The sequence below is a fragment of the Nonomuraea sp. NPDC059007 genome (assembly GCF_042740555.1).
In the GTDB taxonomy this organism is placed as follows: Bacteria; Actinomycetota; Actinomycetes; order Streptosporangiales; family Streptosporangiaceae; genus Nonomuraea.
Map to the genome: position 1 here is coordinate 187,191 of NZ_JBHYJD010000007.1, position 49,775 is coordinate 236,965.

35 protein-coding genes are annotated in these 49,775 nt (G+C 71.9%); 19 read left to right on the forward strand and 16 right to left on the reverse strand.

Annotated features, from left to right (window positions below; translation table 11 throughout):
* The first annotated feature begins 500 nt into the window (after positions 1 to 500).
* Both ACFWY5_RS13985 and ACFWY5_RS13990 read left to right on the forward strand, forming a co-directional pair.
* On the forward strand, positions 501 to 1,598 hold the full coding sequence (locus tag ACFWY5_RS13985) for a PT domain-containing protein (protein WP_379632069.1): 1,098 nt from the start codon (positions 501 to 503) through the stop codon (positions 1,596 to 1,598).
* A 13-nt stretch (positions 1,599 to 1,611) separates the two neighbouring features.
* The gene (locus ACFWY5_RS13990) at positions 1,612 to 3,321 is read left to right on the forward strand and encodes a hypothetical protein (RefSeq protein WP_379632071.1); all 1,710 of its coding nucleotides are present in this window, start codon (positions 1,612 to 1,614) and stop codon (positions 3,319 to 3,321) included.
* A gap of 1 nt (position 3,322) precedes the next feature.
* Here ACFWY5_RS13990 and ACFWY5_RS13995 read toward each other — a convergent pair whose 3' ends face one another.
* Together ACFWY5_RS13995 and ACFWY5_RS14000 are read right to left on the reverse strand one after the other, a co-directional pair.
* Positions 3,323 to 3,937 carry a hypothetical protein gene (locus tag ACFWY5_RS13995; RefSeq protein WP_379632073.1) on the reverse strand — a complete coding sequence of 205 codons (615 nt, stop codon included), beginning with the start codon at positions 3,935 to 3,937 and terminating at the stop codon, positions 3,323 to 3,325.
* Between the two features lie 489 nt (positions 3,938 to 4,426).
* The gene (locus ACFWY5_RS14000; protein ID WP_379632075.1) at positions 4,427 to 6,343 is read right to left on the reverse strand and encodes a Xaa-Pro dipeptidyl-peptidase; all 1,917 of its coding nucleotides are present in this window, start codon (positions 6,341 to 6,343) and stop codon (positions 4,427 to 4,429) included.
* A 138-nt stretch (positions 6,344 to 6,481) separates the two neighbouring features.
* Here ACFWY5_RS14000 and ACFWY5_RS14005 point away from each other — a divergent pair, with 138 nt between their 5' ends.
* The 5 genes from ACFWY5_RS14005 (at position 6,482) to ACFWY5_RS14025 (ending at position 19,719) form a co-directional block, all read left to right on the forward strand.
* Positions 6,482 to 6,952: an RICIN domain-containing protein gene (locus ACFWY5_RS14005; RefSeq protein WP_379609598.1), complete on the forward strand. Its 471-nt coding sequence runs from the start codon at positions 6,482 to 6,484 to the stop codon at positions 6,950 to 6,952.
* Positions 6,953 to 7,091: 139 nt separating this feature from the next.
* On the forward strand, positions 7,092 to 10,973 hold the full coding sequence (locus ACFWY5_RS14010) for a LamG domain-containing protein (RefSeq protein WP_379632077.1): 3,882 nt from the start codon (positions 7,092 to 7,094) through the stop codon (positions 10,971 to 10,973).
* A gap of 12 nt (positions 10,974 to 10,985) precedes the next feature.
* Positions 10,986 to 17,510, forward strand: coding sequence for a polymorphic toxin-type HINT domain-containing protein (locus ACFWY5_RS14015; protein WP_379632079.1), 6,525 nt, complete (start codon positions 10,986 to 10,988; stop codon positions 17,508 to 17,510).
* A gap of 20 nt (positions 17,511 to 17,530) precedes the next feature.
* On the forward strand, positions 17,531 to 18,115 hold the full coding sequence (locus ACFWY5_RS14020) for a TetR/AcrR family transcriptional regulator (protein ID WP_379609595.1): 585 nt from the start codon (positions 17,531 to 17,533) through the stop codon (positions 18,113 to 18,115).
* Positions 18,112 to 19,719, forward strand: a complete 1,608-nt coding sequence (locus tag ACFWY5_RS14025) for a nitroreductase family deazaflavin-dependent oxidoreductase (RefSeq protein WP_379632081.1) — start codon at positions 18,112 to 18,114, stop codon at positions 19,717 to 19,719. Before ACFWY5_RS14020 ends, ACFWY5_RS14025 begins: the two co-directional genes overlap by 4 nt.
* On the opposite strand, the gene ACFWY5_RS14030 is transcribed toward ACFWY5_RS14025, so the two are convergent.
* Positions 19,703 to 20,311, reverse strand: coding sequence for an NAD(P)-dependent oxidoreductase (locus ACFWY5_RS14030; protein ID WP_379632083.1), 609 nt, complete (start codon positions 20,309 to 20,311; stop codon positions 19,703 to 19,705). The two genes, ACFWY5_RS14025 and ACFWY5_RS14030, sit on opposite strands and share 17 nt — an antisense overlap.
* A gap of 88 nt (positions 20,312 to 20,399) precedes the next feature.
* Here ACFWY5_RS14030 and ACFWY5_RS14035 point away from each other — a divergent pair, with 88 nt between their 5' ends.
* Positions 20,400 to 20,762: a winged helix-turn-helix transcriptional regulator gene (locus ACFWY5_RS14035; RefSeq protein WP_379609592.1), complete on the forward strand. Its 363-nt coding sequence runs from the start codon at positions 20,400 to 20,402 to the stop codon at positions 20,760 to 20,762.
* Between the two features lie 24 nt (positions 20,763 to 20,786).
* On the opposite strand, the gene ACFWY5_RS14040 is transcribed toward ACFWY5_RS14035, so the two are convergent.
* Together ACFWY5_RS14040 and ACFWY5_RS14045 are read right to left on the reverse strand one after the other, a co-directional pair.
* Positions 20,787 to 22,229, reverse strand: a complete 1,443-nt coding sequence (locus tag ACFWY5_RS14040) for a glycoside hydrolase family 6 protein (protein ID WP_379632085.1) — start codon at positions 22,227 to 22,229, stop codon at positions 20,787 to 20,789.
* A gap of 4 nt (positions 22,230 to 22,233) precedes the next feature.
* A complete protein-coding gene (locus ACFWY5_RS14045; RefSeq protein WP_379632087.1) occupies positions 22,234 to 24,465 on the reverse strand; it encodes a glycoside hydrolase family 9 protein in 2,232 nt (743 codons plus the stop codon).
* Positions 24,466 to 24,684: 219 nt separating this feature from the next.
* Between ACFWY5_RS14045 and ACFWY5_RS14050 the strand changes: the two genes are divergently transcribed.
* From ACFWY5_RS14050 to ACFWY5_RS14075, 6 genes are all read left to right on the forward strand, one after another.
* Positions 24,685 to 25,977, forward strand: coding sequence for an extracellular solute-binding protein (locus tag ACFWY5_RS14050; RefSeq protein ID WP_379632089.1), 1,293 nt, complete (start codon positions 24,685 to 24,687; stop codon positions 25,975 to 25,977).
* Between the two features lie 397 nt (positions 25,978 to 26,374).
* On the forward strand, positions 26,375 to 27,151 hold the full coding sequence (locus ACFWY5_RS14055; protein WP_379609588.1) for a carbohydrate ABC transporter permease: 777 nt from the start codon (positions 26,375 to 26,377) through the stop codon (positions 27,149 to 27,151).
* A complete protein-coding gene (locus ACFWY5_RS14060; protein ID WP_379609587.1) occupies positions 27,148 to 27,969 on the forward strand; it encodes a carbohydrate ABC transporter permease in 822 nt (273 codons plus the stop codon). The genes ACFWY5_RS14055 and ACFWY5_RS14060 overlap by 4 nt, the downstream gene beginning before the upstream one ends.
* A complete protein-coding gene (locus ACFWY5_RS14065) occupies positions 27,966 to 29,297 on the forward strand; it encodes a GH1 family beta-glucosidase (RefSeq protein WP_379632091.1) in 1,332 nt (443 codons plus the stop codon). Before ACFWY5_RS14060 ends, ACFWY5_RS14065 begins: the two co-directional genes overlap by 4 nt.
* A gap of 28 nt (positions 29,298 to 29,325) precedes the next feature.
* A complete protein-coding gene (locus ACFWY5_RS14070; protein WP_379632093.1) occupies positions 29,326 to 30,345 on the forward strand; it encodes a LacI family DNA-binding transcriptional regulator in 1,020 nt (339 codons plus the stop codon).
* Positions 30,346 to 30,348: 3 nt separating this feature from the next.
* Positions 30,349 to 31,347, forward strand: a complete 999-nt coding sequence (locus tag ACFWY5_RS14075) for an aldo/keto reductase family protein (protein WP_379609584.1) — start codon at positions 30,349 to 30,351, stop codon at positions 31,345 to 31,347.
* Between the two features lie 323 nt (positions 31,348 to 31,670).
* Here the strand turns inward: ACFWY5_RS14075 and ACFWY5_RS14080 are convergent, their stop codons facing one another.
* Positions 31,671 to 33,995: a glycoside hydrolase family 2 protein gene (locus tag ACFWY5_RS14080; RefSeq protein WP_379632095.1), complete on the reverse strand. Its 2,325-nt coding sequence runs from the start codon at positions 33,993 to 33,995 to the stop codon at positions 31,671 to 31,673.
* A gap of 147 nt (positions 33,996 to 34,142) precedes the next feature.
* Here ACFWY5_RS14080 and ACFWY5_RS14085 point away from each other — a divergent pair, with 147 nt between their 5' ends.
* Positions 34,143 to 38,735, forward strand: a complete 4,593-nt coding sequence (locus tag ACFWY5_RS14085; protein WP_379632097.1) for an SCO7613 C-terminal domain-containing membrane protein — start codon at positions 34,143 to 34,145, stop codon at positions 38,733 to 38,735.
* Between the two features lie 16 nt (positions 38,736 to 38,751).
* Positions 38,752 to 39,327 (forward strand): TetR/AcrR family transcriptional regulator, encoded by a 576-nt coding sequence (locus ACFWY5_RS14090; RefSeq protein ID WP_379609581.1) that lies wholly within the window; start codon positions 38,752 to 38,754, stop codon positions 39,325 to 39,327.
* Here the strand turns inward: ACFWY5_RS14090 and ACFWY5_RS14095 are convergent.
* The 10 genes from ACFWY5_RS14095 to ACFWY5_RS14140 form a co-directional block, all read right to left on the reverse strand.
* Positions 39,278 to 39,811 (reverse strand): carboxymuconolactone decarboxylase family protein, encoded by a 534-nt coding sequence (locus tag ACFWY5_RS14095; RefSeq protein WP_379609580.1) that lies wholly within the window; start codon positions 39,809 to 39,811, stop codon positions 39,278 to 39,280. The two genes, ACFWY5_RS14090 and ACFWY5_RS14095, sit on opposite strands and share 50 nt — an antisense overlap.
* Positions 39,812 to 39,820: 9 nt before the next feature.
* The gene (locus ACFWY5_RS14100; protein WP_379632099.1) at positions 39,821 to 41,179 is read right to left on the reverse strand and encodes an NADH-quinone oxidoreductase subunit N; all 1,359 of its coding nucleotides are present in this window, start codon (positions 41,177 to 41,179) and stop codon (positions 39,821 to 39,823) included.
* Complete coding sequence (locus ACFWY5_RS14105) at positions 41,176 to 42,618, reverse strand: NuoM family protein (RefSeq protein ID WP_379632101.1); 1,443 nt, start codon at positions 42,616 to 42,618, stop codon at positions 41,176 to 41,178. Before ACFWY5_RS14105 ends, ACFWY5_RS14100 begins: the two co-directional genes overlap by 4 nt.
* 3 nt (positions 42,619 to 42,621) lie before the next feature.
* Positions 42,622 to 44,379 carry an NADH-quinone oxidoreductase subunit L gene (locus tag ACFWY5_RS14110; protein ID WP_379632103.1) on the reverse strand — a complete coding sequence of 586 codons (1,758 nt, stop codon included), beginning with the start codon at positions 44,377 to 44,379 and terminating at the stop codon, positions 42,622 to 42,624.
* Positions 44,376 to 44,681, reverse strand: coding sequence for an NADH-quinone oxidoreductase subunit NuoK (gene nuoK / locus ACFWY5_RS14115; protein WP_379609576.1), 306 nt, complete (start codon positions 44,679 to 44,681; stop codon positions 44,376 to 44,378). The genes ACFWY5_RS14110 and nuoK overlap by 4 nt, the downstream gene beginning before the upstream one ends.
* Complete coding sequence (locus ACFWY5_RS14120; protein WP_379632105.1) at positions 44,671 to 45,162, reverse strand: NADH-quinone oxidoreductase subunit J; 492 nt, start codon at positions 45,160 to 45,162, stop codon at positions 44,671 to 44,673. Before ACFWY5_RS14120 ends, nuoK begins: the two co-directional genes overlap by 11 nt.
* A complete protein-coding gene (locus ACFWY5_RS14125) occupies positions 45,162 to 46,013 on the reverse strand; it encodes an NADH-quinone oxidoreductase subunit H (protein ID WP_379632107.1) in 852 nt (283 codons plus the stop codon). The genes ACFWY5_RS14120 and ACFWY5_RS14125 overlap by 1 nt, the downstream gene beginning before the upstream one ends.
* A complete protein-coding gene (locus ACFWY5_RS14130) occupies positions 46,006 to 47,268 on the reverse strand; it encodes a hypothetical protein (protein ID WP_379632109.1) in 1,263 nt (420 codons plus the stop codon). The genes ACFWY5_RS14125 and ACFWY5_RS14130 overlap by 8 nt, the downstream gene beginning before the upstream one ends.
* Positions 47,259 to 47,588, reverse strand: a complete 330-nt coding sequence (locus ACFWY5_RS14135; protein ID WP_379632111.1) for an NADH-quinone oxidoreductase subunit A — start codon at positions 47,586 to 47,588, stop codon at positions 47,259 to 47,261. Before ACFWY5_RS14135 ends, ACFWY5_RS14130 begins: the two co-directional genes overlap by 10 nt.
* 125 nt (positions 47,589 to 47,713) lie before the next feature.
* Entirely contained in the window at positions 47,714 to 48,421 is a 708-nt protein-coding gene (locus ACFWY5_RS14140; RefSeq protein ID WP_379632113.1) for a hypothetical protein, read from the reverse strand.
* A gap of 66 nt (positions 48,422 to 48,487) precedes the next feature.
* Between ACFWY5_RS14140 and ACFWY5_RS14145 the strand changes: the two genes are divergently transcribed.
* The 3 genes from ACFWY5_RS14145 (at position 48,488) to ACFWY5_RS14155 (ending at position 49,643) form a co-directional block, all read left to right on the forward strand.
* Positions 48,488 to 48,631, forward strand: coding sequence for a hypothetical protein (locus ACFWY5_RS14145; protein ID WP_184974673.1), 144 nt, complete (start codon positions 48,488 to 48,490; stop codon positions 48,629 to 48,631).
* Between the two features lie 70 nt (positions 48,632 to 48,701).
* Positions 48,702 to 48,929 (forward strand): hypothetical protein, encoded by a 228-nt coding sequence (locus tag ACFWY5_RS14150; protein WP_379609570.1) that lies wholly within the window; start codon positions 48,702 to 48,704, stop codon positions 48,927 to 48,929.
* Between the two features lie 78 nt (positions 48,930 to 49,007).
* The gene (locus tag ACFWY5_RS14155) at positions 49,008 to 49,643 is read left to right on the forward strand and encodes a class I SAM-dependent methyltransferase (RefSeq protein ID WP_379632115.1); all 636 of its coding nucleotides are present in this window, start codon (positions 49,008 to 49,010) and stop codon (positions 49,641 to 49,643) included.
* The last annotated feature ends 132 nt before the right edge of the window (positions 49,644 to 49,775 follow it).

Below are 49,775 nucleotides of genomic sequence, written 5' to 3' on the forward strand. Positions count from 1 at the left end.
GTTACCTGCCGTCGTTTTGGGCTTGCGGCGCTTAGGGATGGCCCCCCGGGCGGGTTGCCGGGCCACCCGATCCCTCCCCCGCACGTAGGGCGGGCCCCCCCGTGGGTTGGGGCGGCCCGGCCCGGCCCGGCGGGTCGTCCCATGCGGGGCAGCCAGGTCGCGGGCACCCGTACGCGACGCCCATCTACGCGGCCCCCGTCTACGGCGCGGAACCCGACGAACCCCCCACCACCCACGAGCCCGCCACCGCCCACCGCAGCATCGACTTCCAGGAGACGGACCCTCGCGGAGCCGGCACCTCTCGTGGCGAGGCCACCCCGTTCCACGAGGACGCCGCTCTACCTCGCGGGGACACGGCTCTGCCTCGGGGGGACACGGGTCTCCCTCTAAGGGACACGGGCCTGCCGCGCGGGGACACGGGTCTCCCTCGTGGGGACACGGGCTCCTCTCGGGACGGCGCCATATCCTCGCGCGGCGACGCCGTTCCATCTCATGGGGACATGAGCCCCACGCGCGGCGACACCCGGCCCTCGCACGGGGACGGGGGCGACTTCGCCGAGCGTGATCCCTACGCCCTCCCCTACACCGCGGCCACCCCCGAGGAGCCGCTGGCCGAGGACGAGTTCCGGGCGTGGGAACGGCGGGGCGGCAAGTGGGACGAGTTCTGGAAGGACCGTCCCGACGAGGCCGATCCCGAGGCGCGCATCTCGGTGCGTTCGGTGGCGAGGGTCGGGCTGCTGGTCGGCGCCGGGGTGCTGGTGGCCGGTCTGGCGTGGTCGGGCATCCACGCCCGCCCCCGTCCCACCACGGTCAGCGAGGCCGCGGGCCCGCAACCCCGGCCCGTGATCACCCTGAACGAGCCGGGCTCCGACCCCGAGGTGGAGGTCCCGCCGCAGGAGAACCGGGGGACGACCGACCCAGAACAGCTCATACCGGGAAGGACCCCTCCGCCGACCACCTCCCCCAGCACGAACCCCGCGGAGCCGAAGGACGGCGCCACGAAGAAGCCGTCGGACACGAGAAGCTCCGACGACTCGCCCGATCCGCCGCGCGAGCCCACCACGGCGCCCACCCGCCAGCCGACGAGACAACCGACGAAGCAGCCGACCAAACAGCCGACGAAGCAGCCCACGAAGGCGCCCGACAGGGGTCCGGCGAGGGAGTCAGCGGAGCCGATGGCCAAGAAGGTCGAGTTGCCGAAGCCGCCGCCGCCCAGCGCGCGGTTGTCGAACTCGTCGGCGTCGCTGGGGTCGGGCCGGACGGGTTCGTTCTCTCTCGACTGCGAGGGCTCCTGCCAGATCACCTCGGCCTCCGGCTCGAACAACATCAGCGTCTCCGGCTCCTCCTACACGGTCAGCGCTCCCACCAGCCGTCCCGGCTGCCCGGGAGCTCCCACGACCGAGTCGGGCACGATCACCGTCTCGTGGTCGGGCACCAGGACCGGTGACGGCACCACCACCGCCGGAACCACCAGCGGCGACGGCACGCTGACGATGAGCGTGTCGTGGACGGTGGCCAAGGACAAGGGCACGTTCGTGCCCGACATGAAGGGCGGCGGCTACTGGAGCAACTGCAGCCCGAACAGCGCCGACTACTGAGGCAGGGGATCTGATGAAAGGGTTCTTCACCGGCATCTCCCGGCGCGAGAAGCAGTTCGCCGTCGCCGGGATCGTGATCGCGCTGGTGTTCTTCATGCCGTTCCTGGCGATGGCGGATCCGGGCAGCATCCCGGGCTCCGGGCCATCCGGTACGCGGCCGACGTCGGCCCAGGAGAAGGCGCTCGACGTGAAGCAGGGCGACTCGTGCAAGGACGTGCTGCCCGCCGACACCCCGTCGTACGTGGTGTGCGAATGGCTGACGCCGCCGCAGGACGCGGCGAAGGTGGCGGCGTTCTGGGCGGCGGACGGCGGGGCAAACTTCGAGAAGGCGCGCCCGTTGCCGCAGAACTACGTGCGCTGCAACCAGAAGACGGACCTGTCGAAGGAGCCGAACTGCCGGGGCGGGCAGACGTTCTGCGAGGAGTTGCCGAGCGGCTGGTACAAGTGCATCAACATGGTGAACAACCAGGTCACCTACGAGAAGTACGTGAACGGCAAGAAGCAGGTCCTGACCAGCCCGCCGCCCGACGCCATGACCCCCGCCGACCGCGACGGCACCGACCGTGCCCCCTCAGACTCCGGCACGACAGACCCCGGCAGGACCGACTCCGGTACGACGGACCCTGGTAGGACAGACCCGGGTACGACGGACCGAGGTACGACGGACCCAGGAACGACAGACCCAGGAACGACAGACCCGGGTACGACAGACTCCAGGACGACGGACCCCGGTACGACGGATCCCGGCAAGGGTGACACCGGTGAGACGGGGCGGCCCGCCGTACCCTCGCCGGCGCCCTCCGACGAGCTAGGGCCCGGGCCCACCGTGGGCTCCACCGCGCCCGTCGCCACCGCGATCACGGCCGCGAGCAAGGCCGGGCTGCGGATCTGGGTGGAGAACGACCTGGCCGACGACTTCCGCGCCGGTGACGCGCAGTTCAGGGCGGCGGTGGCCAAGCTCGTGGCGGCGGCGAAGCGGCCGGGCGTGGTGGGCGTGAAGTTCGCCGACTACCTGGGCTTCCGTGACTTCACCTCGGCGTCGCAGGTCAAGCAGTTCGTCTCCGAGGCGACGAAGGCGCTGCGGGCGAAGCTGCCCGGCAAACGGCTGGCCATGGGCGTCGTGGTGCCCGAGCTCGGCTGCGGCCAGGCCGAGCAGTGCGTCGCGGACATGCGCTCGCGCTATCCGCTGGTGACGCGCTCGCGGGTCGACGACTACATCCGCACCTCCGGGGTGGACCGCGTGTACGTGGCCTCCGGCCTGTTCGGCAAGTCGTACAGCGGCTTCAAGGTCACCCTGGACGGCCAGGAGAGCGCGATCACCCCGGCCATCGCCGCGCAGGCCCAGTGGATGGCGGTCAAGGCGCTCGGATGGGACGCCGTGGTACAGATCGGCTCGCGCGAGTACGGCCTGACCCACGCCGGCCAGAGCTCCCCCTGGGACAAGGAACGCGCGCAGGCCGAAGTCGACGCCCGGGTCGGCAACGCGATCGGCCTCGGCGCGCAGACCGTCACCCTGTGGGGCCACCGGATCAGCTACGACGCCGACCACCGCCGCATCCTCGACGCCGGCCTGGCGCCGAACGCGGTGTGGCAGGCCCTGATCGGCAAGGGCATGCGGGAACGGCTGTCGGTGCTGTTCGATCCGGGCAATCCGGAGGTGAGCGTGAGCGCGGACATCCAGGCGCTGGCCAAGGGTGTCAGCGAGATCTTCGTGCTGGTGTGAGTCACATGTCGGGCGGCAGATCATGACAATCCACCCAGTTGTCGCAGGTGGGCTCGGGCTCCCCGCCGGACGGGGGCGAGCTGGGCTTCTGGGTGGGCGCCTGGGTGGGCTTGGCGGACGGCTGGGCCGACGGCTTGCCCGACGGTTTCGCGGACGGCCTGGCGCTCGGCTTCGCACTCGGTTTGCTGCTCGGTTTCGCACTCGGCTTGGCCGACGGTTTCGCACTCGGCCGGGCGCTCGGCTTCGTGGAGGGCTTAGCGCTCGGCTGGGCTGGGGGTTTGGTGGTCGGCTCGCGCGCGCCGGCCGTGGGCTCGGCGCTCGGCTCCCGTGCGGGCCCGCTCGTCCCGGGCTCCTCGGGGGTACGGCTCGGCAGCGGCGTGAAGACCACCTCCCCCGGCACCTCCATGAGACTGACCTCGGGCGTGGCCACGGCGGGCCGCTCGTCCGGATCGCCCCCGCTCAGTCCGAGCCAGGCGCCGAGCCCCGCCAGCACCACCATCCCGGCGGCGACGGGCACCACGGCCCGCATCCTGAGGTGCCCGCGCCCCGGCCAGTCGTCCAGCACATCGGGCTCCGGCTCCCCCGGCCACCGGGTACGCGGCCGGCTCTCCCACACATCGGACCCCGACCCACCCTGCTCCCCACCCCCGGACCAGGACGCGCCCCGGTCATCGGACCCGGCGCCGGACCACGACGTGTCGGACCGCGCAGTGCCGGACTGCGAACGGTCGGACTGCGAAGTGCCGGGCCACGGAGCGTCGGACCGTGGGGCGTCGGACCCGGCCTCTGATCGGGGTGTGTCTCGTCGGCCGAGGGCGTTGGAGCGTGAAGTGTCGGGTCCCGATGTGTCCTGTCGGGCTGACGGGGTCTGGTGGCCGGGGTCGGGGTCGGGCCAGGGTGGGGTCTGGTGGCCGGGGTCGGGGTCGAGCCAGGGTGGGGTCTGGTGGCCAGGGTCGGGGTCGGGCCAGGGTGGGGTCTGGGGGCCGGGGTCGGCGTCGCGGTGCCGGCCGGCGTCGTACGGGTGTGTCATCGTCTTTGACTCCCCATAACGCGAAAAATCGGCAAAAAGGGGCCCGGGGCCGCCAAGCCCCGGGCCAGGGTCCGGTTAGAAGAACGTGTTCTCCGGCTCCGGCAGGTCGAGCAGCGCCGGACCGCGGAAGGCCGTCCTGTCCTGCGGCACGTCCGCCAGCGGACTGCCGACCACGAACGGCACCCGCACCTGGCTCTTGGCCAGGTCCACGGTGACCTTCGCTCCGGTGCCCGCCTCACCGCTGTAGTCGGCGTCGGTGCCGGCGATCACCAGGCCGATCCGGTGACCCTTCTTGAACGTGTAGTCGTGGGGCAGCGTGTCCCACGCCACCTTCACCGACGTTCCGGGCGGCACCGGCTGCGAGACCAGCGACGAGTCGCGGTTCTGCACGTCGATCCAGCCGCGGGCGACGATCTCCAGCGGGCGCGTGGCCACGTTGGTGATCGTCTTCTTGTAGCAGGCGTCGTCCTGGGCCGTGCTCTCGCCGTGGCAGCTCTCCTCGGTCAGCGTGGTGATGCCGAGGCCGCGCCGCCAGTCGACGCGGGTGTCCTCGCCGAAGTCGACGAGCAGGGCGGTCAGGTTCGAGGTGGACTTGTCGAGCGACACCCGCAGGTCCACGTTCGGCGTACCGGACAGACGCATGTTGAGCGGGAGCTCGCCGGTGGTGAAGGCGACCCGGCCCGGGTGCGGGGTGCCGACGTCGGCGACCATCTGCTCCTCGCTCAGCCTGGTGTCGGTGAACGTCGCCGTCGTGCCGCGCCTGGCCGGCTTCAGGCCGAGCGAGCCGTCGGCGCCGGGCCGCAGGCTCACCTGGGCGGCGTTCGGCGCCGGCCAGTCGCGCTGGGTGATCCACTCGGTGGGCGAGAGCTGGACGTCGGCCCTGGGCTCGTTCATGATCCCGTTGCGCACGTCGTGCAGCCAGTAGTCGAACCAGCGGTGCAACGTGTCCACCCACAGGTCGCGGCGGCCCTCGAAGTCGAACGGGTCGACGTGCTGGTAGTGGCCGACCCAGATCTTGCGCGGGATGTTCCGCTCGGCCAGCTTCTTCCACCAGATGGAGAAGTTGTCCGGCTTCACGTTGAGGTCGTTGCTGGTGTGGGCGACGAAGACGCTCGCCTTGACCTTGGACACGTCGCCCTGCAGCCCGGCGATGTAGTCGCGCAGGGCCCAGAACGCGTTGTAGTTGCCCGTGGCGTCGCCGTCCTCGGCGTCCATCCTGTCGCGTACGGCCTTGCACTTCGGCTCGGGATCGGTGTCCACGTAGTTGGCCAGCCAGGAGGCGTAGTCGTAGTTGTAGACCACCCCGTTGGAGCGCTGGTACTTGTACCACGAGCTGATGGCCGAGATCGGGACGATGGTCTTGAGCCCGTCGACGCCGGTGGCCGCGACGGCGTTGGCCAGCGTGCCGTCGTACGACTTGCCGATCATCGCGGACTTGCCGTTCGTCCAGTCGGCGAGGGCGGGGCTGCCGTCGGCGCGGTAGGCCTTGGCGCGGCCGTTCAGCCAGTCGATGACGGCCTTGCCGCCGAGCACGTCGGCCCGCCCGCCGATGTCGGGGCAGCCGTCGGAGCGGGTGGTGCCGAGCATGTCGACGTTCAGTACGGCGTAGCCGCGCGGCACGAAGTAGTTGTCGTAGAAGAGGGGGAACTTGACCACGTTCCCGGCGGCGTCGTAAACCTTCCGCTCGCCCTCGTTGCCTCGCCCGGAATTGTCGTAGTAGGGGCTCTCATCGATGATGACCGGAACCTTCAGCCCCGGGCCGGACTCCTTGGGCCGGATGATGTCCACCCGTACCCGGTCGAGCCTGCGGTCCCCGTCGCTGTCGAGCGGCGCCTCGACGTAGACGTGCTCGCGTACGGCGTCGGCGTAGGAGAAGACCGGCTGGGTCCGGCCGTTCGCCACGGTGACGGCCGGATCGGCCGTGGCCTGGGCGGGGGTGGCGAGCGCCAGGGTGACGGCGATCGCGGCGATGGCTGGGGATAATTGTGGCACGCGTGTCCTCCGTGACTATTGACGAAAAACATCCGCAATGTGTCACGAACCCCCAACCTGATCAACCCCCCACCTGCCGCCATTACCGGACAAACGATCAAAAGCCAATCGATAACGGTGCGTTCTACCGTCTGGCCCATGCTGAGAATCACGAAGGCCGCCGCGGTCGCCGCCCTCCTCACCGCCGGACTGTCCATGGTCGGCAACGCTCCGGTTTCGGCCGCGTCGGCCGCCGGGCCGTACAAGTTCATCAATTTCGGCAGCAACCACTGCCTCGACAGCAACAAGGCCGGCGACGTCTACTCCATCGCGTGCAACTCCAAGGACTACCAGCGCTGGTACATCGAGCCGGGCATCAGGCCGGGCTGGTACTTCCTGAAGAACAAGGCGACCGGGCGGTTCCTGGAGTTCCGGCACACCGGTTCCAACGGGGTCATCACCCAGCCGTACGCCTCCAAGCTGGTCAACCAGAACTGGTACATCGAGAACAACACCATCCGCAGCGCGACGGACAAGGAGACGCTCTACGACGAGAAGAGCGGTAAGGACGTCCGGGCGACGAGGGGCAGCGTGAACCCGTCCGGCTACGGGAAGTGGACCCAGGACTAGCTGATGGACCGAGGCCCGGACGGGAACGCGATCCCGTCCGGGCCTCTCACGTGCCCCGCGAAGCATCGAAAGCGGATCAAAAGCCGAGTACTTTACCGTCCGGCGCGTCAGGTGAACATCAGCGACGTGCGAGGACGACATGAGCTCAGGTTTACGCCGGTCGGCGGCGGTACTGGCCGCCGTGGCGGCCGTGTGGTGGGGACATCCGGCGGCCGCCGCCGGGCCGGGAGAGCCGCCGGAGCCCCCGGCGATGGGGTCGCCGGAGGAGCGGGTACGGCCGGACGAGTCCGGGACCGCCCAGGCCACCGGCCGGCGCGTGGAGGTGATCGGCGAGCGCACCGAGACCGGCAGGCTGTTCGCCAACCCCGACGGCACGTTCACCCGGGAGCAGCACGCCTCTCCCATCCAGGTACGCACCGCCGCCGGCTGGGTGCCGATCGACACCACGCTCGTGGCCCGCGCCGACGGGACGGTCGCGCCCCGTGCGGCCGCCGTCGACCTGGCCTTCTCCGGCGGCGGCAGCACCGTCCCGCTGGCCAGGATCGGGCGCGACGGCGGCTCGCTGGCGCTCGGCTGGCCGCGCCCGCTGCCCGCGCCGGTGCTGGACGGCTCCACGGCCGTCTACCCCGAGGTCCTGCCGGGCGTGGACCTCAAGGTCACCGCGAACGCCACCGGCTTCTCCGAGGTGCTGGTCGTCAAGACGCGCGCGGCCGCCGCCCAGGAGGCGCTGCGCCGGATCACGCTCACCACCTCCGCCCAGGGCCTGTCCGTCAGCACGGACGCGGCGGGGAACGTCGACGCCCGCGACGCCGGCGGCGAGGTCGTGGTGCACGCACCCGCGCCCGAGATGTGGGACTCCTCCCAGGCCACCGGTGAGCCGGCCGACCTCCGGGCACTGGCCGCCGGCACCGCGGTCGGCGGGCGGCGCCAGGTGATGCGGGTGGAGAAGACGGACGGCGGGCTGGTCCTGGTGCCCGACCAGGCGATGCTGAAGGACCCGGCGACCCGCTTCCCGGTCCACATCGACCCGTCGTACGGCGCGGCCAGGACCGCCTGGACCTACGTCTCCAAGCACTTCTCCGGCCAGTCGTACTGGAACTCCAGCGAGTCGGCGCCGTCCGGCTACTACAACGACCCGTCGTCCTTCCCCACGGTGGACACCAAGCGCTCGTTCTTCCGCATGGACACCGACAACGTCAACGGCAAGCACATCATCAAGGCGACGTTCCGCACGTGGGAGAACCACTCGTGGTCCTGTGACGGCCGCACCGTGGACCTGTGGCTGACCGGGGCCATCGACTCCGGGACGAAGTGGAGCGACCAGCCCACCTGGCACCGGCGCCTGGACAGCAAGGACGTCGCCAAGGGCTACAGCTCCAGTTGCCCGGACGGCGGCGTCGACTTCGACGCGACCTCGGCGGTCGTGGAGGCGGCCGGCAAGGACTGGGGCAACCTGACGCTGGGCCTGCGGGCCCGCGACGAGGGCGACACCAAGGGCTGGAAGCGGTTCAAGAACAACCCGACCCTGGAGATCACCTACAACACGGTCCCGTCGGCGCCGGACCAGATCGCGATGGTTCCCGACGTGGACTGCGCCACGGGCGCGGCGCGGCCGTACATCGGAGTGACGACGCCGACGCTGAAGGCGCGCGTGCGCGACGGCGACAACAGCGTGCGCGCCGACTTCGAGTGGTGGGCGCTCGACGGCACCGCGAAGATCGGCAGCTCGCAGACCTCGCAGTCGACCTCGGGTCTGGTACGGCAGGCCGCCATCCCGGCCGGCGCGCTGGCGGACGGCGGCACCTACAAGTGGCGGGTGCGCGCGGAGGACGGCGTGGACTCCAGCGGGTGGAGCCCGTGGTGCGAGTTCACGGTGGACACCACGCTGCCGCACGCGGTTCCCGGCGTTGGCTCGGGCGATTTCCCCGAGGACGCGTGGGGCGGCAGGCTCGGCGAGCCGGGAACGTTCCAGCTGACCTCGGGCGGCGTGGACGACGTGGCGGAGTACGTGTACGGCGTCAACGAGGACCCGCCGTCCACGCGGCTGCGCGTGGCCGCTCCCGGCGAGGGGGCGGCGGTGCGGATCACGCCCACGCGCTACGGGATCAACCGCTTCAGCGTCCGCACCGCCGACCGGGCGGGCAATCCGGGGCCGATCCGCACCTACGTCTTCTTCGCCCATCAGGGGACGGGCCCGTCCGGGCAGTGGGCACTGGACGAGGGCACGGGCGGCGAGCTGGCCGACGCCTCGGGCAACGGCCACCCGGCGGCGCTGTCGGGTGAGACCGCCTGGAGCGACGGCAGGAAGGGCAAGGCGGTCACCTTCACCACGGGCAAGGCGGCCACGAGCGGCCCGGTCCTGTCCGGCGGGAAGGGCTTCACGCTGGCGGCCTGGGTCCTGGCCACCGACAAGGCGACCAGGGCGGCGCTGCGGCAGGACGGCGTGAGCCTGGGCAGGGACGCCGGCGGCAAGTGGGCGTTCACCGCCGGAGCGGCCGTCACCTCGGCCCAGCCCGCGCTCCAGCGCGCCTGGACGCATCTCGCGGGCGTGTACGACCCGGTGACCGGCGAGCGGCGCCTCTACGTCGACGGCGTGCTGGCCGGAGCGGCCACGGCCGCGACGGTCCCCGCGCTCGCCGGGCCCCTGGAGATCGGCCCGGCCTGGGCGGGCGCGGTCGACGAGGCCGGAGCCTGGCAGCGGGTGCTCGGCCAGGAGGAGATCGCCGCCCTCGCCGCCACGCGCCCGAAGCCGTCGGGACACTGGGCCTTCGACGAGGGCACAGGAGCCGTGACGGCCGACCTGTCCGGCAACGCGCGGCCCGCCACGCTCCGGGGCGCCACCGCGTGGGAGACCTCCAGGACCCCCGAGTCGGTCACCGCGCTGTCGCTCGACGCCGCCGGGCACGCGGCCACCGAGGGCCCGGCCCTGCGCACCGACCAGAGCTTCACCGTCTCGGCGTGGGCCAAGCCCGCCGACCCCCAGGACGCCGGGACGGTGCTCAGCCAGGACGGCGCCCGCTCGACCGGCTTCGCCCTGCGGCACTCCGCGACGGGCTGGGCCTTCGCCACCACCGCCGCCGACGCCGACGCGGCCGCGGTCACCAAGGCCGTCTCGCTGCAGAAGCCCGCCGCCGGCGCGTGGGCGCACGTGAGCGCCGTCTATGACGCGCCCGCCAGGCAACAGCGCCTGTACGTGGACGGGGAACTGGCCGGCACCGCCACCAGGACCACGGCCGGCTGGAACGCCACCGGCGCGCTCCGGATCGGCGGCGAGCTCGGCACCGGCGGCTGGAAGGGCCTGATCGACGACGCGCGCGTCTGGCAGGAGATCGTGCCGGAGCACGAGCTGCGCGCGCTGGCCGAGCGCGGTCCCCGGCAGGCCGCGCACTGGAAGCTGGACGAGGGCCGCGGCGCCGCCGCGGGCGACAGCAGCGGCCGCGGCCACACCGCCACGCTGGCGGGCGGGGCGACCTGGAGCCGCGGGCCGACCGGGGCGGACGGCACCGCGCTGCTCCTGGACGGCGAGGACGACCGCGCGGTCACGACGGGCCCGGTCGCGCAGACCGACCGGAGCCTGACCGTCTCGGCCTGGGTCAGGCAGGACGACCAGGCGGGCCACAGAACCGTGCTGTGCCAGCAGGCGAGCGCGTTGTGCGGCCTCTACCTGGCGTGGAGCGGCGACGACGGCGCGATGCGGATCATGAAACCCGCCTCCGACGTGACCGAGCCGGCCTCCTGGGGCGAGGCCCAGGCCAAGGGCGCGCCGGACCTCGGCGTCTGGACGCACTTCACCGGCGTCTACGACCACGCCGCCCGCCAGACCCGGATCTACGTCAACGGCGTGCTCAAGGGCAGCGCGGACGCGCCCGGCGCCTGGAAGGCCACCGGCCCGGTCAGCCTCGGCCGCACCTTCAAGAACGGCACCGCGTACAGCCACTTCCTCGGCGCCATCGCCGACGTCCGCATCTACCAGGGCGAGCTGAGCGACGACGAGGTCTTCCAGCTCGCCCACGACAGCTGACAGGAGTTCACGATGTCCCGACGTTCGCGTCTGGCCACCTTCTCCGCCGCGGTCGTCCTGCTGCTCACGCACTTCCACGCGCTCCCGGCCGCGGCCGGGGTCGCCGCCGCCGACCGGCGGCCGGGCGTGCAGCAGGAACGATCCGTCCCCGGCGAGAAGGTGCCGGTCAAGCAGTTACCCAAGGACCCCGCCATGCAGGCGGCGGTCACCACTTCTCCCCAGGTCACCTGGCCCTCCGGCACGGGCGACGCGCGCCTCGGCGCGGCCGGGCGGGCCCGCGCGGGCGCGCTGCCGGTGTGGGTCACCGCGCCGGGGGCCCAGCAGGCCACCGTGGAGGTGGCCGACCGCGCGACGACGCGGCGCGCGGGCGTCGACGGCCTTCTGATCAAGGTACGGCAGGCCGCCGCGGCCCGGATCGACCTGGACTACTCCGGATTCCGGCACGCCTACGGCGGCGACTGGGCCGCCCGGCTGCGCGTGGTCGCCTACCCGGGCTGCTTCCTGACCACGCCCGAGCAGGAGGCCTGCCGTACCGGCACCTCGATTCCCACCCGGAACGACCCGGCCACCTCCACGCTCGCCGCGGACGTGGGGCCGACGGCGAGGAGCGCCGACGGCGTGTTCGCGGTGACCGCCGCGACCGGCGGCAGCACGGGCAGCTACTCCGCCACGTCGCTGTCACCGTCGGCCATCTGGCAGGTCAGCGCGCAGACCGGCGACTTCACCTGGAACTATCCGCTGCGCATGCCGCCGTCCACCGGCGGGCCGGCGCCGCAGGTGGGCCTGTCGTACTCCTCCGGGGGCATCGACGGGCGGACGGCCTCGACCAACAACCAGCCGAGCTGGGCCGGGGAGGGCTTCGACTTCTGGCCCGGCTACATCGAGCGCAAGTACAAGTCGTGCGCCGACGACGGGGTGAAGCCGAAGACCGGCGACCAGTGCTGGTCGTCCAGCAACGCCACGATGGTGCTCAACGGCGGCGGCGGCGAGCTGGTGCGCGACGACGACACCGGCGCGTGGAAGCTGAAGAGCGACGACGGCTCGAAGATCGAGAAGCTGGACGGCGCGGCGAACGGCGACAACTCCGGCGAGCACTGGCGGGTGACGACGCTCGACGGCACCCAGTACCACTTCGGGCTCAACCGGCTGCCGGGCTGGAAGAGCGGCGACGAGGAGACGACCTCGACGTGGACGATGCCGGTCTTCGGCGACGACGCGGGCGAGCCGTGCCACGCCTCGACGTACGCCGCGTCATGGTGCACGCAGGCCTGGCGGTGGAACCTCGACTACGTCGTGGACCCGAGCGGCAACGTGATCAGCTACTACTACGGCAAGGAGACCAACCGCTACGCCCGCAACCTCAAGACGGGCACGACCTACGACCGTTCCGGCTACCTCAAGCGCATCGACTACGGCGACCGCCACGGCGAGGTCTACAAGGGCAAGTCGCCGCTCCAGGTGACCTTCACCACCGCCGGCCGCTGCGTGCCCGGCACCGCCTGCTCCACGGACCAGCCGAAGGACTGGCCGGACGTGCCGTGGGACCAGAAGTGCGCCGACGGCGACTGCCCGGAGAAGTACTCCCCCACGTTCTGGTCCACCAAGCGGCTGGCCAAGATCACGACCAGGGTGCTGGACGGCGCCGGCTACCGCGACGTGGAGTCGTGGACGCTGCGCCACGAGTTCCCCAAGCCGGGTGACGGCACCAGCCCCGCGCTCTGGCTGGAGTCGATCACGCACACCGGCGGCTCGTCGGCGATGCCGCCGGTCAACTTCGACGGCGCCCAGCTGATGAACAGGGTCGACGGGCTCGAAGGCCTGCCTCCGTTGTACAAGTACCGCGTCCAGACCGTGCACAACGAGACCGGCGGCCAGGTCAGCGTGACCTACAAGCCGGCCGAGTGCACGCGCGGCACGGTCCCGGCCAAGCCGGACCAGAACACCAAGCGCTGCTTCCCGCAGCAGTGGCTGGCGCCGGAGGGCGGCGAGCCGATCGAGAACGACTGGTTCCACAAGTACGTCGTCGCCCAGGTCGACCAGATCGACCGGACCGGCGGCTCGCCCGACCAGCGCACCACCTACGACTACCTGGGCACGCCGGCCTGGCACTACAACGAGGACGAGGACCTGGTCCCGGCCGAGCGCAAGACGTGGTCGGACTGGCGCGGCTACGAGCGGGTCCTGGTACGGCGCGGCCTGCCGGGCGAGCAGCGGTCGGAGTCGGAGTTCCTGTACTTCCGCGGCATGGACGGCGACCACCTCCAAGGCGGCGGCTCCCGCGACGTCTCGATCACCGACAGCGACGGCGTCAAGGTGGCCGACCACCGCGCCTACCGGGGCCAGATCCGCGAGGAGATCCAGCGCGACGGGCCCGGCGGAGCGGTCGTCAGCCGGACCGTCAACGGCCTGTGGAAGCGCGGCCCCACCGCCAAGCACGGCGGCCAGGAGGCCTACATCGTCCGCCAGGCCAGGGTCACCGGGCACTCGGCGCTGGCCGGGGGCGGTTTCCGGACCGTCGAGGTGGCCAAGGAGTTCGACGAGTACGGGCTGGTGACCAAGACCGGCGACCTGGGCGAGGCCGGGGCGGGCGACGACCAGTGCGTACGCCACGAGTACACGCGCAACACCGCCAAGTGGATCATCAACAAGGTCGGCAGGATCCAGAGCGCCGCCGCGCCCTGCTCGGCCACCCCGGCGCCCGGCGACGTGCTCTCCGACGTGCGCACCACCTATGACACGCGTGGCCTGGTCACCAAGGTCGAGGAACTGTCCGGGTGGAACGCCGGGCAGCCCGCCTACACGACGACCTCCCGGGCCGTCTACGACGCCAACGGCCGGATGACCGAGTCCTACGACGCCCTGGGCAGGAAGTCGACCACGTCGTACACACCGGCGACCGGCGGCCCGCTGACCGGGGTCAGGACCGTCAACCCGCGCGGCCACACCGCGACCTCGGAGCTCGACCCCGGCTGGGGCCGGCCCACGGCCGAGATCGACGCCAACGAGCGGCGCACCGACCTGGTCTACGACGGGCTGGGCCGGTTGTCGAAGGTGTGGCTGCCGGGCCGTTCTAAGGCCGACGGCCACACGCCGACGGGCGAGTACTCCTACCTCGTCAGGACCAACGGCCCGGTCGTGGTGACCTCGACGTCGGTCAAGCCGGACGGCGGCAACGTCTCCTCCTTCGAGCTGTACGACGGCTTCCTGCGCCACCGCCAGAGCCAGGTGCCGGCGCCCGGCGCCGGACGGGCGCTGGCCGACACCGTCTACGACTCGCGCGGGCTGGTGGCCAAGCGCAACACCAGCTACTACAACGACCAGCCGCCGGGCACGGCGCTGCACCAGGCGGCCGACAACCAGGTTCCCGCCCAGACCGTGTTCGTGCGCGACGGCGCCGAGCGGACCACCGCGGAGGTCTTCAAGGTCAACGGCGCCGAGCGCTGGCGCACCTCCTACACCCACGGCGCCGACTGGACCACGACGACGCCCCCGTCGGGCGGCACCGCGACCGCCGCGCTCAGCGACGCCCGCGGCCGGGTGAGCGAACTGCGCCAGTACGCCACCGGCACGCCCACCGGCGCCTACGACGCCACCAAGCACACCTACACGCCGGACGGCCTGCGGGAGAGCACCACCGACCCGGCGGGCAACGTCTGGCGCAACCACTACGACGTGCGCGATCGCCTGGTGAAGAACGAGGACCCCGACCGCGGGGCCACCGCCTACACCTATGACGCGGCCGGGCAGCTCCTCACCTCGACCGACGCCCGGGGGCGCACGCTCACCTACCGCTACGACGACCTCGGCCGCGCCACGAGCCTGTCGGAGGGTTCGGCCAAGCTCGCCGAGTGGGCCTACGACGCGCCGCTCAAGGGCCTTCCGTCCGGTTCGACCCGGTACGTCGGCGACGACGCGTATACCAGCACGATCACCGGCTACTCCCCGGCCAACAAGCCGACCGGGTCGAAGGTGACGATCCCGGCCTCCGAAGGGGCGCTGGCCGGCACCTACGAGTTCGGCATGAGCTACAACGGCGACGGGTCCATCTCCAAGATCCACTACCCGGCCGCGGGCGGGCTGCCCGCCGAGAGCGTGAGCCTCGGCTACGACGCGCTCGGGCTGCCGTCCACGCTGACCGGCGCGGCGCCGTACGTGAGCGAGACGCTCTACACCAAGTTCGCCGAGCCGATGCAGCACACGATGAACGCCGGCGGCAAGCCGGCGTGGCTCACCAACTACTACGAGGAGGGGACCCGCCGGCTGGAGCGCGCGCGGGTGGACAGGGACGACCCGGCCCCGCAGCTCGCGGACGTGGGCTACACCTACGACCAGATGGGCAACGTGCTGCGTCTCGGCGACGCGGTGTCGCGGGACACGCAGTGCTTCGACTACGACCATCTGCGCCGGCTCACCCAGGCATGGACGGCCGCCGACCAGTGCGCCGCCGCTCCGTCGAACGCCACGGTCGGGGGGCCGCAGCCGTACTGGGACTCCTACACCTACGACACGGTCGGAAACCGCCTCACCCAGGTCAAGCACTCGCCCGCGGGCGACACCACCAGCACCTACACCCAGCCCGCGCCGGGGCAGCCGCGCCCGCACACGCTCAGCAAGGTCGTCACCAGCGGCCCGGCAGGAGAGCGCCTGGACACCTACTCCTACGACGCCGCGGGCAACATGACCACGCGCGTGCTCGCGGGCGAGGAGCAGACGCTGGAGTGGGACGCGGAAGGCAGGCTGGCCAAGTCCACGAAGGCCGGCAAGGCGACCACGTTCGTCTACGACGCCGACGGCGACCGGCTCCTCAAGCACGAGCCCGGGACCAGCACGCTCTCGCTCGGACTGATGGAGCTGAACCTCGACAAGTCCGACGGCAAGGTCAGCGCGCTGCGCTACTACGGGCTCGGCGGCGCCGTGGCCGTACGCGACTCCGGCGGCAAGGTCACCTACCTGACCGGCGACCACCAGGGCACCGCCCAGATGGCCGTGGACGCCACCACGCTGCAGGCCACGCGGCGCACGTTCACCCCGTTCGGCGAGCCGCGCGGCCAGGCGCCGTCGGCCTGGCCCGACCGCAAGGGCTTCGTCGGCGGTGACATCGACGCCTCGACCGGGTTCACCCATCTGGGGGCGCGCGAGTACGACCCGTCGGCGGGCCGCTTCATCTCCGACGACCCGATCTCCGACACCGGCGACCCGCAGCAGCTCCACGGGTACGCCTACGCCAACAACAGCCCGGCCACGTTCAACGACGCCTCGGGCCTGATGTACGACATCGGCGGCGGAGGTGGCGGCGGCGGTGGCGGCGGCTCGTCCACCTCCTCTTCCTCTTCGTCTTCGTCGGGCAACAACAACGGCGGCCCCTCGAAGGACCAGATCGACCAGGCGATGGCGACGAAGAACAAGAGCTTCGTCGACGTGGTGGTCGAGGCCGGCGCCGAGATCCTCCTGGATCTGCTCGGCGTGAACGACATCATCAACTGCGTCGGCGGCGACATCGGCTCCTGCGTCAGCATGGTGATCGGCTTCCTGCCGTGGGGCAAGATCTTCTCGGTCGGGGCCGACGTGGCCAAGGGCGTCGTCAGAGTGGCCAAGGGCTTCGTGAAGTGGCAGGACGACCTGAAGGCCGCCGACGACGTCCTGAGACAGGCGGACGAGGCGGCGGCCGCGGCGGCCAAGAAGGGCGACGACGCCGCCTCCGGCACCTCCAAACAGGCCGACGACGCCGCGGAGACCGCCTCCTCGAAGGGCGATCCACCCTCGAAGAAGAAGACCGAGGATCCGGGAGGATCATCGAGCGGGGGGTCGTGTTCGAGCTTCACGCCCGACACCCCCGTGCTCATGGGCGACGGCTCCCGCCGCCGCATCGACCAGGTGCGGATCGGCGACAAGGTCACGGCCACCGATCCCGAGACCGGCAGGACACGGGCCAGGACCGTGGTGGCCACCATCATCAGCGACGGGCGCAAGGACCTGGTCGAGGTCGGCGTCGGCGACGGAACGATCGTGGCCACGGCCAACCACCCGTTCTGGGACGAGGGCGCGAAGGAGTGGGTGCGCGCCGATCGGCTGCGTCCCGGCACCGTCCTGCGTGCCGAGGACGGCGGCACGGTGACGGTCGGTTCCGTGCGGGCGTTCACGCGGCCGCAGAAGGTGCGCAACCTGACGGTGGCGACCGACCACACGTACTACGTGGCGGGCGGGGACGAGGACGTCCTGGTCCACAACAGGAACTTCCAGCAGAATCTCGTGTGCGGGGTCCGTGCCCAGACCGACCGGCGCAAGATGGCGGAGAACCGGGCGGCGCTGGCCCGCACACCGGTGATCCAGCCCCAGGTGTCGACCACCGGGTTGCATCAGATCCCGGCGTTCGCCCGCAAGACGCAGGGAGCACCGCCGCTGGTCAAGCTGCACGACCACGTGACGAAGCAGCTGGGACAGGATCCGGTGAAGTTCGCCTCGAAGCTCGAAGACAAGGTGGAAAAGGCGGAGAAGTATCTCGGCATCCTGAGCAGGTTCGGTGAGCTTTTCGGGTGAAAGGATGCTAGTTTGGCCGTATGACTAACTTGGTCGAGCGGCCAACTTCGCCTCGTGGAGATCGGCGGCGGGAGGAACTGGTGGCGGCGGGGATCGGCCTGCTCTGTGAGGAGGGCTGGCCCGCCGTCACCACCCGCGCCGTCGCCGAGCGGGCCGGGACCAATCCCGGCCTCATCCACTACCACTTCGGCGGGCTGCCCGGCCTGCACGCCGCCATCGCGCGTGCGGCCGGGGAGCTGGTGATCGGGCCCCTGGTGGCGGAGTTGCTCGGAGCCGTTGACGCGCGGGCGGCGCTGGGCAGGATCCGGGACATGCTGGGAGAGACCACGGGGGACGAGCGGGCCACGCGGCTGGCGGTCGAGGTGATCGCGGGGGCGGCGCGGGATCCGGCGCTCGGTGAGGTACTGCGCGAGCAGCTACGGCAGGCGCGCGGGCAGATCGGCGAGGCGCTCGGGCGGATGTATCCCGAGTGGCCGGCCGAGCGCAGGGCCGGGGCGGCGGTGCTGGTGACGGCGGCCGTCGACGGGCTGATGCTGCACTACCTGCTCGATCCGGAACTTCCCGTGGGCCAGGCCGTGAGCGCGGCGGAGGGGTTGCTGTCATGAGGGTGCTCATCAACGGGGGCGGGGTCGCGGGGCTCACGCTCGCGTACTGGCTGCGATGCAACGGGATCGAGCCGGTCGTCCTGGAACGCTCCCCGCACGGGCGGCTCGGCGGGTACGGGATCGACTTCTTCGGCACCGCTTACGACGTGGCCGAGCGCATGGGGATCATCGACCGGCTGGTGCCGCGCCAGCTGCCCGTCGACTCGGTCGACTTCGTGGACGCCTCGGGGCGGGCCTGGGCGCGCCTGACCGTTCCCCTGCTCGATCGGGTGATCAAGGGGCCGCGGCTGGGGCTCATGCACACCACGCTCGAAGAGGCCCTGCTGGAGGCGGTCCAGGACGACGTGGAGATCCGCTTCGGGGAGAGCGTCGCGGGCGTGCGCCTCGTGCCCGGCGGCGTGGAGGCCGATCTGGCCTCGGGCGGCACCGAGGAGTTCGACCTGCTGGTCGGCGCCGACGGCATCCACTCCCTGACCAGGGAGCTCGTCTTCGGCGCCGAGGAACGTTTCGCCCGGTACCTGGGCTGCCGGCTGGCCTCCTACCCGGTGCCCGACCGCTACCACCTGGGGCGGATCCGCGCCCACTACACCGAACCCGGGCGCCAGACCATCGTGTATCCGACCGGGCGCGCGGACGAACTGGCCGCGCTGTTCATCTTCCGGGCGGCGAACGGCGGCGCCGTACCCCGGCAGGAGCGGCTGGACCTGCTGCGCTCCACCTTCGACGGCATGGGCTGGATCACCCCGGCGCTGCTGGAGGACGCGCCGGCCGACGGGGACGTCTTCATGGACACGATGACGCAGATCGTGCTGCCCTCCTGGCACCGCGGCCGGGTGGCGCTGGTCGGCGACGCCTGCGGTTCGATGACCATGCTCTCGGCGCAGGGTGTCTCGATGGCCATGGGCGGGGCGTACCTGCTGGCCGAGGCGCTGCGCGACGAGCGCGAGCCCGAGCGCGCCTTCGACCGCTACGAGCGGCGCATGCGCGGCGAGGTCGCCAAGCGGCAGCGCACCGCGCGGTTGTTCACCAGGACGCTGGTCCCGGCCACGCGGCCACAGCTCGTGGTGCAGAAGGCGGTGACCAGGACGATCACGCGCCAGGCGTTCGCGCCGGTGCTGCGGCGGCAGTTCGGCGCGCAGACGATCCTGGCGAAGCGGGCGGCGCCGCCGACCGGGTGGCGCCGCCGGGCGTGGCGGCTGCCGATCAGCCTGTTCCGCGCGGGGCTGGGCTGGCTGGTGCCGCACCGGATGATGCTGCTGACGCACACCGGCCGCAGCTCGGGGCAGCCGCGCCAGGCGGTGATCGAGATCGTCGCGCGGGACGGCAGGAGCGTGGTCGCGGCGTCGGGGTTCGGCACGGGCGCCGACTGGTACCGCAACGTGCTGAAGACGCCGGAGGTCACGATCCAGATCGGCGGGCATCCCCGCCCTGCCGTCGCCGTTCCCCTGTCCGCCGCCGAGGGCGCGGACATCATGGCCACGTACGCCGCCCGCCACCCGGCGGCGGCCCGGCGGCTCTGCGCCCTGATGGGGTTCGACGACGTGCTGGACTTCCGGCAGATCGGCGGGCGGATCCCGTTCGTGCGCTTCAGTGCGCCACGTTGACGCGCTGTGACGGGGTGGTCGGGTTCTCCAGCTCGTCCACCAGCGCCACGGCGTAGTCCTCGGCGGTGATGAACGGGCCGACCAGGGTGTCGCCGCCCTTGCGGTAGGCGCCGGTGCGCTCGCCGGGGGCGATCTGGGCGGCCGGGGAGATGTAGGTCCAGCGCAGGTCGTCCGCCTCGGCCCGGATCACGTCGAGCAGCGCGGCCTGCGCCAGCGCCTCCTTCTTGTAGATCTCGGGGAAGTCGGGGGTGTCGACCAGGCGGGCGCCGGGCGCGATCTCCAGGCTGCCCGCGCCGCCGACGACCACGAGGCGGCCGACGCCCGCGGCGCGCAGGGCGGCCAGGACCGCGCGGCCGGCGGCCAGCAGCGGGGCCTCGGGCTCGGTGCCGTCCCTGGGCGGGGCGATGGACAGGACCACCGCGTCCTTGCCCTTGGCCAGGGCGGTGATGGCCGCGACGTCGGCGGCGTCGGCGGTCTGGGTGCCGTCCTTGCCCGAGCGGGTGACGCCGGTGACCTCGTGGCCCCGGTTCGCGGCCTCGGCGGCCACCCGGCTGCCGATCATTCCACTGGCGCCGATCAGCAGGATGTTCATTGTGGACCTCCTCAGTTGCGGTTGCGACTGCGAAGGTATCCATTGGATACTGGTTACTTCAACGTGCCATTGCTACCTTTGGGAAACCATGACGAACGGCGATGCTTTCGACCCGAACTGCCCCACCCGGCTGGTGCTCGACCGGATCGGCGACAAATGGTCGGTGCTGGTCGTGCTGAGCCTGCGCCACGGGCCGAAGCGCTTCACCGAACTGCGCGACATGATCGGAGGGGTGACGCCCAAGGTGCTGACCCAGACCCTGCGCGCCATGGCCGCCGACGGGCTGCTCACTCGGGAGGTGTTCGCGGAGGTGCCGCCCCGGGTGGAGTACACGCTGACCCCGCTCGGCCGCTCGCTGCAGGAGCCCATCCAGGCGATCACCGACTGGGCGGAGCAGTACGTCACCGAGGTCATGGCCGCGCGGGAGAGCCGGCAGGGGCGGGAACGCTGACCCGCCCCCGCCGGGAGTCCTCCGCTACGGGTTGCCGTTGATCAGTGCCATGGCCAGGTCGGGGCTGAACTGCCCGGCCGGCGTGGTCGGCGCGATGCCGCACCTGCCGTCGGAGTCGCCGGGCACCTTGACCCAGTAGTGGTACTCGGCGCCCGAGGCCGGCTTGGCCGGGGCGGCGCCCAGCTTGCGGTTCGGCGGGTTGCACCAGTCGTCCTCGGGCGTGGAGTCGCCGGGGTAGGGGCCGTTGCCGTTGCGGCTGGTGTCGATCACGAACGGCTTGTTCCCGTGGGCGGGCGCCAGCAGGTTCTTGACGTCCGTGCCGTAGGTGGTGGTCTGGTCGGTCCACTTGTAGTTGGAGACGTTCAGCGAGAAGCCGCGGGTGTTGGCGATGCCGGCCTTGCCGAGGCGGGTGACCAGGTCGTTCTTGTTGGTCACCCAGCCGGAATTGCCCGCGTCGAGGTAGACCCAGGCGTTCGGCGCGCCGGCCTTCAGGACCTGGGTCGCGTCCAGGAGGATCCGGTACTGGTCCTCCGGGTCCCCGCCGACCTGCGTCACGCAGGGGGCGGCGGCGACGGCGTCGGGCTCCAGGATCACGACCGCGTGGCGGCTGCCGATCGCCCGCGCGAACGCGGTGATCCACGCGTGGTAGGCGGCCGCGTCGGCCGCGCCGCCGTTGGAGTGGGTGGCGCAGGCGTCACGGTAGGGGATGTTGTACGCGACCAGCATGGGCAGCTTGTCGGCCGCCTGCGCGGCGCCCACGTAGTCGTCCACGGCCTTGGTCAGGTCGCCGAACCAGCCGCCGAACCACATGAAGATCGGCTTGGTGGCGATGCCATTGTTGATCGCCTCGGCCTTGGCCCGATGGGCGTCCCAGTTGTTCCTGACCCACACGGCCGGGTTGGACTCGCCGGAGACGAACAGGCCGGTCGGCCGGGTCGCCTGGGTCTCCATGAGCGAGACGTTGTCGAACCACACCGTGGCCGCCCGGTCCTTCGAGCCGACCTGGAACGTCACCTCGACGGTGAGGTCGGAGGCGTCGGCCGGGGCCTTGGCCGTGAAGGTGTACAGGAAGCGCTTGCTCGTGGTCGTGACCGGGAACGTCGTGCCCAGCGACTGGTTCTGGCCCGGCGTCTTGAGGTACTGGACGGTCGTGGCCGGAGTGAACGCCTCCGAGCCCTGGGCGTCGAAGGAGAGCGTGTAGGTCCTGCCCGGCTTCAGCGTGGCGGTGGTGTTGGCCGCCGTCATGGCGTTCCACGGGTCGTTGACCCGGGTCTTGGCCCGGACCTTCATCCGGCCCGCGTCGGCGGTGACCTCGGCCTGGTCGATCTGCTTCCAGCCGGCGACGCCGCCGCCGAACCCGCCGTTGGCGACGAGCTGCGCCGCCGCTGATGCGGGGGTGGGCGCCGTGAGAAGTGCCGCCGCGACGGCGGTCAACGCCACTGCGGCCTTTGCTGCGAAAAATCGCACTACATCACCTTTCATTGGTTCTAGCGGAGTGGGTGTCGGCGGAGTGGGTGTCGGCGGAATGGGTTTCAGCGGAACGGGTGTCGGCGAAGGCTGTGAGCCATGCCAGGGCGGAGTTCCAGTTGACGGCGACCTCGTTGGTCGCATAGGAGCCGATGTCGTCGATGTAGCACTTGGCGGGGGCGCAGCCCTGGAGGTTGCGCTGGGCGACCGAGTCCTGCAGGCCGCTGTTCGGGCCGCCCGCGAGAGATCCCGGCGCGGGGTACGGCAGCGCCGGGTCGAGCTGGTGCGCCCAGAACCGGTGATGCTGGTTCCGGGCAGCGCGCTCGCCGTAACCGGTCACGTAGGACTGGTTGAGGGCGTTGCGCCCGAGGAGATAGTCAAGGGATTCGACCGCCGCCTCCCGATATTTCGGGACACGGGTGAGCTCGTAGGCGTAGGCCAGCACCAGCGCCGTGTTGGCCGTCGCGCTGCTGGAGCCCCAGACATACTTGCCATCGGGCGGCAGGAACGGATTGGCGTAGCCCTGCGCCCGCAGGTCGGCCAGATGCCGGTCGGCCACGCGGGCCACCCGGCCGGTCAGCTTGAGCGCCGCGAGCGGGCCGAGCTTGCCGCGTACCCGGGCCAGCGCCAGGTCGGCCAGCCCGCCGGTGTCCTTCCAGGAGAAGTTCTCCGTGGTCAGACCGGTGGTGACCGCCTTGAGGTAGGAGCGCCGGCCGGTGGCGGCGAACAGCTCGGCCGCCGCCCACGAGAACTCGTCGCTCACCTTGGTGTCGTCGTACGGCCCGCCGCCCACGCTCTCGGCGGGTGCGAACAGGGCCGGGTTCGCGTGCGCCGCGTCCCAGGCCCGGCGCGCGGCCTCCAGGCAGCGGGCCGAGAACGCGCGGTCGAAGCGCTGGTAGACGCGGTGGCAGCGGGCGCCGACCGCGGCCAGGTTCAGGGTCGCTGCGGTGGAGACGGGGAAGAGCAGGCGGGGCTGGGCGTCGGCCTCCGGGCGCAGCGGGAGACCGGTCCAGGCGGCGTCGTGGATCTTGTGGTGGACCATGCCGTCGGGGCGCTGCATGCGCAGCAGGAAGTCCAGCTCCCACCTGGCCTCGTCGAGGACGTCGGGCAGCCTGCCGCCGGACTCCGGGATGGCCAGCCGTACGTCGCCGGACTGCTCGTAGGCGTCGATGAGCTGCCAGGCGGCGAGCGCGCCGTTGACCACGTACTTGCCGTGGTCGCCCGCGTCGTACCAGCCGCCGCGCACGTCCATCCGGTAGTCGCAGGCGCCCGGGGCGCACGGGACGTCGAGGTCGCCCTGGTTGGGGGCGACGCCTGCGTGCCCGGCGGGGCGGGCGTAGGCCTGGCCCACGTGCCCGGCCTCGATGGGGGTGCCGGACCGGTTGTGGTAGAAGTACGCGAGCGCGTCCCTGCGCAGCTTGCCGTACAGGCCCGCGTCGATCTCGAAGGGCTCGCTGACCTCGTCGCCGACGGCGAGGCGGAAGGCGCCCCGCGCCCGATATCTGGTGAAGTCGGCGGTGTGGACGTGGTCCCCCGACATCGCGTCGTCGCCGAAGACCCGCGTGAAGCCGGTGGCGACCGCCCGGCCGGAGGCGTCGAGGAGCCGCCAGGGCAGCGGCGCGCGCGACGGGGTGACGACCGTGGCCCGCTTGGGGCCGCCGGGCAGGTAGCCGAGCTGGTTGACGCGTACCGGCGAGCCGAGGTCGCGCACCCCGCCGGGCGGGATCACGCCGCCGGTGAAGGAGATGTCGTCCAGGCACAGCGTGTACGCCTCGCTCGCGCCGCCCATCTGGAAGGCGATCTGCGACTTGGCCTCGTCGATCGTGGACGTGCCGGTGATCTCGAACGTGCGGGGGGTGGTGGTGACGTCGGCGCCGCCCGCGATCGGGGTGGTGTGCGGCGGCCCGCTCATCTGGGCGATCGCCTTGATCGTGACGTCCTTCGTGGCCACCGCCGTGAACACCAGCTTGTACGGCTGGCCGTTCTCCAGCGGGATGTCGTTCTGGCCGATCATCGAGTCCCAGGGGTTGACCGTGCCGGCGGGCACCTCGGCGCACAGCCGCCCCGCCTCGACCCGGGACGGCGTGGTCTCGCTGCTCCACCACGGCTCCTTGGAACCGCCGCCGAACGTGCCGTTCAGCACGCGTTCGTAGGTCGCCTCGGCCTGGGCGGGAGCGGCGGGCAGTAAGGCCGCCGCCACGGTCAGCGCGCACGCCAGCCGCGATCGAAAAGACATGCCGGACCTTCTCTCGAAGCGGTCCGGCGGCGTCGGCGTGATCTTTACTGACAAGGAGGGTCAGCGTCAAGAGGGAAATTTCCGTTATGCCGGAGACCTTTCACACGGACCGAATCATGGTCTAACGTCATGGGAGCGCTCCCATACGGAGCTAGACACCGGTGCCGGCGGCGTCAAACGCAGGCCCCTCGTCCAGTTTCCCAGAGAGGTACCCCCCGCATGACGACTCACGTTCGCCGCGGACTCTTCGCCGCGGTCACCCTCGCAAGCCTGGTGGCCACGGCCGCCTGCGGCGGCGCCGCCAAGGAGGAAACCCCCCAGGCGGGCGGGAAGATCGAGCTGGTCGTCAAGACCTTCAGCAAGTTCGGCTACGAGGAACTGTACAAGAAGTACGAAGCCTCCCACCCGAACATCACGATCAAGGAAGAGAACATCGCCCAGCTCGGCGACTACCTTCCCAAACTCCAGCAGTGGATGGCCGCGGGCAGCGGCGCCGGCGACGTCGTCGCCCTGGAGGAGGGCATCCTCGTCCAGTTCATGGCCAAGCCCGGCAACTTCGTCAACCTCCTCGACCACGGCGCCGCCCCGCTCCAGGACAAGTTCCTCGAATGGAAGTGGAAGCAGGCCCTCACCCCCGACGGCAAGACGCTGATCGGCCTCGGCACCGACGTCGGCGCCCAGGGCATGTGCTACCGCCGCGACCTGTTCGAGAAGGCCGGGCTGCCGACCGGCCGCGAGGAGGTCGGCAAGCTCTGGCCCACCTGGGCGGACTACACCGAGACCGGCAAGAAGTTCGTGGCGGCCGTCAAGGAGGCGAAGTTCTTCGACTCCGCGGGCGGCATCTTCCAGAACGTCCTCATGCAGCAGGGCGACCACACCTACTTCGACACCGCCAACAAACTCGTCATCGACACCAACCCCGGCGTCAGGACCGCCTGGGACACGACCACGGCCATGGTCGGCGCGGACCTGTCGGCCAAGCTCCAGATGTGGGGCCCGCAGTGGAACGCCGGGTTCAAGAAGGGCTCGTTCGCCACCATCGCCTGCCCGGCCTGGATGCTCGGACTGATCAAGGAGCAGGCCGGCGACGGGCTCAAGGGCCAGTGGGACGTGGCCCGCGTACCCGGCTCGGGCGCGGTGCGCGGCGGCTCGTTCCTGGCGGTGCCCAAGCAGAGCAGGCACCCGAAGGAGGCGGCCGAGCTGGCCAAGTTCCTGACCAGCCCGGAGGGGCAGCTGGCGGCGTTCAAGGCGGAGAACAACTTCCCGTCCTCGCCGCAGGCCATCGACGACCCGGCGGTGCGGGCGTTCACGAACGAGTACTTCAACAACGCGCCGGTCGGCCAGATCTTCGGCGAGTCGGCCAAGACGCTGAAGCCGGTCTACCTCGGCCCCGGCAACCAGGCTGTGGGCGACCGCGTGGGCGAGGCGCTTCTGGCCCTCGAACAGGGCAAACTCGACGCCGCCCAAGCCTGGACCAAGGCCCTCACCGACGCCAAACGCAGCGCGAAATAGCCCGGTTTCTGCCGTGCTTCTGTTTTTTGCGCCATCTGTCGCGCTTCTGGCCGTTGTGCTGCCGTCCGTTGTGCTTCTGTCCGTCACCCCGCCATCCGTTACGGCGACGCCACCCCCACGCCACCCGCCGCCATGGGCTGGCGCCGATCGTGGGGGTCGCTTCTCACGCCGGACGTGGTGCGCGCCGTCACGGCCATCGCCGGCCATCCGAGGGGGCTGAGTCGTGAGTGTTGATCTCGGGGTGAAACCGTCGGCCAGAGGCGGGCACGCCAAGAAGGTTCCCAAGTCCAGTCTCCGGTCGCGCTTCGACCGGAACGCCGCGCCGTACCTCTATATCGCGCCCTTTTTCGTGATTTTTGCGTGTTTTGGGCTATTTCCATTGATCTACACGGCTTGGGTGTCGCTGCACAAGTGGGATCTTGTCAGCGGGAACCAGGGGTTCGTCGGGCTCGAGAACTTCGCCGTGCTGTTCGCCGATCCGGACTTCTGGAACGCGGTCGTCAACACGGTCGGGATGTTCCTTGTCGCCGGCGTGCCGCAGTTGCTCATCGCGCTGGTGCTGGCCAGTCTGCTCAACCGGCCGCTGCGCGGGCTGACGTTCCTGCGCATGGGCGTGCTGGCGCCGATGATCACCTCGATCGCGGCGGTGGCGATCGTGTTCTCGCAGCTGTTCTCGCGGGACGCGGGACTGGCCAACTGGGCGATCGGGCTCGTCGGCGTGGAGCCCGTCGACTGGCAGGCCGACAAGTGGTCGTCGTGGACGGCGATCGCAGTCATGGTCGACTGGCGCTGGACCGGCTACAACGCGCTGATCTACCTCGCGGCCATGCAGTCGATCCCGCGCGACGTCTACGAGGCCGCCGAGCTCGACGGGGCCTCGAAGGCGCGGCAGTTCTGGCAGATCACCATCCCGATGATCAAGCCCGCGGTGATCTTCACGGTGATCATGTCGACGATCGGCGGCATGCAGCTGTTCACCGAGCCGCTGCTGTTCGGGCAGGGCGACCTGACCGGCGGCAGCCTGCGGCAGTTCCAGACCGCCGCCATGTACATGTTCCAGCAGGCCTTCGAGGAGTTCGACTACGGATACGGCTCCGCCGTCGCCTGGATGATCTTCGTCCTCATCGTGCTGATCGCGCTGGTGAACTACCTGATCTCCAGGAGGATGAAGTGATCAGGCGGAACAAGCTGGTCTACCTGACCCTGCTCGCCGCGATCGTGATCTCGGTCTTCCCGCTCTACTGGATGTTCGTCATCGCCACGCGGACCAACGACGTCGTCGGCCAGTACCCGCCGCCCATGACGCCGGGCGGGGAGCTCGGCGCCAACGTCACCCGGCTGTTCGAGGCCGAGCAGGCCAACTTCGCGCTCGGCATGCTCAACTCGGCCCTCGCCTCGGTCGCGGTGACGGTCTCGACCGTGTTCTTCTGCTCGCTGGCCGGGTTCGCCTTCGCCAAGCTGAAGTTCCGGGGGCGCGGGGCGCTGCTGGTGATCGTCCTGGGCACGATGATGATCCCCGTCCAGATGGGGATCATCCCGCTCTACATGGTCATGGTGGAGCTGGGCTGGCAGAACACCATGCAGGCGGTCATCGTGCCGTTCCTGGTGTCGGCGTTCGGGGTGTTCCTGATGCGGCAGTACGCGATCAGGGCGGTGCCCGACGAGCTGATCGAGGCGGCGATCGTCGACGGGAGCTCCAGCTTCCGCGTCTACTGGAGCGTCGTGCTGCCCGCGCTGCGGCCGGGCGCGGCTGTACTGGCGCTCTTCACGTTCATGGGGACCTGGAACGAGTTCATCTGGCCGAGGGCGGTGCTGGAGGCGGACAACCCGACCGTCCAGTTCTCGCTCAGCCAGCTCGCCACCGAGTACTACACCGACTACACGCTGATGTTCGCCGGGACGCTGGTGGCGACGCTGCCGCTGCTCGCCGTCTTCATCGTCTTCGGCCGCCAGATCATCGGCGGCATCATGGAAGGAGCCGTCAAGGCATGAGCAGTTCGTTTCTCTGGGGTGCGGCGACGTCCAGCTACCAGATCGAGGGCGCGTTCGCGGATGACGGCAGGGGGCCGTCCATCTGGGACACCTTCAGCCGCACGCCGGGCAAGGTGCGCGACGGTGAGAACGGTGACGTGGCCTGCGACCACTACCACCGCTACCTCGACGACGTGCGGCTGATGGCGGGGCTCGGGTTGCGGGCCTACCGGTTCTCGGTGGCGTGGCCGAGGATCGTGCCGGAGCGGGGAGTGGTGAACCAGGCGGGCCTGGACTTCTACCGGCGCCTCGTGGACGCGCTGCTGGAACGTGGCATCACGCCGTGGCCGACGCTCTACCACTGGGATCTGCCGCAGTACTTGGAGGACGCGGGCGGGTGGCCCAACCGCGACACCGCCTACCGGTTCGCCGAATATGCCGACATCGTGCACACGGCGTTGTCCGACCGGGTGGAGAACTGGACCACGTTGAACGAGCCGTGGTGCTCGGCCTTGCTCGGGTACGCCAACGGTGAGCACGCGCCGGGGCGGGCCGAGCCTGAGCAGGCGGTGAAGGCCGTGCATCATCTCCTGCTGGGGCATGGGCTGGCCGTACCACTTTTGTCCGGAAATATCGGCATCACCTTGAATATGTCGCACGTGACGCCCGCCACGACCTCGCCCGCCGACGTGGACGCGGCCCGCCGCATCGACGGCATCCAGAACCGCCTGTTCATCGACCCCGTCCTGCTCGGCGCCTACCCCGAGGACGTGCTGGCGGACCTGTCCCACCTCAGCGACTTCAGCCACGTGAAGGACGGCGACCTGGCCACGATCTCCCGCAAGCTCGACATGCTGGGCATCAACTACTACTCCCCCGCCCTCGTCGCCGCCGCAGACCCCGTCCCCTCCGGCACCACCCCGTGGATCGGCGCCGAGTCGGCGCACTGGGTGGACGGCGGCCGCCCCCGCACCGGCATGGGCTGGGAGATCGACGAGAACGGCCTGCTGGACCTGCTGCAGCGGGTGGTCAAGGACTATCCCGCGATCGACCTCTACATCACCGAGAACGGCGCCGCCTTCGCCGACTCGGTCAGCTCCGGCGGCGCGGTCCACGACCCGGAGCGCATCGACTACCTGGAGCGGCACATCTCCGCCTGCGCCGAGGCGGTGAACAGGGGCGTGCCGCTCAAGGGCTACTTCGCCTGGTCCCTGCTGGACAACTTCGAGTGGGCCCACGGATACGGCCAGCGCTTCGGCATCGTCCACGTGGACTTCGGCACGCAGAAGCGCACCCCGAAGGACTCCGCCCTCTGGTACGCCGCCCGCATCCGCAAGGGCCTGCTTTGACCGCCGCTCGGACGGGAGGCCGGAGGTGGTGAGCGGGGCCAGGAAGCGGGTCACGCTGGAGGAGGTGGCGGCGCACGCCGGGGTCGGCCGGGGCACCGTGTCGCGGGTGATCAACGGGGCGGAGAACGTCAGCCCGGAGACCCGGGAACTGGTGGAGCGGGCCGTCGCGGAGCTCAACTACGTGCCCAACCACGCCGCGAGGTCCCTGGCGGCCAGCCGTACCGACAGCATCGCCTTGGTGATCGCCGAGCCTGAGGCGAGGCTCTTCTCCGACCCGTTCTTCGCCGGGATCATCCGCGGGATCACCTCGGAGCTGACCGCCACGGGCCGGCAGTTGCTGCTGACGATGGCGGGGACGCCGGAGGAGCGGGCGAACCTGGAGGGGTACCTGTCGGGCGGGCACGTCGACGGCGTGCTCCTGCTGTCGCAGCACCGCGACGATCCGCTGCCGGGGTTCCTGGTGAACATCGGGGTGCCGACGGTGCAGGGCGGGCGCTCGATCGGGCCGCAGGTCGTGCCGCAGATGGTGGACGTGGACAACCATCTGGGCGCGCATGTCGCCGTCGGCCACCTGCTGGAGCGCGGACGCAGGAAGATCGCGACGATCTCCGGGCCGATCGACATGATCGCGGGGCTGCACCGGCTGGGCGGCTACCGGGAGGCGCTCATGCTGGCGGGCCTGCCCGAGTACATCGCCCACGGGGACTTCACCGAGCTCAGCGGCGCCCGCTGCATGCGCGAACTGCTGGAGCGCACGCCCGATCTGGACGCGGTCTTCGCCGCCTCCGACCTCATGGCCGTCGGCGCGCTGCGGGTGCTGGCCGAGGCGGGGCGGCGGGTGCCGCAGGACGTGGCGGTGGTCGGGTTCGACGACTCCAGCCACGCGCAGTTCACCGGGCTCAGCTCGGTGCACCAGCCCATCGAGGACATGGGCAGGGAGATGGTCAGGCTGCTGACCTCGCTCATCTCCGGGCTCGGCGCCGGCGAGCGTCCGTCGCGCGCCGCGCTGGTCCTCACCCCACACCTAGTGATCCGTGAATCGAGCTAAAGCATGGAATTTCGTCATCTCGGGCGCAGCGGCCTCATGGTCAGCGAGATCGCCTACGGCAACTGGATCACCCACGGCTCGCAGATCGACGAGGACCGGGCCCGCGCCTGCGTCCGCGCCGCGCTGGACATGGGCATCACCACGTTCGACACTGCCGACGCCTACGCGGAAGGCCGCGCCGAGGAGGTGCTCGGCCGCGCCCTCCGGACGGAACGGCGCGACGAGATCGAGATCTTCACCAAGGTCTACTGGCCGACCGGCGGCGGAAGGAACAACCGCGGCCTCAACCGCAAGCACATCCTGCGCTCGGCGGAGAACTCCCTGCGCCGCCTGGGCACCGACTACATTGACCTCTACCAGGCCCACCGCTACGACTACAGCACCCCGCTAGAGGAAACGCTCCGGGCCTTCGACGACCTGGTACGCCAGGGCAAGGTCCTCTACGTGGGCGTCTCGGAGTGGACCGCCCCCGAGATCGCCGAGGCGCTCGGCGTGGCCCGCGACATGGGCCTCGACCGGATCGTGTCCAACCAGCCGCAGTACAACATGCTGCGCCGGGTCATCGAGCCCGAGATCGTGCCGCTGTGCGAGCGCGAGGGCGTGGGCCAGGTGATCTTCCAGCCGATGGCGATGGGCGTGCTGACCGGCAAGTACCCGCCCGGCGCCCCTCCTCCGTCCGGCACCCGCGCCACCGACCCGGAGGGCGGCCAGTACGTGACCCGGCTGCTGACGGACGACGTCCTGACCCGCGTCCAGAACCTCCGCCCCCTGGCCGCCGACCACGGCCTCACGCTCGCGCAACTGTCGATCGCGTGGACGCTGGCCAACCCGAACGTCTCCAGCGCCATCGTCGGCGCCTCCCGCCCGGAGCAGATCACGGACTCGGCGGCGGCAGCGGGCGTCCGCCTCGGCCCCGACGCCCTGAAGGCGATCGACGAGACCCTCGGCACCATCATCGAACACCACCCCACCGGCCCCCCAAGCCCCCAATCCCGCCCCTAACCGCTTTCCCGTACCGCTGCGAGTTTCCGCGCGTCCGGCCGCCGACCTTCTCGCCGGGGTTCTGCCTACCAACCCCCGGGTTGCGACAAGCCGGGTTCTGTGCGTTCGCCTCGCCGGGGTGCCGCGTGCCAACCCACCGGGTTACGGCCGGGTTCTGTGCGTTCGCCTCGCCGGGGTGCCGCGTGCCAACCCCCTTGCGGGGTTACGGCAAGCCGGGTTGCCCGGTCCGCCGTACCCCGCCGGGGTCTGTCGAGCGATGGTCGTGAGGGCTCACGGGGTGCTCGCCGTGACAACTCCGCTCTTGGCCGGTTGAGGGCTCGGGCTCAGCGGCGTTCGTTCACGCAGCGCAGGACCGGGTAGCGGGTCAGCGCCTTGTGGTCCAGGTGCTGAGTCGTGGTGATGTGGAAGGTGGTGCTCTCCCCCGGCAGCAGGGTGACCAACTGGTCGTCGATCTTGGCGTCGGGGGCGAGGCGGTCGGGGAAGACGGCCAGGTCGCGCAGGATCGTCCTCGCGGTCACCCGCAGCCGCACGCCGTCGTTCACCGGCTCCACCTCGGTCGTGTAGTCGGCCACCGGGTAGCCCATCTCGGGGTCCTCCTCGGCCGGGCGCAGCGCTCTCGTGCCGTCCAGTTCGGCGACCAGCAGTTCGCCCGTCGCCAGGTCGGCTATCGCGGGTTCCACGCCCAGCACGGCCCTCGGCTCGACCCTGATCGTCACCGACTCCTTGGCCAGCGTCTCGCCGGTGACGGACATCCTGGTGATCGCCAGTTCGCCCTCCCACGGCTCGGCGGAGTCGTTGACCGCCACCAGTTCGGTGCCCTGGAAGGTGAGGAGCCGGGGGGCGTAGGCGCGGCGCATGCCGTACCAGAGAGGCTTCTTGCGGCCGTCACCGTCTACGGCCGACCAGGACGTGACCGGCCAGCAGTCGTTGAACTGCCAGATGATCGTGCCCATGCAGTACGGCATGAGCGCGCGGAAGCGCTCGACGCCGAAGGCCATCGCGCGGGCCTGGTTGAGCTGGGTGTAGTAGTGCCAGTCGTCGAACGTCTCCGGCCGCGGCAGGTGCGCGCCGAGGCCGCGCAGGAGCTTGTCCTGGCCGCCGATCGCCTTCTGCGGGGAGGAGTCGGGCGTGAGCGGCTGGTCGGAGGAGGCCCTGCGCAGGGTGGCGTAGGCGGGCGGGCCCTGGAAGCCGAACTCGGCCACGAAGCGTGGAGTGTAGTTCGCGTAGTGCGTGTAGTCCTGGGCGTTCCAGACGGTCCAGATGTGGATCGTGCCACGCGAGGGGTCGTTCGGGTCGCGGTCGGGCGTGCCAGAGTAGGGGCTGCCCGGCCAGTACGCGCGCGCCGGGTCGACCTCGTTCACGACGCGCGGCAGCAGATCCTGGTAGAAACCCTCTCCCCAGGTACGCCCGGCGAGCTCCTTCTTCCAGCCCCAATGCCAGAAGCCCTCGATGTTCTCGTTGTTGCCGCACCACAGGACCAGCGACGGATGGCGCATCAGGCGGGCCACGTTGTCGCGGGCCTCGGCCTCGACCTCGCTCCAGAGGGGCTCCTCCTCCGGGTAGGCGGCGCAGGCGAACGGGAAGTCCTGCCAGATGAGCAGGCCGCGCTCGTCGGCGAGGTCGTAGAAGGCGTCCGACTCGTACGTGCCGCCGCCCCAGACGCGCAGGAGGTTGGCTCCGACGTCGGTGGCCTGGGTGAAGCGCTCGGCCAGGTTCGCGGCGGTGACGCGGGCGGGGAAGCAGTCGTTCGGGATCCAGTTGAAGCCCTTGACGTAGACGGGGGCGCCGTTGACCGTCAGGCGGAAAGCCTCCCGGTCGACGTGGACGTCGCGGAAGCCGATGCGCTCGGTCCGCACCTGGTCCCCGAGCCGCACCGTCAGCTCGTACAGCCGGGCCTCCCCATACCCTCGGGGCCACCACAGCTCCGGGTCCTCCACCCGCATCCGCAGGACGGCACTGGTCTGCCCGGCGGCCAGCCGTACCCGCGCCTCGGCCCCCGCCGCCTCCGCGACCACCTCGCACGCGGCGGGACGGGCGTGCTCCACCCGGACGCGCACCTCGACCTCGCCGTCGGCCCGCGCGGTCGGCAGCACCTCCGCCAGCCGCGCGCCCGACCAGGACTCCAGCCCGATCGCCCGCCAGATGCCCGCCGTGACCAGCGTCGGCCCCCAGTCCCAGCCGAAGTTGCAGGCCATCTTCCTGATGAAGGGGTACGGCTCCGCGTAGGCGCCGGGCCGCTCCCCCAGCTCGGCGCGGCGGGCCTCGGCGTAGGCGTAGGGCGAGTCGAAGTGGACGGTCAGCGTGTTGGCGCCCTCGCGCAGCAGGTGTTCGACCGCGAAGCGGTAGGTCCGGTGCATGTTGGCGGTGCGGCCCGCCTGCATGCCGTTGACCAGCACGGTCGCCACGGTGTCGAGCCCGGCGCAGACCAGGTCCACGCGGTCCTCGCCGGTGTCGGTCCAGTCGAACGTCGTCTCGTAGGTCCAGGGGGTGCGGCCGATCCAGGCGAGCCGTTCCTCGTTGCGGTCGAGGTAGGGGTCGTCGATCAGGCCCGCCGTCAGCAGATCGGTGTGTACGCAGCCGGGGACCGTGGCGGGGATGCCGGAGAAGTCCGAGCCGGTCAGGGTCCAGCCTTGGTGCAGGGTGCGCAAGTCATCTCCACTGGTGGGGGCCGGGTTGACGCTAGGGCGGACGTGACAACGTTGTCAAGATCAGCCAGGTTGACCTGATCTCCAGACAATTCGCGAAATTTACGGCAAGGTCGGTGAGAATCCCGACATAGCGCGAGGTTCCCGCTCATGGATCTGTCGTCCTGCCCAGTCTGCGACACCGTCCAGCCCCAGCGCGCCCCTTCCTGCCCGCAATGCGGCACGGTACTGACCGGGGCGGCGGCCGAGGAGTACGCGGCGGTCGCGAAGTCGCTGGCAGCCCTGGACCACGAACGCGCCGCCCTCCTGGCCCGCCGCGAAACCGCCCTGACCCGCCTCCGCGCCACGGCAACGGTGACCGGCAACCACCCCACCCCACCCGAGCCAACAACCCCCGAACCCCCGACCGCCGAGGCCACGACCCCCAGACCCACGCCCGCCGCGTCCGCGATCCCCGAGCCCGCGACGGCCAGGTCCGAACCCGCCGCGTCCACAGCCCCCGAGCCCGCGACTGTCGGGGCCGCGTCCGCCGGGTCCGCGACACCCGAGCCCACGGCCATCGGGCGGGAGTCGGCCGGACAAGCGGCCACCAGACCGGCGGGCGGTGAGAGCGGTGGTGGCAGGCGGTGGGATCTGTCGCATCGGGCCGTGCAGAACGTGCTGCTCGGCCTGGGCGGTGTGCTGCTGTCGATCGCCGCCATCGTGTTCACGCTGGTCAGCTGGGACGTCCCCGCGTTGCGTGCGCTGATCCTGTGCGCGTTCACGCTGGGCGTGCTGGCGGTCCCCTGGCTGCTGGTACGCCGCCGCCTGGCCGCCACCGCGGAAACCGTCGCCTACCTGGGCCTGGTCCTCCTCCCCCTGGACGGCGTGGCCATCGCCCAAGCCCTGTCCGGCCCGCCCTCCGAGGCAGGCACGGCGGCGCCGCACCCGTTCTGGATCGTGGCCCTGGCCGCCGCCGCCCTGACGGTGCTCTGGTCGGCCTACGCCTGGATGTCGCCGCTACGCCTGCCCGCCCCCACGGCGATCGTCCTGGCCAACGTCGCCCTGGGAGCGATGGCCCTCGCCGTCCTCGACATGTCGGTGGCGGGACTGCCCTGGGCGGCGGCCGTGGCCGTCCTGGCCTGCGCGGCCGACTACGCCCTGTGGCGGGTGGCCCGCGACCGCCTGGCCGTCCTCGAGTACGCGGTCTCCGCCGCCGTCGCCGCCCTCGCCGGGACGGCGGCCCTGGCCCTGGGCATCATGGTGGCCGCCACCGCGGAGCCCGCCGTGGCCCCGGCCGCCGCCGCGACGCTGGCCGCGATGACGGCCCTGTTCGCCGCGTGGGCGCTGTCGGCCCGCGGGGCGGCCTGGCGCTTCCCGGTGGCCGCCGCCTCGGGCCTGGCCGCCATGTCCACCTTGGCCGCAATCCCCCTGTCCCTGCTGACCCCGGAGAACCTGACCGCCCTGGCAGGCCTGCTCACCCCGGAAACCCCGCCCTTCCCGGCAAACGGCCCAGAGAGGTTCTGGAGCACGGCCGGACCCTGGGGTGTGGGCGGGTCCTGGGGCGCGACCGGCCCGTGGCAGGTGACCGTCTGGGCGGCGGCGGCCTGTGTGGTTCTGGCGGTCGTGCGCCACCTGCCGGCCGGGCTGCGTCCCGGCGTGCGCGGCGGCGTGCTCGTCGTGCTCCCGCTGGCCGCCGTCTTCGCCGGCCCCTCCCTGCTGACCGTGGCCACGGCGCCCTTCTCCTGGCTCGCCAGCCCATGGCCCGCGGCACCGCTGGACGTACCCGCACGCCAGATCTGGCAGGTGAGCGCGGGCGACGCCGTCACGCTGGGCCTGCTCGCCCTGGCCCTGTCGCTGGCCGCGGTGGGCGATCGGCGGTGGCGCCGGGCCGGGGTGTGGGTGCTGGGATCGGGCGCGGTGGTGGTGCTGCCGGTCGGGGCGGGCCTGCCGTACCCGATGGCGCTGCTGGTCGTCGCGGGGACCGCGGCGTTCGCGCTGTGGACGGGCGCGCGGCGGGCCGGGCCCGCCGTCTGGGTGGGCGGCTATCTCGCGGCGCTGGCCGTGTGCTGGTCGCTGGCGGATCGCGAGGCCACCGTGCTCGTGGCGGCGGGGCTGGGCGCGGTGCTGGCGGTGGGGGCGGTCAGCGCGCGTACGGCGCCGGCCCAGGCCCTGACCGGCGCCGGGGCGACGCTGATGGCGGGGGTGCTCGCGCTGTCCCTGTTCTCAGGACCGGGCGCGGTGGCCGCAGGCGCCTGGGCGGCGGGGGCGCTGCTGGCCGTCAGGGCGTTCACGCTCGTGGTGACGCGGCCCTCGCGCAAGCTGACCCGTGCCGTGGTGGACGCCCCGACCATCGGCCGCACGCTGCTGCTCGGCCTGCTCGACCGGCTCACCCGCGCGGTTCGGCCCGGCGGGCGGGGCGCGGTGGAGGCGGCGGCCGTGGTGCTGAGCGCGTTCGCGATCTGGGTGAGCGGGCCGGAGCGCGCCCTGGTGATCGCCGTGGCGGCGGTGCTGGCCGCCTGTTCGGCGTGGCGCCGTCCGCGCGGCCGGTGGCGGGACGCGGCGGTGGCGGAGGCGGGCGTCCTGGCGGTGCTCGCGCCCTTCGCCCTCTCCAGTACGGCGGGCCCCGCCCTGTTCGGCCCCCTGACCTGGATCCGGAACGCCTGGCCGGAGGCGGCAGGATCGCCGGAGGAGTCGCTGCAATGGGCCCTCCCCGACCATCCGGACGGCGCGCTGCTCGCGGTGCTGATCCTGTCGGCGACCGCCGGAACGCTGGCGGCCGGGGCGCGCTGGGGCCGCGCGGCGGCCGCCGGGGTCGCCTCGCTGGCCTACCCGGTGGCGCTGACGGCGGTTCCGCTGGCGTCCGACCTGCCGTACTGGGTGTCGCTGGCCTTCCTCGTGGGCGTCACCGGCACGCTGGCCCTGTGGTCGGCCGTGGCCGCCACCGACCTGCCCGGTCTCGGCAGGACCGCGGGCACGGCGGGCGCGGCCGGGCTGTGGACCGGGACGCTGGCCGTCTCCTGGTCGCTGGCCGACCGGACCGCGACGCTGGCCGTCCTGGGCGCGATCGCCGCCATCGGCCTGCTCTGCGCGCTGCGCGGGCGCGGCTCCCCGGTCACCTCGGCGGCCTCGGCGGTGACCGGGCTGGCGATCGGCGCCGAAGGCGTGGCGGCGGCGCTCAGCGCCGGGGTCACCAGCGAGAACGCGGCGTTGCTGCTCCTGATGATCGCCGTCCTCCTGGTCAGGGCGGCCATGCTCACGCACCGCGCGGTGGCGGTGCCGCTCGGCGCGACCGCCGGCGTCCTCTGGACGGTGGCCCTGGGCATGGCGGGTGACGTCCTGAGGCTGTCGATCGTGCTCGCCGTGGGCGCGCTCGCCATGGCCGCGGCCTCCGCACGGCGCACGAGGAAGCAGCAGGAGGCGCTGGCCCTGGGCGCGATCCTGGCCGGCGCCGCCGCCCTGCTGCCGCATCTGCCCGCGTGGGTGATGGTCGTCGCGTTCCCCTACGGCTGGCTCGTCCGCCCCTGGGCGGGGGTGCCCGGTGAGGTGTTCGCGGTGGAGGAGACGTCGATGGCGCTACCCGGCGATCTCGGCGGCACCGGCACGCCGCTGGCCGTGGGAGTCCTGGTGACGGTCGCCTACGTGATCACGGCGCGGCGGCTGGGCGGCGGGCGGGCGGGCCTGGCGATGGCCACGGTGGCGGTACCGCTGTGTCTCCAACTGGTCCCGGTGGCGGCGATGCTGCCGTATGCGGGGGTGGCGGCGTTCCTGGGGTGTGTGGTGGTGGCGCTCGCCGTGCAGGCCGGGCGGGATCGTCTGGCGGGCTGGATGGCGCTCGTGCTGGCGGCGCACCTGGTGGTGTGGTCGCTGGCGGCGGCGCCGTACACGCTGGGGGTTCTCGCGGGGCTGACGCTGCTCGCTGGCGCGCTCGCGGTGCGGGCGCGCGACCTTCGCGTGCGGCGGGGCGCGGCCGCGACGGCCACCGTCGCGGGCGGCGGCCTGGCGCTGGCCGCGGCGCTCGCGGCCGGGCTGCCCGGGGAGCAGGCGGCGTTCGCGCTGATCGCCGTCGCGGCGCTGGCCGCGCTGACCGCCGCGCGGCTGCACCCCCGGCCGGTCGCGGTGGCCGTCGAGCTGCCGGGATGGGCACTGGCGGTGGCCGGGGTGCTGCTGACAACGAGCGAACCCGCTCTGGCCTGCCTGGCGCTGGCCACGACCGGGGTTCTGGCGCTGGCGGTGTCGCTGCGGCCCGAGCGCCGCGACACCCGCTGGGCCGGTCTGTTGCTCCTGCAGCTCGCGCTCTGGATCAAGCTGGCGCTCGAAGGGGTGACGGCGCCGGAGGCGTACACGGTGCCGCTGTCGGTCGCGGGGCTGATCGCGGCCTGGCTGGTACGGCGGCGCGACCCCACCGTCTCCTCCTGGATCGGGTACGGCTCCGCCCTGGCGCTGACCTTCCTGCCCAGCCTCGTGGCGGCCTGGAACGACCCGGCGCTCCTGCGCCCGCTCCTGCTGGGCGCCGCCGCCTTCGCCGCCACCCTGGCCGGAGCCCGCGCCCGCCTGCAGGCACCGCTGCTGCTCGGCGGGGCGGTCCTGGTGGTGACGGCGGCGCACGAGTTCGCCCCGGCGATCGGCGAGCTGGTCGGCCAGGGGCCGCGCTGGCTGCCGATCGCGCTGGCGGGCGCGTTCCTGCTGTTCACCGGCGCCACGTACGAGCACCGGCTGCGCGATCTGCGCCGCGTGCGCGGGCTGCTGGTGCGGATGCGCTAGGCGTTAGGGTCGTGCCATGGTCCGCGCCGACGCCGAACGCAACATCGAAGCCATCCTCGCCGCCGGACAACGCCTGCTGAGCGGCGATCCCGGTGCGAGCGTGGCGGAGGTGGCGAAGGCCGCGGGCGTGGGCCGGGTCACCCTTTACGGGCATTTCCCATCACGCGAGGACCTGGTGGACGCGGTCCTGGCCCGCGCGATCGCCGAGGCGCATCTGGCGCTGGACGACCCGGAGCTGGCCACGCTGCCCGCCCCCGACGCGCTCGCCCGGCTGGTGGGCTCGTCCTGGGAGACACTCAACCGGCACAGCCGCCTGTTCGTCGCCGCCGACCGCACGCTGCCGACCGAGCGCATCCGCGAACGGCACGCCGAACCGCTCAAGCGGGTCGAGGAGCTGATCGAGCGGGGCCGCGACAGCGGCGACTTCCGTACGGACGTGCCGGTGTCGTGGCAGGTCAGCTCGTTCTTCGCGCTCCTGCACACCGCGGCGCAGGAGGTGGAGGCCGCCCGCCTCGACGGCGGGGAGGCGGGCGGCGTGCTCGTCACGTCGCTGCGGTCTCTGCTTTCGGCTCGATCCCCGTCAGCAGGTTGAACGCGCCGGTCAGCAGGTTCAGCGAGACCAGGCCGACGACCTCGGCGATGACCCGGTCGCTCCAGCCGTGCGCGCGCAGTTCCGCGACGTCCTCGTCGGTGAGCGAGCCCGGGTCGGCCAGCACCCGCACGGCCACGCCGATGAGCGCCGCCTCGCGCGCGTCGGTCGAGGTCCCCTGGCGGGCGAGCTCCACGTCGCTCGCACTCAGCCCGGCCGCGAGCGCCGCCCGCTCGTGCGCCTGCTTGCACATCGCGCAACCGATCCACTCCTGTACGGCCAGCGAGATCTTCTCCGACAGCGGCCGGGGGATCTTCACCCGTTTCATGGCCCGCGAGAACGTGAGATAGCCCTCCAGCAGCGCCGGGGAGTGGGCCATGGTGGCGACCATCTCGCCCGCCGAGCCGCGCCGTTCGATGATCTCGTTCAGCAGTTCACGGGACCTGGCCGGGGCCTGCTCGGGCTCCAGGGCGTTCAGGCGTCGCATGCTTCCTCCTCAGTTGATACCCCCTGAGGGTATAAGCAAGACCGCTCCGCTGGCTATTCCCAGTCCCAGGGAGACCGCGGCGCAGACGTAGGCCACCCACCCGTTCCCCTGCGTCTCACCCTCCCCGGCCGCGTACAGCGGCCGGATCCAGCGCAGGTAGTAGAACAGGCTCGCCACCGTGTTGAGCGCGGCCACCACCGCCAGCCAGGCGTAGCCGCCCTGCCACGCCGCGGCGAACACCAGCACCTTGCCGACGAACACCGCCGTCGGCGGCGTGCCCACCAGCCCCAGCAGGCAGACCACCAGCGAGAACGCCAGCCAGGGCGAACGCCTGGCCAGCCCGGCGTACCCGGAGAGCCGGTCGGTCCCTGCCGCCGCGACGACCGCGAACGCGCCCAGGTTCGTGACCGCGTAGGCGGCCACGTAGAACAGCAGCGCCGGTTCCGCCAACTCGCCGCGACCCGCCATCGCCACCGGCACCAGCAGGTACCCGGCCTGGCTCACGGTCGAGTACGCCAGCAGGCGGCGCACGTTGTCCTGCGCGAAGGCGGCCAGGTTGCCCAGCGTCATCGTCACCGCCGCCAGGACCGCCAGCAGCATGGGCTGGTCGAAGACGTCCTGGGCCAGCCGGTACAGCGCCACGAACGCGCCCGCCTTGGGCACCGTCGTCAGGAACGCCGCCACGGGCCTGGAGGCACCCTCGGCGGCGTCGGGCACCCAGAAATGACCCGGTACGCCGCCGGCCTTCACCAGCATCCCGGCCAGCAGCAGCACCACGGCCACGCCGGGGGCGGCGCGGTCCAGCCCGGGGTAGGCGGTGGCGCCGGCCGTACCGTAGACGAGGGTGACGCCGGCCAGCATGAGCACGCCGAGAAAGGCGCCCAGCAGGTAGTACTTCAGCGCCGCCTCGGTGCCGGCGGCGTCCTTGGCGAAGCCGGTGAGCGCGTACGCGGGAATGCTCGCCAGCAGGTACGCGGCCACCAGCACCAGCAGGTCGTCGGCCCCCGCCAGCACCAGCGCGCCGAGCGCGGCCAGCATGACCAGCGTGTACACCTCGCTCTCCCGCCGGTCGCCGCGGGCCCAGGACCTGGCCAGGGGGAGCACGAGCATGGTGGCGGCGGCGACGGTGAGGCGGGCGACGTTCGTGGGCAGGTCGGCGGCGAACGACTCGAAGGCCATCACGTCAGGGCCGCCGATGACGGCCAGCGTCGCGGCGAGCGAACCGGCCAGGGCCGCGGCGCAGATCCAGGCCACGACGCCCTGCCGTTCGCGCGGCACGAACAGGCCGGTCAGCAGGCCGAGCACCGCCCCGGCCAGGATGAGCAGCTCGGGGAGCAGGTCGAGCGGGTTCTCCGCCATGCCGGTCATCGGCTCACCAGGCTCACCAGCGCGGCGGAGAAGGGTTCGATCAGGTCCAGCAGCCAGCGCGGAGCCAGGCCGATGACCAGGGACAACACCAGGAGCGGCGCGACGGCCGCCAGCTCGCGCGGCCGTACGTCGGAGACCGCCAGCTCGCCGGGCGCGCCGAGAAAGGCGCGGTGGAAGACGCGCAGCAGCAGCGCGGCGGTGATCAGGATGCCGAGGATGGCCGGCACTCCCGCCACCACCGCGCCCGCCCCGATCACGCCGGTGAAGATCTGGAACTCCGCGATGAAGCCCGACAGGCCGGGCAGGCCGAGTGCGGCGAAGGCGGCGACCGCCACCATCGTGGTGAACACCGGGGCGGTCCCGGCGATCCCTCCGTATCTGCCGACGTCATAGCTTCTGGCCCGGTCCCAGAGCACGCCGGTCAGCAGGAACAGCGCCCCCGTGATCAGCCCGTGGCTGACCATCTGGGTGACCGCGCCGCTGACCGCGAGCTCCCTGGCCCGCTCGGCCCCCGGGGCCAGCCCGGCCGCGCCGAGCGCCAGCACGATGTAGCCCATGTGGTTGACCGAGGTGTAGGCGATCAGGCGCTTGAGGTCGTCCTGGGCGAGGGCGACCAGCGCGCCGTAGAGCACGCTGACCACGCCCACCACCATGATCACCCAGGCGTACGCGCGCCACGCCTCCGGCAGCATCGGCATCGCGATCCTGGCGAAGCCGTACGTGCCCATCTTGAGCAGCACGCCGGCGAGGATCGCCGAGCCCGCGGCGGGCGCGTCGGTGTGCGCGGGCGGCAGCCACGTGTGGAACGGCACCGTCGGCGTCTTGACCGCCAGCCCCACCCCGATCGCCAGCAGCACCACCGCCGGGACCACGGGCGGCTCGGCGATCAGCTCGACCATGTCGAACGTCCCGCCGCCCAGGTAGAGGCCGATGAAGCCGAGCAGCAGCGCCAGCGAGCCGAGGAAGGTGTACAGGAAGAACTTCAGCGCCGACCTGGCCCGGTCGCCGTGGCCCCAGCCGGCGATCACGAAGTACATGCCGACGATCGACAGGTCGAAGAAGACGAAGAAGACCAGCAGGTCGAGCGCGGCGAACAGGCCGATGGAGACGGTCTGCAGGAACAGGAACAGCGCCGCGTACGACCTCGGCCGCCGCGTCTCGCGCCACGAGTAGACGGCGCACAGCAGGAACAGCACCGCCGTCATCGCGATCAGCGGCAGCGAAAGCCCGTCCACGCCGACGTGGTAGCCGGCGCCGACCGACGGGATCCAGCGCAGCCTGGTCTCGTAGCCGATGCCGCCGTCGTAGCCGAGCCACATGGCCACGACGAGCGCCAGGTCCACGGCCGTGGCGCCCACCCACACCCAGCGCGCGCTCACCCCGGGCACCGCCAGCAGGGCCGCGGCCAGCAGGGGCAGGAAGATCACCAGGTCGAGCATCGCTCACCTCACCAACGCGATCGCGACGGCCAGGATGATCAGGCCGACGGCGGCCTGGGCGAGGTAGGTGTGCACCTGGCCGTTCTGCGGGCGCCTGGCCAGCCGCCCCAGCCCCATGGCGGCGACGCCGACCGCCCGCACCACGCCGTCCACGCCCATCTCGAACGGCGTGCGCGCCAGCCTGGCCGCCGCCATCCCCAGCCTCGGCACCGCCTCGACCGCGCCGTCGACCACCCGGTCGTCGAACCACGCCGCCCCTCTGGCCAGCGCGAGCAGCGGCCGCCACACCACGGCCCGCGCCGCCGCCTCCAGTCCCAGCCAGCCCGTCAGCGCGCGTGGCTCGGGCAGGCGTACCAGCGCGCTGAGAACGGCGGCGGCGGCCAGCACCCCCGACAGCGCCAGCGAGCCCGCCTCCACCCGCGCGGCGCCAGGATCGCCCAGCAGCCCGGACCACCAGGCCCAGACCGCGGGCAGCCCGACGACGCCCAGCACGGCCGCGCCCGCCGCCAGGACCGGCAGCGGCGCCCAGGAGAGCGTCTCCGGTGGCCGCCCGTCCGAGCGGGAACCCCGCCAGACCGCGACCAGCGCCCTGCCCGCGTAGGCGGCCGACAGCGCGCCCGCGGCCAGCCCGATCGCGTGCAGCCAGGGGTCGTGCACGGCCGCCAGCACGCTGTCCTTGGTCACCCACAGCGACAGCGGCGGCAGCCCGGCCAGCGCCAGGGCGCCCACGGCGAAGCTCGCCCCCACCACCGGATAGCGGCGGCCCGCCCCGCGCAGCTCGGACAGGTCCTTGGTGCCGAGCGCGGTCAGCCACGCGCCCGCGCCCAGGAACAGCAGGCTCTTCACCGCCGCGTGCGCCACCAGATGGGCCGCGCCCCCGGCCACCGACCCCATCACCATGAACCCGAGCTGCGCGCACGTGGAGGCGGCCAGGAGTTGCTTGAGGTCGCGCTGAGCCAGCGCCACCCCGCCGAGCAGCAGCGCGGTCAGCCCACCCGCCCAGGCCACCAGCGCCCCCGCCCACCCCGTCGCGACGAGCAAGGGCTGCACCCTCAGCAGCAGGTACGCCCCCGCGGCCACCATCGTCGCCGAATGCAGCAACGCCGAGACCGGGCTCGGACCGGCCATGGCCCGCGACAGCCAGAAGGAGAACGGCAGCTGGGCCGACTTGCCGAGCGCGGCCAGCACGATCCCGCCCGCCACCAGGTCCCGCCACGGCTGCGGCAGCTCGGGCAGTCCGGCCAGCCCGAGCACCTGCCCGGACGTGCCACCCGCGGCGAAGGCGGCTCCCGCGGCCGCGTACAGGCCGAGGTCGCCCGCGCGCGTGGTCACGAACGCGACCCCCGCCGAGGTCACCCGGTCGCCGTCGCGCCACCAGTAGCCGATGAGCGCGTACGACATCGCGCCCATCACTTCCCACCCCATCAGCAGCACGGTCAGCTCGGTCGCGGTGACGGTCGCGAGCATCGCGCCGACGAAGATCAGCATGAGGCCGTAGAACCTGGCCTCCCGCAGCTCGCCCGTGGCGAACACCAGCACCGCCAGCGCCACCGCCGCCACGGTCACCACCATCACGGCCGACAGCCCGTCGACCGCGAAGCCGGAGGTGAAGACCAAGGGGAAGGTCGTCGTGGGCCGGGCCACGGCGGCCCAGACGGCCAGCGCCAGGGTGGCCGCCGCGGTGGCGACGGCTGTGGCGCGCGGAGCCCGGCGTACCAGGAGGAGCAGGGCGCCGACGGCGGCGGGCAGGATCCAGATCATCCCTTGAGGTCCCCCGCGCCGTCGGTGGTGTCCACGTCGCGGGCGCGGAAGATGGCGGTGGTCACGGCGAAGCCCATCGCCATCTCCAGCGCCATCACGGTTACCGCGACGAGCACGAGGACCTGGCCGTCGGCCGTCCGCGGCGCCACGAAGTACCAGAAGGCGCCGCCGGCCACGATGAGGCCGTTGATCATGAGCTCCAGGCCCATCATGAGCATGACGATCGACTGCTGGGACAGCGCGCCGTACAGGCCGATCGCGAACAGCGCGGCGGCCAGCAGCAGGAAGCCCTCAAGCGTCATAACGGCCCCGCCGCGTCGCCAGCACCACCGTGGAGATCATCGTGGCCAGGATCGCGACCCCGATGACCATCATGACCAGCATCTTCGGACCCATGATCGACATGCCGAGGGCCTCGGTGGGATCGGGCGGCGGCGCGCCCTCGCGGTCCGGCCAGTCGGTCAGGAAGATCCCGGCCACCAGCAGCACGAACACCGCCGCGGAGATGGCCGCCGCGCCCTTCTTGTTGTGCAGCATCGACATGGGCATGAGCCCCGCCGGGTTCATCATGAACATGATCATGAAGACGGCCATCACCAGCATCTCCATGATCATCATCAGGATGATCAGCGCACCGAGATAGTGCAGGTCGATCAGGAAGAACGTCGCGCCGACCGCGATCAGCGAGGCCAGCAGCGCGAACGTTGCCCGCGCCATCGAGTCCACCACGAACACCGCGATCCCGCTCGCCACCGCGAGCACCGCCAGGATCCAGAACGCCATCACATCACCACGATCCCGACGACGAGCAGTTGCAGCAGCGACAGCGGAATGAGCACCATCCAGGCGAACGTCATGAACCTGTCCATCCGTACGGCCGGCACCTGCCGCCCGATCCCCGCGAACAAGGCCAGCACGGCCACGGTCTTCACCGCCGTCCACGCCCACGCGGGCAGCCAGGGCCCGGTCCCGCCGCCCAGGAACAGCGGCACCGCCGCCGCGGCCGCCACCACCAGCAGCGCGTAGCGCCCCGCGAGGAACACCAGCCGATCCGGCCCGGCCAGCTCGGCCGTCACCCCACCGGCGACGCCCGCCCCGGCCGGCTCCCCCATCGGCCCCCAGAACGCCATGGCCAGAGCCGAGATCAGGTACACGAGGAACGCCACCGGCATCCACACCACGAACCAGAGCCCCCGCTGAGCCGCCACCACGTCGGCGAACCGCAGCGACCCCGCCCCCAGCGCCACCGTGATCAGCGCGAACATGTGCGGCAGCTCGTAGGCCAGCCCCTGGGCCACGAACCGGTACCCGCCGACCAGCGGGAAGACCGAGTTCGCCCCCCAGCCGGCCAGCCACACCGCCGCCCAGGCGCCGACCTCCATCGCGTTGAACCACACGATCCCCACGCCCAGGTCCAGCACCGCCCGCTCGCCCACGGGCAGCACGAGCGCGGCCAGCACCGCGACGACCGGCAGCGTCACCACGCCCAGCCGGGTGAGCGGCAGATCGGGCAGAAGCGTGCGCCGACGCTGCACCACCAGCCCCCGCGCCACGCCCGCCCAGTTCCTCTCGCTCAGGGCCATGGCCACCACCAGCACCCCGAGCCCACCCACCAGCCCGGCCACCTCACCCACGCGCCCCACCTCCCCCATGCGCCGCCTCGGAGGAGAGCTGGGCCAGATCGGGATCGAGACTGGCCACGATCAACCGCGCCTCGGCCAGTTCGGCGCCCTCCAGAAGATCGGGCAGAAGATCCAGAGCAGCCCGGCTCCACCCGGTCGGTCCCCTGTCTGCGCTCAGCGGCGTGCGATCCCGCAGCCGCCCGATCGCGTCACCGGCCGCGTCCAGCCGACGGTGCACCCGGTCGAGCACGTCTCCGGCCAGGAACGCGTGATCCACGCCGACCTGGCCGAGCCCACGCAGCATCCAGGCGAGCACCCACGACCTCCGCACCCGCCGCGCGAAGCGCGCGTAACCGGCGGCCACGTCCCCGTCGTCTCGCACGAGGCGGTCGCGCAGGTGGCGGGCGGTGCGGGCGGCGTCGGGCCAGCCTGCCACGGCGAGGAGGCGGCCGAGGCTGTCGAGGTGTGCCGCGGCCCGGCGACGTTCCGCGGCACCGCGGGTGACCGGCTCGCCCTCGGCGGCGGCCAGCCACGGCTCGGCCCAGAAGCTCCGCCCGGTCCCGGGATGCCCCGTCACCACGACGGCCCGCTGGATGACGTCACCCTGCATGACCGTCTCGACGACGAGCCCGTCCGGCCAGTCCGCCAGTACCGGCCCGAGGGGCACGTGCAGCAGGTCCAGCATGAGCCCGTCCCGATCCGGCCCACGCCCGGCCATCGCCACCCCGCCCACAACCCCCGTGTGCCCCTCATGCCCACCCTCGCCCGAGTGCTCGTGCGAAGCCTCGCTCCCGCCCGAATGCCCGCCGGCGTGCTCGTGCGAAGCCCCGCCCCCGGCCGAGGATCCATGCCCGTCGGAGGGAGCGGGCGGGTCACCCGTGCCGCACGACATCGTGTGCCCGGCCTCCTCCGGGCGCCAGGCCGTGGTGAGGTGTCCTGCCGCGTCCCGTAGCTGGGCGGCCTCGTCGGCCAGGGACTCGCGGGCCCGTTCCAGCGCGGCCCGCACCTCCGCCGCCGTCGCGTCCGCGGGCAGGGATACCCGGGCTCTCGGCCCCGGCACGTCGTTCCAGACGGTGTCGGCCGCCTCGGCCAGTCTCTCGCCCAGCGGCCCGCAGGTCACCAGGACCGCGGCCGCCGCGGGCGAGCGGGCCTGTGGCCACCCGCACGCCTCGACCAGCAGACGAAGACGCGTGCCGTACGGCCCGGCGACCACCAGCACCGGCGGCCGGGAGGCGGCGCGGCGCAGCAGCCACCCCCTCAGACCCACCGCAGCGCCCCTTCCCGCCAGGCGTAGACCACCCCGACCATCAGCAACCCGAGGAAGAGGAACATCTCCACCACCGCGACCGTCCCCACCTCGGCCACGACCAGCGCCCACGGGTACATGAACACCATCTCCATGTCGAAGGCCAGGAAGATGAGCGTCACGGCGTACCAGCGCACGTGGTAGCGCGACAGGGCGTGCTCGGCCGGCCGCGCACCCGACAGGTACGGCCCCGCGCGCAGCACTCCCCGTGGCGCGACGACCAGCGAGACGCAGTAGACGCCCGCGATGCCGACCGCGAGCAGGATCAGCACGACGAGCACGCCGGCCACCTCCTCACCAAGCTACTAAGATCCGTAGTTCCCTGATGAGTGGACGCCAACCATCACGCGCGTGGCCCCCGCCGCGTCCGGCGAGGGCCACCGCCCGGCCGCTCGACCTGCGGCGATCAGCCGGACACGGTGATCGTGTCCGTCTTGCCGTCCGCCGGGGTCTCGTCCATGGGGCGTCTGCGGGCCAGCCGTACCCCTGCCAGGGTGACCGCCGCACCACCCAGCCCCGCCAGCAGCAGCGCGTACGGGGGGAAGCCCGCGGCCTCGTCCGCCGCCTTCCCAGCAGGCGCAGGCACCGAGACCGGAGCCGGGACGAGAGCCGACGCCGGGGCCGGGGCCGCCGCCACCCGGTCGGCGGTGCCGCCGGCCGGGAAGCCGGGCGGGCGGATCGCGCCCCAGTAGTCCTTGCCGTCCCCGCGCAGATCCTGGGGCGGCGGGTTGATCTTCAGGCCGCCGGGCACGGTGAGCGTGCCGACGTCGTGCTCCTTGAACAGTCCCTGGATGCCCTCCACCTTCCACGTGCCCTTGGGGACGGCGATCGAGGTCACGTAGTGGCCCGCTTCCGGCCGCGCCGTACCGTCGAAGGTCATGACCTCGCCGTCGGCGGCGGTCAGCCGCAGGCCCGTCTTGCCCAGGTCGCCCTCGAACGGGTGCGTGCCGTGCTGCAGCACCCAGAAGCCGACCGTGTAGGTCGTGCCGGGCTGGAACCGGTCCGGCAGCGGGTCCAGATACGTCATCGCCCAGCCGCCCGCGTTCGCCGGTGTCGCGAGCCAGCCCGCCGCCAGGACCAGCGCGGCGGAGAGCACGAACAGGAGTCTTCTCATGACTACACCTCCGCTGCTTGTACACCGCGAGCGGGACCGGAGGTTCCGGGCCGTAAACTGGCCCGCATGTATGAAGTCGTCGCCGCCCTCGTCCCGCCCGCGGTCGTGGCCACGGCCTTCCTGCTCGGGGTGCGTGCCGTACTCAAGCGGGAACGCGCCGACCGCGAACACGAGCGCTCCGAGTCCGCCACCCGCCCGGCCGCCCAGTAGTTTCTAGGTAAAACCCGCTGCGAGGCCGCAGAATGGAGGGGACGGCGAGGGAGCGAGGAGTCCTGCCCCCGTGCCCGCCCCCAACCGCGAGAACCTGGCAGCGATGCTGGACGTGCTCGTGTACGAGAACGTGCTCATCGCCTGGCGGCGCCTGTCGTTCGGGCGATACGAGATCGTGTCCAGGGACGGCGAGGAGATCATCCTGTCCACCGCCCACGCGGAGATGTGGGCCGTCGGCGCGTTCGCGGTGTATCTCGCGCTGGTGGACCAGGGGCGGATCAGCCCGCGCATGCCATGAGTTTCCGCGGCGTTCCCGATCGTCCGCGCCGGTCACGACGTAGGTTGGGCGGAACGCCGTTGGGAGATGTGGAGGATCATGGCCGAGGACGAGCGCCCCAACCGGATTCATCAGCTCTTGTTCGGAGCCATGTCGCTGGCGGGGCCGCGGGTTCAGCGACGGCTGCTGCGCGGGTACTTCGATCTCTGGCACATCCGCGCCGACCCGTGGAGCGTCACGGTGGACGCGTACGAGCGGGAGAAGTACAAGGCCACGCTGGAGCAGGTGCCCAAGCGTGACTACCGCCGGGTCCTCGACGTGGGGTGCAGCGAGGGCTGCTTCACGATGCTCGCCTCCGCCGCGCACCCGGAGGCCGAGACGGTCGGGGCGGACATCTCCCACCGCGCGCTGCGCCGGGCCCGCGAGCAGGCGGCCCGCACCGGGTCGTCGGCCACGTTCGTGCGCCTGGACATCCTGACCGAGGACGCGGGCGGGCCGTACGACCTGATCTTCGTCGGTGAGCTCCTCTACTACCTGGGCAACACCCCCGCGGTGGCCGACCGGCTCGCCGGCCTGCTGGAGCCCGGCGGCCATCTGGTCCTCACGCACTCCCGCCCGCAGGCCCGGCTCCTGCACACCCACTTCGACGGCCATCCCCGGCTGAGGAGCCTGTCGAACGAGGACGGCGAGCACGACGGCCGCTTCTACAACGTCGCGGTCTACGAGCGGACCTGAGGCGTTCGAGGACGCCGCCTGCCGGTGGTGCGGTAGCGAGGGCGCGGGGCCCGCGCCCCCGGCCCAGCGACGTACCGCACACCCTTGAGCACCCCTAGGCCAGGGTGCCCCCCACCTACACCGCGAGCATTA

What these genes read in the sequence shown, in the direction of transcription:
- ACFWY5_RS14120 (WP_379632105.1), bottom strand. Translation starts at nt 45,162, where the DNA reads ATGGCGTTCTGGATCCTGGCGGTGCTCGCGGTGGCGAGCGGGATCGCG.
- ACFWY5_RS14155 (WP_379632115.1), top strand. Translation starts at nt 49,008, where the DNA reads ATGGCCGAGGACGAGCGCCCCAACCGGATTCATCAGCTCTTGTTCGGA.
- ACFWY5_RS14035 (WP_379609592.1), top strand. Translation starts at nt 20,400, where the DNA reads ATGACGAACGGCGATGCTTTCGACCCGAACTGCCCCACCCGGCTGGTG.
- ACFWY5_RS14075 (WP_379609584.1), top strand. Translation starts at nt 30,349, where the DNA reads ATGGAATTTCGTCATCTCGGGCGCAGCGGCCTCATGGTCAGCGAGATC.
- ACFWY5_RS14100 (WP_379632099.1), bottom strand. Translation starts at nt 41,179, where the DNA reads ATGACCGGCATGGCGGAGAACCCGCTCGACCTGCTCCCCGAGCTGCTC.
- ACFWY5_RS14005 (WP_379609598.1), top strand. Translation starts at nt 6,482, where the DNA reads ATGCTGAGAATCACGAAGGCCGCCGCGGTCGCCGCCCTCCTCACCGCC.
- ACFWY5_RS14025 (WP_379632081.1), top strand. Translation starts at nt 18,112, where the DNA reads ATGAGGGTGCTCATCAACGGGGGCGGGGTCGCGGGGCTCACGCTCGCG.
- ACFWY5_RS14145 (WP_184974673.1), top strand. Translation starts at nt 48,488, where the DNA reads ATGTATGAAGTCGTCGCCGCCCTCGTCCCGCCCGCGGTCGTGGCCACG.
- ACFWY5_RS14140 (WP_379632113.1), bottom strand. Translation starts at nt 48,421, where the DNA reads ATGAGAAGACTCCTGTTCGTGCTCTCCGCCGCGCTGGTCCTGGCGGCG.
- nuoK (WP_379609576.1), bottom strand. Translation starts at nt 44,681, where the DNA reads ATGACGCTTGAGGGCTTCCTGCTGCTGGCCGCCGCGCTGTTCGCGATC.
- ACFWY5_RS14085 (WP_379632097.1), top strand. Translation starts at nt 34,143, where the DNA reads ATGGATCTGTCGTCCTGCCCAGTCTGCGACACCGTCCAGCCCCAGCGC.
- ACFWY5_RS14030 (WP_379632083.1), bottom strand. Translation starts at nt 20,311, where the DNA reads ATGAACATCCTGCTGATCGGCGCCAGTGGAATGATCGGCAGCCGGGTG.
- ACFWY5_RS14020 (WP_379609595.1), top strand. Translation starts at nt 17,531, where the DNA reads ATGACTAACTTGGTCGAGCGGCCAACTTCGCCTCGTGGAGATCGGCGG.
- ACFWY5_RS13990 (WP_379632071.1), top strand. Translation starts at nt 1,612, where the DNA reads ATGAAAGGGTTCTTCACCGGCATCTCCCGGCGCGAGAAGCAGTTCGCC.
- ACFWY5_RS14105 (WP_379632101.1), bottom strand. Translation starts at nt 42,618, where the DNA reads ATGCTCGACCTGGTGATCTTCCTGCCCCTGCTGGCCGCGGCCCTGCTG.
- ACFWY5_RS14110 (WP_379632103.1), bottom strand. Translation starts at nt 44,379, where the DNA reads ATGATCTGGATCCTGCCCGCCGCCGTCGGCGCCCTGCTCCTCCTGGTA.
- ACFWY5_RS14090 (WP_379609581.1), top strand. Translation starts at nt 38,752, where the DNA reads ATGGTCCGCGCCGACGCCGAACGCAACATCGAAGCCATCCTCGCCGCC.
- ACFWY5_RS14095 (WP_379609580.1), bottom strand. Translation starts at nt 39,811, where the DNA reads ATGCGACGCCTGAACGCCCTGGAGCCCGAGCAGGCCCCGGCCAGGTCC.
- ACFWY5_RS14010 (WP_379632077.1), top strand. Translation starts at nt 7,092, where the DNA reads ATGAGCTCAGGTTTACGCCGGTCGGCGGCGGTACTGGCCGCCGTGGCG.
- ACFWY5_RS13985 (WP_379632069.1), top strand. Translation starts at nt 501, where the DNA reads ATGAGCCCCACGCGCGGCGACACCCGGCCCTCGCACGGGGACGGGGGC.
- ACFWY5_RS14015 (WP_379632079.1), top strand. Translation starts at nt 10,986, where the DNA reads ATGTCCCGACGTTCGCGTCTGGCCACCTTCTCCGCCGCGGTCGTCCTG.
- ACFWY5_RS14050 (WP_379632089.1), top strand. Translation starts at nt 24,685, where the DNA reads ATGACGACTCACGTTCGCCGCGGACTCTTCGCCGCGGTCACCCTCGCA.
- ACFWY5_RS14045 (WP_379632087.1), bottom strand. Translation starts at nt 24,465, where the DNA reads ATGTCTTTTCGATCGCGGCTGGCGTGCGCGCTGACCGTGGCGGCGGCC.
- ACFWY5_RS14065 (WP_379632091.1), top strand. Translation starts at nt 27,966, where the DNA reads ATGAGCAGTTCGTTTCTCTGGGGTGCGGCGACGTCCAGCTACCAGATC.